Raw genomic sequence first — 52623 nt, 5'->3', positions numbered from 1 at the left:
CAGTGTGGCTGATCATCCTCTCAGACCAGCTAGGGATCGTCGCCTTGGTGAGCCCTTACCTCACCAACTAGCTAATCCCACCTAGGCATATCCTGACGCGAGAGGCCCGAAGGTCCCCCTCTTTGGCCCCCGCTCATTATAAGCAAGGGCATCATGCGGTATTAGCCATCGTTTCCAATGGTTATCCCCCACATCAGGGCAATTTCCCAGGCATTACTCACCCGTCCGCCGCTCGTCAGCAGAGAAGCAAGCTTCTCTCTGTTACCGCTCGACTTGCATGTGTTAGGCCTGCCGCCAGCGTTCAATCTGAGCCATGATCAAACTCTTCAATTAAAGTTTTGTTGGTCTTACGACCGGCTCAATGAATACTGATAAGTTTCTAGGCTCTAGAAGCTAGTTCCTAGAAAACTTGAATTGACTGTGCTCGATACCGTTCTCTAAAAGAGATAAGTATCAAATTGGTCACTCAGTTCATTGATAAATCTTTTTGATTATCATCAACGAGTGCCCACACAGATTGATTGGTTTAAATTGTTAAAGAGCGTTGCTTGGAAGGCTCATTGAGCTTCAAAGCGGAGGTGAATTCTAACGAGTTAATTTGAAGAGTCAAACACTTTTTCAAATTTTCTTTTTTAGAAGCTTTCCCTCAACTAACACTGCCTGAAGCCTTGCGGCGTCTGCCGTGTCAGTGAGGCGGCATTATAGGGGGTTTGGTTAGCTTGGCAAGTGCTTTTTAAATAAAAAATGGAAAAACACCTCAACCAGCCTAAAAAGCAACCAAAACGGCATTTTCTGATTACTTTATGAACTATAATTTAAATAAATGCATAAGCATCCGCAAACATACGCTCGTTAACCGCATGTTTATGCTGAGTAAATTGGTCTCTTGCTGCTCCTGCCATATCAAAACGGCCAGCGATATAGATGTCAAAGTCAGCTAAAGATTCAAAATCCGCCATCACCGCCTGTAATACATTGCCAACTTTGCCAGACCATGCAGATGATGGCGTTTCCACTGTGGGAATAAAATCCATATTGGAATATTGACTAGCTAACGCTTGTAATTCTTCCAGCGCATAAAGCTGGCTTTCATCCTTAGCTCCCCAATAAAGATGAATCGGCGTCGTTTGTTGGGTCGCTAAGCAATGATCCAAGATCGAACGCACGTAACTAAACCCAGTACCGCCTGCGATTAATAGTAGTGGCCGCTGGCTATCTTCTCTTACCCAGGCATCCCCATGAGGCGCATCAATAGTGATATCACTGCCCTCAGCCAATGCGGTTTCCATCTGCTGGACAACTTGCTGCGCATAAAGATTATGCTCAGCAGCACCAATATGCAGCTCGATGTTTCCTTCCAGTTGACAAGGGCTATTAGCAATTGAAAATGCCCGTTTGTCCTTTTCTCCCATTATCACCATAACATATTGTCCCGCTTTAAAATCTAATCGCTGCGCGGGCTGCAGTAAAATGCGATAAGTATGGCTCGCTAGAGGAGAAATAGACTTAACTTTACATTGCATAGTGTTGAGCTTCCTTTTTACTTGTTTTGCTCAGGCTGACGACCACAAAACAAGTTATCTATAGCCTAAAAACTAACCAGTACATAGTGAGCGAATTCATCACTGACTGGTATTCTCTATATTATGTGGCAAATTAAAATAATGACGATATCGGTTACCCAGCCACTGAGCACCCCATCGTTAACTTAAAAGTGATCTAACCCGTCTCTATATACGCGCCTAGGTCAACAACGCATTATTTGATCGCTAATTGTGGCCAAAGTTGATCAATCTTAGCTACTAGCTGAGAATCTTTCTTAATTGGTGTCCCCCATTCACGAACCACTTCTCCTGGATATTTGTTCGTTGCATCTAAAGCAAGAGGCGATATGCCACGACCCTGATTATCCAGTTTGAACGTATCACGAGCTGGATCCATGCGAGTGGTTATCGCCCAAATGACATCATTCCAATCATGCACATTAACGTCTCCATCACAAATCACCAAAAATTTCACAACGGTAAAATATGATAAATATTGCCATACCTGTTCAAGCATTAATTTTGATTGCCCGGCTTGGGTTTTATCCATTGAGAGTAAAACGAACTGATTGTCGGCGCTTGGTGGTAAATAGATCTCGCGCAATTGGCTATGTTGCTGCTTCAATTTCAGCAAATCAGCCTCAGTGATCGGCGTCACCGGTCGAGTATTATTAAGGTTACTCGCCGACTCGACCGGCCATTTCTCAGTCGCGTCTAAGCCCATTTTTGAACCTAGGCCAACCACAGGTGAAGCAAAATCCAATGAATCAATAGGGGTGTTTTCAATCATCAAACTATCTCGTACTGGCTGCATATACTGAGCCATAGCTTGAATAACTGACGACCAATCGCGCGCATCCACGGTGTGATCACAGACAATCACAAATTTGGTGTACATAAACTGACGAAGAAATGACCAGACCCCCATCATCACTCGCTTAGCATGACCTGGATATTGTTTTTTCATCGTCACTACCGCCATGCGATAAGAGCACCCTTCCGGTGGCAAATAGAAGTCAACAATTTCAGGGAACTGTTTTTGCAAAATAGGTACAAAGACTTCATTTAACGCAACACCGAGCACCGCTGGTTCATCCGGTGGCCGTCCGGTATAGGTACTATGATAAATCGCTTGTTGACGCATGGTGACATGAGTCACCGTAAAGACATGATGACGCTCAACTTCATTGTAATAACCAGTATGATCGCCATAGGGGCCTTCATCAGCGAACTCATTCGGGTCAATATAACCTTCGAGAACAATTTCAGCACTCGCGGGAACGTCTAAATCGTTACTGACGGATTTAACCACCTCAGTTTTACTACCACGTAATAAACCAGCAAAGGCATATTCAGACAAGGTGTCTGGCACGGGGGTAACTGCACCAAGAATGGTTGCCGGATCAGCACCAAAAGCCACCGAAATTGGGAACGGTTCACCAGGGTGAGTTTCCATCCAGTCCCGCAGATCAAGTGCACCGCCACGATGAGCTAACCAGCGCATAATAACCTTATTCTTGGCGATCTTCTGTTGTCGATAAATTCCTAAATTTTGCCGTTTCTTGTTCGGGCCACGAGTAATGGTTAACCCCCAGGTTAACAAAGGGGCGACATCATTTGGCCAACAACTCATGACTGGGATTTTATCTAAATCAACCTTATCTCCCTGCCAGATGATTTGTTGGCAAGGCGCTTTACGTAATCGCTTAACAGGCATATTAAGCACTTGCCGAAAAACCGGTAGTTTATCTATCGCATCCTTAAACCCTCGCGGAGGTTCCGGTTCTTTAAGATAAGCGAGCAATTTACCCACTTCACGCAAATCTTGGACGCTTTCTCGCCCCATCCCCATCGCAACGCGTTCAGGTGTGCCAAATAAATTGGTTAAAACGGGCATATCGTAGCCAATAGGATTTTCGAACAGCAGCGCAGGGCCTTTCAAACGTAAGGTTCTATCACTGATCTCGGTCATTTCATAGTGAGGGTCAACCGGATGGGTAATACGTTTTAACTGACCATGCTGTTCCAGATAGTCGATAAAATCACGTAAATCCTTAAAATTCATAAGCTTTCTTGGTCGCTGGTTACCTAGAATTTAGTATAACAAAAAAGCACTTTAGTTCAGCGCTCTTTTCTATCGAATTAGAAGGTAATTTTTATTCAGCCTCCAAACTGACGTGACTGAATAAAAAAACACCACTCATTTAAGTGGTGTTTTTTTTATCTAATAAAGCGTTATTGTCGGCGCATGGCATCAAAAAATTCATCATTGGTTTTGGTCATTGCCAACTTATCGATGAGGAATTCCATTGCATCAGTTTCGCCCATTGGATGCACGATCTTACGTAAAATCCACATTTTTTGTAACTCATCAGGCTTAGTTAATAGCTCTTCACGGCGGGTACCTGAGCGGTTAAAGTCAATTGCAGGGAAAACGCGTTTTTCAGCAATTTTACGATTAAGGTGCAGTTCCATGTTACCTGTCCCTTTAAATTCTTCGTAAATGACTTCATCCATTTTTGAGCCCGTATCAACAAGAGCGGTAGCAATAATGGTTAAGCTGCCTCCCTCTTCAACATTACGCGCGGCCCCAAAGAAACGTTTAGGACGATGCAACGCGTTGGCGTCAACACCACCGGTCAACACTTTACCAGACGAAGGAACCACCGTGTTATAAGCCCGAGCTAAACGAGTAATCGAATCGAGCAAGATGACAACATCTTTTTTGTGTTCAACCAAGCGTTTAGCTTTTTCAATGACCATATCGGCCACTTGAACGTGACGTGAAGCAGGTTCATCAAAGGTGGAAGCAACCACTTCGCCTTTTACTAAACGTTGCATTTCAGTGACTTCTTCTGGGCGTTCATCAATCAGTAATACCATCAAAACACACTCAGGATGATTGCTGGCGATACTTTGTGCGATGTTTTGCAGCAACATGGTTTTACCCGCTTTGGGTGGCGCAACGATCAAACCACGCTGCCCTTTACCAATTGGGGCGGCAAGATCAAGAACACGTGCAGTAATATCTTCCGTTGAACCATTACCACGTTCCATGATCATGCGCTCATTGGCATGCAAAGGTGTTAAGTTTTCAAAAAGAATTTTGTTGCGGGCGTTATCAGGCTTGTCGTCGTTAACCGTGTTCACTTTAAGCAGTGCAAAGTAACGTTCCCCTTCTTTAGGTGGACGAATTTTCCCAGCGATTGAGTCACCCGTTCGCAAGTTGAAACGGCGAATTTGGCTCGGTGATACATAAATATCGTCGGGGCCAGCTAAATATGAGCTGTCTGCACTGCGTAAGAAACCGAAGCCGTCTTGAAGGATTTCCAAAACACCGTCGCCAAAAATATCTTCGCCGCCTTTAGCATGAGCTTTTAAGATAGCGAAGATAATGTCTTGCTTGCGTAGACGCGCGAGGTTTTCAAGGCCTAGGCTCTCACCAAGTTTCACAAGATCAGACACAGGTCTGTTCTTCAGTTCTGTTAGATTCATTGTGGTGGATACTTGTTTAGTCAAAATAGGATCTATTTTCTAGTTAAGATGGATTTGGTCTCAGGATTGACCAAGAAGTGAACACTTGTTTAATTAACGTGCGATAAACTAGCACTAAATAACAGACTAGTCTAGAAAATGTTTTTTGCAAAATAAAACCGCACCTCATGTGCGGTTTTATACATTGCGCTAAACGTTCGCGTCCAAAAACTCTTTTAGCTGAGTTTTTGATAACGCACCGACTTTCGTCGCCGCCACACTGCCATCTTTAAATAGCAGCAGTGTTGGAATTCCACGGATACCAAATTTCGGCGGTGTCCCGGCATTGTGGTCGATATTTAATTTACCGATAGTGAGTTTGCCTTCATATTCGTCTGCGATTTCATCCAGAATTGGGGCGATCATTTTGCAAGGACCACACCATTCTGCCCAAAAATCAACCAGAACAGGGCCTGCAGCTTTGATCACATCGTTCTCAAAACTTTCATCAGAAAGCTGCAAAATTTTATCACTCATCTTCCACTCCAATGTGTTTTTTCTGAACTGGTTGCATACTAACCAGTAATTAGATGCTCTATTGGAATGTATTTACTTCCGTATTGCAAGTGTAAGCTGATATTCTATAGCAATGAAAAAGACACACATCACAGAGCAAAAGTTCGCCGACTTCGGTTTACACCCGCAAGTCATTGAAGGATTGGATAAAAAAGGGTTTGAATATTGCACCCCGATCCAAGCCTTGGCGTTGCCGGTCCTGCTCACCGGCCAAGACATTGCAGGCCAGGCCCAAACGGGCACTGGTAAAACCCTTGCGTTTCTTACTGCGACCTTTAATCACTTACTAACAACCCCTGAAGCGGAAGGACGAAAACCTAACCAGCCTCGGGCAATCATCATGGCCCCGACGCGTGAATTAGCGATTCAGATTTATCATGATGCAGAATCACTGATTGCCACCACGGGTATAAAAACCGCGCTAGCCTATGGTGGTGAAAGCTACGATAAGCAACTGACTAAAATTCAGCAAGGCGTCGATGTATTAATCGGTACCACCGGACGTATCATCGATTTCTATAAACAAAAAGCGTTCAACCTTAACCATATTCAAGCAGTCGTGTTGGACGAAGCCGATCGTATGTTTGATTTAGGCTTTATTAAAGATATCCGTTTCTTGTTCCGTCGCATGCCTGAACCGAAAGAACGCCTCAATATGCTCTTTTCTGCGACATTATCTTATCGCGTGCAAGAATTGGCCTTTGAACACATGCATAACCCTGAACATGTGGTCGTGGAAGCGACGCAAAAAACCGGTCACCGCATTAAAGAAGAGCTGTTCTACCCTTCAAATGAACATAAAATGGCACTTTTACAAACCATTATTGAAGAAGAATGGCCAGATAAAGCGATTGTTTTTGCTAATACGAAGCATCGCTGTGAACAAGTTTGGGGAAGTTTAGCCGCTGACGGACATCGAGTAGGGCTACTGACTGGTGATGTACCGCAGAAAAAACGTGAACGTATCTTAGAACAATTTACCCAAGGTGCATTGGATATTTTAGTGGCGACCGATGTCGCGGCTCGTGGCTTGCATATTCCCTTAGTCACGCATGTTTTTAACTATGATTTACCTGACGATAGCGAAGATTATGTCCACCGTATTGGCCGGACTGGTCGAGCGGGGGAAAGTGGTTCTTCGATCAGTTTTGCTTGTGAAGAGTACGCCGTCAATTTACCTGCGATTGAAGAGTATATTGAGCATAGCATCCCTGTATCTGAATATGATGCCAGCGCGCTGTTGACAGATTTACCCAAGCCGTTAACACTGCGTTCGTCACAACAGCGTCGTACCAATACTGCGGGTTCACGTTCAGGAAACCGAAAGCCTCAGCGTCGTCCACGAGCACCACGTCCAAAAAAGGATTCGTAACTAACCGATGAGTCAAAGTACTTCTTCACCATTGTATGCAGCTATCGATCTCGGATCAAACAGCTTTCATATGCTGGTTGTACGCCATATTGATGGCAGCGTACAAACGATGGCCAAAATTAAACGTAAAGTACGTTTAGCGGCAGGCTTGGATGAACATAGTGTTCTCAGTCAGGATGCCATGCAGCGTGGCTGGGATTGTCTGAGCTTGTTTGCGGAACGATTACAAGACATTCCGGCGCAGCACATTCGTATCGTCGGTACTGCAACGTTACGTACCGCAACCAATGCAGAACAGTTCTTAGTCAAGGCGAATGCCATTTTAGGTCATCCCATCGAGGTCATTTCCGGTGAAGAAGAGGCGGCAACCATATACAAAGGCGTCGCACACACATCTGGTGGTGTGGGTCGTCGTTTGGTGGTTGATATTGGCGGAGCGAGTACAGAACTGATTATCGGTGAAGGGTTTGAAGCAAAAGCCTTAACCAGCCTGAAAATGGGTTGTGTGACTTGGTTGGAGCGTCATTTTAAAGATCGTCAACTGACGGCGATAAACTTTGACCATGCCATTCAAGCGGCCAAGCAGATGATGACTCCCATCTTAGAGGTCTATCGCCAATTGGGTTGGAATGTCTGCGTTGGGGCAAGTGGTACCGTGCAAGCGCTACAAGAAATCATGTTGGCTCAAGGCATGGATGAGGTCATTACGTTAGCGAAACTTCAACGTTTACAAAAACAGGCCATGTTAGCGGATCATCTTGAAGAGCTTGAAATAGAAGGCTTAACGCTTGAGAGGGCTTTAGTTTTCCCCAGTGGTTTGTCTATTTTAATTGCGATTTTTGAATCCTTAGACATTGAAGCGATGACATTAGCGGGTGGAGCACTACGTGAAGGGCTGGTCTACGAAATGGTGCAAGATCTCCGGCAAGAAGATATTCGCGCACGCACAATTGCCAGTGTACAGAGCCGCTATCAAATCGATCAACATTATGCTGATCAAGTCGCTTCACTGGCTAGTCGGCTTTATCAGCAATGTGGTTCTGAACAATGGATTCCAGAGCCTCAAGCCGAGATGTTGTTACGCTCTGCTGCTCAGTTACATGAAATTGGTCTGGCCATTGATTTCAAAAAAGGCGGCGAACACAGTGCTTATCTACTGAAAAATTTAGACTTGCCAGGCTATACTCGTGCCCAAAAACACTATTTGGCAGAGCTAACCCGTCGTTATCGAGAGACTCTCTCTTCACTTCCCGAACAGCATGCGTTATCTGCTACCAGTGCAAAACGTGTCTTACGTTTGTTGCGCCTTGCGATTTTGCTAAGCCATCGACGCAATCCAGCCTTAGAGCCGAAATTCGCTTTATGTGCCGATGAAGATAAGTTGACGCTAACTCTCGATGGGCAATGGTTACGTGATAATCCGCTCACTCATGCAGAACTGGAGTTGGAAGCTAACCGACAAACGGATATTGGCTGGCCACTCGCCATTGTAACCAAGTAACGCCCATCCAGCCCTTGCTATGCCAAGGGCTTATTCTCCTACTTGATTAAGCAAAGCCCTTAATTTGAGTGGTTTAACTGGTTTGGCCATAAAACTGAATCCGTTAGATTCTATTCCCTCCAGAATATCCGGATTACGATCAGCACTGATAATCACACCGAGAAACCCCTCTCCTAGTCGTAAACGGCATTGCTGTAATACTTCTAATCCTGTTCGACCGTTGTCGAGTCGGTAATCTGATAGAATGACATCCGGAATCCATTGATCATCGAGTGCTTTTAAACTAGATAACAGATCGGTAGACGTTTTTACCTCACAACCCCAGCGCTCAAGCAGATCACGCATCCCAATCAAAATATCGGCCTCATTATCCACACATAAAACCCGTAAATAACTCAGCTCAGAAACTGGGCTGCCCCCCAGCGAAGAAGGGATTATCTGCTCCGCTACACTCGCCCGCGCTAAGGTGATGGAAAAAACACTTCCTTTCTCCGGCCAAGAGCGCATGGAAATTTCATGACCCAATGCTTGGGCGATCCCTTTTGATATCGCCAATCCTAACCCTAACCCTTGATCGGAACGAATTTGTCCGCCTCGATTAAACTCTTCAAAAATCTCTTGCTGTTTATCTTCTTCAATCCCGATGCCGTTATCCCAAACATCAATGCGCACCTTGCCTTGCCTGCGCCTCACACCGAGTACCACTCGTCCTTTGGGATTATACCGAAACGCATTAGTTAAGAAGTTCTGAACCACTCGGCGCAATAACTTGGGATCTGAACGCACATACAGTGATGAGGGAACCATATGAAATTCAATCGCTTGTTGCTTCGCTAACGCACTAAATTCGGCATCTAAATTCGTGAAAACATCCTTAATAGCGAAACTTTGCAGCTGAATATCTAATTTCCCCGATTCCAAACGAGAAATATCCAATAAATCACCAATCAAATCCTCAGCGGCACTTAATGCACTTTCAATATGATGAGCAAGCCGCTTCGACTCTTCTTCCTTCGCCACCTCAGATAAAGACGAGGCAAAGAGACGCGCAGCATTCAAGGGCTGCATGAGATCATGGCTGACTGCGGCTAAAAAACGAGATTTCGATTGAGACTCTCGTTCGGAGCGTTGCGTTGCTAATACCAACTGCTTGTTGAGTTTCTCTAGCTCACGCGTTCGCTCTAGCACTCGTTCTTCCAAATGCTCATTGGCTTCTTGTAAACTGCGTTCCACATTGCGAAAAACCGTAATATCGGTAAAGCTCATGACAAACCCGCCTCCCGGCATTGGGTTGCCTTGTACTTCAATCACCCGACCATCAGGACGCATCCGTGATGAGGTATGTCGTGAACCTTGTTCTAAATAGTAAACTCGCTTACGCACATGTTCTTCAGGATCACCCGGTCCACATAGCCCTTTTTCGGCATTATGGCGAATAATATCGGCAATCGGTCGCCCGACCTGAATCAGTCCTGCCGGAAAATCAAACAGTTCTAGATAACGCTGATTCCATGCCACTAGCCTTAACTGCTTATCAACGACCGCAATCCCTTGGCCGATATGCTCAATCGCACCTTGCAGTAATCCACGGCTAAAGTCATACAGTTCAGAGGCCTCATCGACAATCGTCGCCACTTCTTCAAGCTGCATTTTCCGCCCTTGCAAGGCTGACGTGAGTACTAACTTCGCCGATGAGGCTCCAAAAACACCTGCTAGCACTCGCTCAGTATGACGAATTAATCCAGAAGAGGCTTGCTGATTTGGCAGCAAGGTTTCTTGCTGTTGATGCCAATATTGCCCGAAGGCACTCCGTACCCTTGGTCGCCCGACAAAACGGGACGCTAACATTTCTAATTCAGCCACCGTTACCCGACTTTGATACAAACTCATATTCTCATTTTCAGGTAACGGCGTCCCAATAAAAGAGGCCGATTGCAAACGTTCACTCAAGCTAGAATGGGTAAAAAGCGACACCACCACATAGCACAACGCATTTAAACTGACACTCAATAGCATTCCCCAATCAATAGGACTCATACCAGCCGCCATTAAAGATTGAGGGGGTGTGATCACCCAAAGTAAAATATTACTGTCAGCATCTCCGGCCAGCATCTGAGTCGCGGTCATCAAGGTAATTAACCACAGTATGAATCCAACGGCTAAGCCAACATAAACGCCTTTACGATTGCCTTCCCGCCAATACATCCCTCCCAATAAGGCGGGGGCAAATTGGGTAATTGCAGAAAAAGAGAGAAAGCCAATCGCGGAAAGAGACGGAATACTATCCAGTGCAAGATAAAATCCCCATGCTCCCATCAACAATAACAAAATCAAGGTACGACGAATAATCACCAACAAGCCCGAAAAATGGCGATGGTTGCGATGTGTTAATCGCATACGACGCAGTAACAACGGCATCACCAAATCATTGGATACCATAATGGCAAGAGCAATGGTTGAAACAATCACCATACCAGAGGCAGCAGAGGTTCCCCCTAAAAAGGCCAACAATGCGATCTGCTCTGCGCCAACCTGCATGGGAATGCTCAACACTAAGGTATCTGGAGAGCCATTCGGTAACAAAATTTGTCCTACCCAAGCAATTGGCAGCACAAACACGCCCATTAATAAAAGATAAAGTGGAAACAACCAGCGAGCGGTGTGCAGATCTTGGGCTCGTTCATTTTCGACAATCATGGTATGAAATTGCCGAGGCAAACAAATAATGGCTAGCATCGTCAAAACAGTATGAACCAGGAGTGTCGGCCAATTGGGTGCTTGATAGGTTTGTTGCACATGACTTAGAAAATCAATGTCTTGCTTGCCAAAAATAAGCAAAACAATAAACACGCCTACCACTAAAAATGCGAATAGCTTAACGAGTGACTCAAAGGCGATCGCCATCATCATGCCACGGTGATGCTCCGTGTTATCGATATGTCGCGTGCCAAATAGCATGGTAAACAGCGCCAAAGCCAAGACCACAAACCAAGAGACATGATTGTCTTGATAGCCCAGTTCTGCATATAAATCAGGGGCAACCACATTAAGCCCCATGGTGATCCCACGCAGTTGCAACGCGATATAAGGTAAAATTCCTGCTACCGCAATCAAGGTAATGGCTACTGCTAATCCTTGCGATTTGCCATACCGCGCGCCAATAAAATCGGCGATAGAGGTAATGTGTTCTCGCTTAGCGATTAAGATCAACCGAGCTAACATTCGCCAACCGAATAAGAAAACCAATATTGGCGCGAGATAAATGGGGAGAAAAGACCAAGGATTCTCACTGGCTTGGCCGACTGTTCCATAGAATGTCCAAGAGGTGCAATAAACAGCAATCGATAAACTATAAATCCAAGGCCGCCACTGAGCTAACCACTTAGCTTGCCTATCGCCATACCACGCGATTAAAAACAGTACGCCTAAATAAACCAGCGAAACTGAAATAACTAACCATCCTTGCATTATTTATCCTTGGGTAGTCGCCCCGATTGATAAGGAGGCCATTTTCTCAACTAGGAGGATTTAAGCGTCGACCACCATCACTTTAGAAAGTATGAGAAATGTCGTTTCTTTAGTTTAAGTTATAACCGAAAAAATGAATCCTCCGCAATACTTCGAACCAAGCATCACGGAGGATTGCGCTCTAAATCCAATAACATGAATATAAACGAGCGATTATGTCGATTAAAATTAACGTTTACGGTAGCGAACTAAACCAGCCAGGAACATGCCTCCTAAATAGAACAGTCCCATACTTCCACCTGAACTGGATGACAACTCCGGTTCGATTGGGGTCTTGCTCTTCACTTTCTGAGCAAATACATCAAACTCAGCGGCTGAGACAAAATCACCTACGCCCGATAACGCCTCAAATTTCAGATATTTCGCTTGATGTGGCGAAAATTGTAATTTTTGCACGCCATCACGCTGCTCAAAAGTACCTACCGACACTTCGGTGAAGTTCTGACCATCTTCAGATAAAGAGAGACGATAATCACCAATCGCGCCGTTTCCCGCACCAGGCCGTGCAACATAGCTAAAGCCACTGACCATAAAATCAGCGTTCAGATCGATGACAAAATGTTGCGGCGCTTTTTCTGAATCGTGTTCAGGAAACCATGGTGAATGATAAATACTATTCAAATCACCATCGAAAGCTTTTTCGATTTCAGAACCAGATTGCGCTTTAGGTTTTTCAATAAAGCGAATCGCCGTCCGATCAAACTCATTAAAGGTTGCTGTTTCTGGGCCGGTTAATTTTAAATTAGCCCAGTTGACACAATCTCCCGTCACGTCGTGATCGATATCATCAGCACGTAAAATAACCTGTTTGATGTTATACAAATCCAAATCCGGTTTCACTACCGCTGGGCCTTCTAGATCATATTCCCATACTTTAACACCGTCGGCGTAAACGCTCGCTTTAACTTTGTTGCCTTCAATTTTACAGCTGTCATCAATGCCGACATCCGCGGTTAAGCGCGTCCAAGTTCCATCCAGGCTAAAACTGACGTTTGCTGGTGCTTGCATACCAATACCGGACTGAAAATTCAATCCATTCATCTGCATTTCACTGCCCGTGACCGATGAGCCCACTTTGACCTCTCCTTCGATCGAGAGTTGCTCTTCGGTGAGTTCAATCGTTTGGGTTGGTGTGCGCTTTTTCGTTGCAATAATGTCAAACTCTCTTGCACTAACAAAGCCACCTGACGCTGCAACCACTTCAAATCGTAAATAACTCGCTTCAGTTTCTGAAAAATCCGCTATTTTTAACGCCTTTGTTTGTGGCCAAGTTCCTTCAGCAACAGGCTCTCCCCAGTTGCCATTCGTCGTCGATAGATAAAGACGGTATTGAGTAATGGTGCCATTACCTGCCAATTCGTCGGGTAAATAGGTAAAACCGGAAACGTTAAACGTGCCACCTAATTGAACAATAAAATCCATCGGAGCTTGTTCGGATGGTTCTGTCGGCTCCCATGGTGAGTGGTATAAGCTCGCCACATCACCATCTAATGCATTCACAAAAGGTGTTCCCGGTTCAGCTGGCATTGGTTTAACAATCTTGAGCAAACTTTTATCAAATTCCGTATGGTAGTTAGGCTGTGGATACGGTAGCGTTTCTGGCCATATTGCCGCTTCATCAATATCAAGCGTGACTTGCTGTTGCTCATGTACAGACTGTTTAGCAAGTTTAATATGCACTACACCATTTTTATCCGATGGGTCAAAGAACCACCCTTCAGCCACTTGTGCAAAGTCCTCTTGAGTCTGTTGTTGATTCAACACGAGGTGATTATGTTTAACTAACTGCGGAGCAATCAATGAACTCACTTGAAGGTGATAGCTGCGCTGATTAATTTGCCCATCATAAGGATGATGTATAACAGCCGGATCAATCGTGATCGTAATATCACCCGCAGTACCTATCTGAGGAGCTTGCACGCGAATCTGTGTTTCTGCGTAAGCATTCTGCTCTCGGTAAGCGCGAGTTTCGCCATCATCTTCATACAGAGTAAATTGGCTTTCACCGTGTGGGAAAACCTGCATGATCAAATGTGATTGATCTTGTAGTGCATCAGAACGCGCGCCTTGATACATCGGGATAATCGCACCAGCTCGAACTAACACAGGGATTCGATCAATCGTAACGGGATAGTATTCCAACACTTTTCCCCCATCTGGAACAGAGGTACGAGTCCCATCCCAGAAGTCTATCCATTCGCCTGCGGGTAAATAGAGTTGTTTATACCAACCATTGTTTTTTGCCATTGGCTCGTACACCGGAGCAACCAATAAAGACTCACCGTACATATATTGATATTTAAACGCTTCACTTTTCAAACGTGCATCATCAGGAAACTCCCAAGTCATGGCTCGAACGAGGGGCGCTCCCGATTGATCGGCTTGATAAGCATAATGATACATATAGGGCATAAGGGCAGACTTCAACATCAAATAATCCCGATTGATATCCCGATATGATTTGCCATTAAAATCACCATCATGCCACCAAGCATGCTTACGCTCTCCACGATCCCAACCTGACATAGAAATCAATACCGGAGTGAACGTTTTAAATTGGAGATCACGAGTAAAGGTTTCGGCACCCGAACCAAAAATACCATTAACATCTGAAGAGGCATAAGCTTGTCCCGATAATCCAGAACCGATAAATGTTGGAATATGCCAGCGTATATAATCCCAACTTGCCGCTTGATCGCCTGTCCAAGTGACACCATAGCGCTGTGTTCCTGCCCATCCCATGACCGTCCAAATCATACCGCGCGTTGTTGAGTTTTCCATCAACCCTACATGAGCATCATGATTCGCGGCCAATGAATAAAGCTTTCCAGGGCCTGTCCAAGCAACATCCAATTTATACACTTTTACGCCATCACTCACTTCTTGACGAATTTGATCGAGCGATTTTTGTGTCCACAACCCGGTTTGGATTCCTAGCTGATCTAGCTCATTCACCGTACCCGCTAGATCAGAATATCCACACCCATAACCATCATTCGGTAAAATCCAACCCACAGGCATGTCGTGGTTTTTATAAGGTATTGCGACTTGATCCACCACATCTCTTGTATTTCCTGGCGAATCAGGCCAACCGGAAGGGTAAGCACCATTTTTATTTTGATAACAATCCGCATCGCCCAAATAATAAGCCCAGCGAGCCATCAAATGTGGACGTCCAGTTAATTTTGTATAGTGATCAACCGTAAGCGCCTATTTAAACCCACCTACCAATAACTCACCATTCTAGGCATAGTGATTCCGCAACCAAGGAGTCACTATGAACCAATCGAACAAAACTCAGTTCTGAGCAGAAATCATTGAGCAACAGAGCATGAGTGAATTATCCATTGTCGCGTTTTGCAAGGCAAACCAACTGACGGTAAATACCTTTTACTACTGGCGCAAAAAGCTTTATGGGGGGCGAACAGCAACAAGTGGTGTATCCTATCCTGATAGAAGATAGCCCAAAAAGCATAGGGGGAACGCCAGTCGGTTATGCTTTCACTACCAACAGGAATGACCGTTGAATTTCCCGCTAACATGCCAGCACACCAAATCCAAAACTTGTTACAGGCTCTGACGTGTTAACACCGAACTGGGTATTTACCTGGTCTCGGGCATAACTGATATGCGCAAGTCTATTGATGGCTTGTAATTGATTGTGGCTGATGTGTTGGAAATGGATCCGTTCAGTGAAGCCTGGTTTATCTTCTGTAACCGCGGCCGAGACAAAATTAAGATCTTGTTTTGGGATACTAATGGTTTTTGGCTTTATTATCACCGACTGGAGAAAGGTCGTTTTAAATGGCCTAAACCAAATGCATCTGGTCATGTCGCTATCTCCAGACAGCAACTTCAATGGTTACTCTCTGGGCTTAATCTGGAACACCCGAAAGCTCATCAGCCCTTATATGGCCTTGAAGTGTGAGCCAATACCATGATCGTGATAAAGGACTTGAACGATCCTTTTACCCTGTCAGACTAACGGCATAATCCTGACCAAGAGCAGCCTGACTGATGAATCACCTTCCTGACGATGTAGAACAACTGAAAGCGATGATGTTAGCGCTTCAGGAAAAAAACAAAGCGAAAGACAGGCAACTACAGGCCCAGCAAGAAGAAATGGCTGAGCTTAAAACACGGGTGGAACTCCTGCTTGAGCAACTCAACCTCAGTAAATCCAAACGGTTCTCTTCCCAGAGTGAAAAAGTGGTTAAAGGTAACTTCAATGAAGCCGAGCAGCAAAATGCACTGCACAAACCAGAGCCAGCTCATCATAAAAAAGGACGTAAACCGCTACCTGAAGAGCTGGAGCGAGAAGTTCAGGTTCACACTCTGAATGCCCCACACTGCGAATGTTGTGGGCAGGAATTACATAAATGTGGGGTGTGACTTGCCGTGCTAACGACATCAATCCCTACTTCTACTTCGAGCACCTGTTCAGGGAGTTACCGAAGCGATGATTTAACTGATCTTATGCCATGGAATGTAGAAACCATCGAGGCTTAATAAAGTCTCACTGGTTAACTAGGCGCTTACTTTAAAAAGGCATGGAATACACTAAATCCTAAAAAGAAAAGTTCCGTTGAGTATCGCGCCTTTAGTGCCCACTCAGCCCGTGTCGGTGCTGCTCAAGACTTACTCGAACAAGATTTTAATTCTGCTCAGATTCGCCAAGCTGGGCGTTGAAAAAGTGACACTATGGTAATGCTATATGGCCAGCATATCTCTGTGAAAAAATCTGCAATGGCGTTGAGTCGAAAAGCTAGAAAGTACAACCTGACTAGTTCTTGATTTATTGAAAGTGCGTAATATCAGTCAAAAATTGTCATATCTTTTTCTTAAAGTCACTCTGGTTATGCCAAATATTTTTAGGTTATCTAAGGGGTTTATTAATAATAATAACTAAGAGGTCAATACTTTATATTTTTGCTCACGAAGCAGCCGTATAATTGTAATTACATTCACTGTAATTACGCTTAATTCCAATAATGTGCCGCCAATAGAGCCGATCAAGACGTTGTTGATAAGCCAACAGCAAGCTCCTGCCAAAAAGGCGAGTCGCATTTTGATACCTTGCAACATGAACACGGCAAAAGATCCAATCGCTGTACCGAATATAGGCCAAAGCTCCCAAATGGAATCGGCGATGGCAATGCCAAAGCCAGAGCTTGCTAATATAAATCCACCGGCAGCCCATGTTCGTGACACTTTATTGGGAGTAAGGTAAAGAGCCGTCCCCGTTCTGAGGACAGAAAGTAGTGAACTTAATGCGGAAATAACTGAGCCCATTAACAAATAATGGGTTAAATGATTGAGGTTTAAAATGAACATCACGATCTTTAAACGACGATCGTCTTTTTGATAAAAGGTAGACAAGCCTAAAGCAAAACTTACTAAGCCAAAGGTTTGAGCGATAGAAAGCGGCTCGGAAAAAATACCCACCTGACAATTCCTTAAAGATATAACACTAAGACCAATCGAAGTGATTGGTCTTTGATTACTACCCCAAGTGTTTTGATGTTACTTAGGTATATACAGATTACTCTGATGTATTAGTTTAGTATTGAACGAACAAAATCTGAAATTATATCAACTTGACTGTTTTCAAACAGGCATTTCTGGAAACGTTCACCACGACATGCTGTACGAATAAGTTCAATATCGATTGCTTTCAAACCTTCTAGGTAATCTTTCGCAACAGCTTGTTTTACATCATTTAGGATTGCGGCGTTTTGTTGCTGAGGAATCACACGCTCTATAGGGTAACCTTGACCACGCTCACAACCAGACTTCATCACTTTCTCGAAAATACCACGAACGTTAAGCTCAGCAGCCCAACCAAAATTTTTTGCAAACGCTAGTGATAAGGCATTACCGTTGTTGATTTGAGTAAATAGGAATGCATCTGAAGGTTCTAAAGCGTAACCACACACAACGTTGGAGTGCGCGTTGCAAGCCATTAGAGCACCTTGCCCTGTACCACATCCTGTAAATACAAAATCTACGGCTTTTGCCGCTAGAAGGATAGAGGCTTGAATACCTAAATGAATATAAGTTAGGTGGTTGTCTTCGGGGTCACACATACCCACGTTAAATACTTCATCACCACTTTGTGTTGCTACGTATTTAAGTTCTGTTAAAATAATTCCATTTTTAGCCGCTTGGCTATTTTCCATGGTTAAAGCAATTTTCATTTTTAATCTCAACTCATTGATTAGTAATTAAGTAACCTTTGGTATTAAAGCTGATGGGTTGTTGTCGTATCTATTTTAAACCCAAATCATTCGCCCATATCCAACAACCTATACCTCTTTATCTACCTTGAACCGTGAAAGTTCACGATAACTCATTTTCTTTCGATACTTTTCTATCTTCTACTTAGGCTAAAAGTCGCACGAAAATGACAAACTACTACTTTATAAAGCCTAAAAGAGCTTCTTCTCATAAAGAGGAGCCTTCAATTGGTTGTTAAATCAATTGACTACCTTTTGCTAGATAGTGCTATATGCTCTTATTTGAATTGGCCCACAGTCTCTGCGTTGAAGTTTAAAAACACTACCAAGCACTCTTTTAAAGAGTGCAATGAGCAGTTGAATCTACGCCGAAGATATTAAATTATTTTTAATAAGTTGAATATCTGCGATTGCTTGAAAAAATATTTTAAATATTTCAAGCAAATCACTTTTTCCAGTATTCGAAATAAATATGGTTTGCTTGGTGGTCTACTTTCTCCACACTATCTGGTAGCAATTTTTCAGCAACCGTGAACGAGAACTCAAACGCAACACCAAGACCTTTACCAGTAATGAACTTATCGTCCACAACGATTTTTTGATCCACGTATTTACCGTCTGGGAATGCGCTGATCAGGTTGTCACCGGTCGAGTACTCGCGGCCTTGTAACAGACCATTCTTCGACAGTACTTTTGCAGGGGCTGAACACAGTGCACAAATCCATTTATCGAGTTCAATATGACGTTTGATGAACGCAAGTGCCATTTCATTTACGGTCATATTGTCCGTATTTTTTGGTCCGCCAACCATTGCGATTGCATCGTAGTTATTATCGAAGCAGTTTGCGAGTGTGTCATCAGCCGTGATGTGAGTATGGAAGTATGTCGCTAGCTCAGTGGTTTCCATACAAGATAAAACGTCAACGTGAATGTCTAAACGTCTTAGGATATCAATAACAATTACCGCTTCTGCATCTTCAAAGCCATCCGCAAGCAATAAAGCGACGCGTGGCACTATAGTTTGAGAATCTGCCATGTTGGTTAAGCTCCTATTTTCTTAATGGTTTCGATCGTGTTTTGCACATTTTCGGCAATCGCGTCCCAATCATTTGCTGTGATGCGATCAGCTGGGGCAATCCAAGTGCCACCACAGCATACTACTTCTGGGATACTCAGATAATTGCTTAAGTTGATGATGTTCACACCACCGGTTGGCATTAGCTCGAGACCTTTGTATGGGCCTGTTAGTGAGCGAAGCATTGCAACACCGCCAGACGCTTCTGCTGGGAAGAATTTTAGAGTTTTCAACCCCATTTCTAGCGCTTGCTCAACTTGAGATGGTGAGTTAACGCCAGCGATAATATGGATATTATTTTCTAAGCAGTAACGAACCGTGTTTGGGTTAAAGCCTGGAGAAACCACAAATTCCGCACCAGAATCCATCGCAAGTTTCGCTTGCTCTGCATTAAGAACCGTACCTGCACAGATGATCATCTCTGGGTATGCTTCACGCATTAGACGAATAGATTCTGCTGCAGCATCACTACGGAATGTAATTTCTGCTGCGGGTAGTCCATTTTCTACAAGAATTTTAGCCAGTGCTGGTGCGTCTTTGGCGTCTTCAATTTGGATAACAGGCATCACGCGAAGTTGACGCAGTTTCGTGTTCATTTCGTTAGTATTCATAATTATAAATTCATCATTGAGGTGATATAACGAGTATTTTCCGCTGGAATAATAGCGCCTTTATGCTGAATCACTTCTGCAGCAAGCTTATTACCCCAATGGCAGCATTCTTTTAATGTGCAACCTGTCGCCCATGCCGCAAGGAATCCAGCGTTGAATGAGTCCCCTGCCGCTGTCGTGTCAACGACATTAGTCACCACGTTGCCTGTTGCCACAGCTACATTGTGTTCAGAGTCGCTAAACATCGCTCCGTCTTTACCCAGCTTCACAATCACTTCGCTCACGCCAAAATTACGTAAACGGGTGATGAGTGCTTCAGGGCTGATGTTTTCACCAAGTAACAACGCTTCGTCGTCACAGGTGACCAATGCGATGTCCGCCAAACGATAGAGTTTTTCTAGCCATTGGATGGCATGTTCCTTCCCTGCCCATAAGCGAGGACGGTAGTTGGAATCCACCGCAATTTTCACCCCTTGCGCTTTAAGTACGTGCAGAGAATCGAGCAGTGTTTGTTTGTCTTCTTCCGGCAAAATCGCCAGTGAGATACCCGACAGGTAAACCAAGTCAAAAGAGGCAAGTGAGTTCATAACGCAAGAGTAGCGTTCGTTCTGGCATAAGTAGCGTGCTGCCGAATCATTACGCCAATATTGGAAAGAGCGTTCACCGTCAGCTGCAAGTTCAATCGCATACAGTGCAGGAAGCTTATCTTGGTTGGTCATGACTAATGAGCAGTCAATCCCCTCGTCTTCCCATGCTGTTTTCATATGCTTGCTGTAATTATCAACGCCAAGCACCGTGATGTAGGCCGGATGAACCTCCGGTGCCAGACGTGATAGATACAAAGCGGTATTGAGTGTGTCTCCGCCGAAACGTTGCTCTTGGGTAGAGAACGGTTGGCCAGACAGCTCAATCATACATTCACCAAGAATGGCAATTTTCTTATCTGAAAATGTCGTCATTTAGGTTGTGTCCCAAAATTGAAAAAACCGATTGTGACCCCCTTTTGCTAGTAATAGTCACAATCGGTAAAGCACAAAATACTCTGAGGGCGAGGGGTCGTGCTAAAACGGGTAGTTATAGTTTATCTGCGCTGCGGCAAACGTTGATCTTCGAGATGATGACGTCACGCATGGCGGCTTTAGAAGCGATGTTGTAATGGCGAGGGTCATTCGCGTCCGGGTTGTCAAGGAAGTACTGTTTTAGCGCGTTGGCGTACGCGATTTTTAGCTCTGTCGCAACGTTAACTTTACAGATACCCAGTTCGATACTGCGGGTGACGTCTTCATCCGACACGCCTGATGCACCATGCAATACCAGTGGTATGTCAGTTTTTGCTCGGATTTTTCCTAAACGATCAAAATCCAGACGTGGCTCTTCTTTGTACATCCCATGAGCAGTACCAATGGCCACCGCCAGAGAATCAATACCAGTGCGCTGAATGAATTCTGCAGCTGCATCAGGGTCTGTATACATTGCATCTTTGGCATCAACAACAAGATCGTCTTCGATACCACCAAGACGACCGAGCTCTGCTTCAACGGTACAATCCCATACGTGACAGAATTGAACGACTTTTTTAACCAACTCAATGTTTTCTTCAAACGGGAAGTGCGAGCCATCAATCATTGCAGATTTGATGCCGGCTTCAACTTTATTGCGGATATCTTTCATTGACTCGTGATGGTCAAGATGAAGCGCAATCGGCATGTGATAGCGACGTGCTGCTGCTTTACAAATATTCACCAGGTAATCGGTACCGGCGTAAGCGTAAGTACCAGGTGTACCCGCTAAAATAACAGGTGAACGCATTTCAGCTGCGGTCTCAAGTACGACTTGTACGGTTTCGAGATTGTGAATGTTGAAAGCAGGAACGGCGTAACCGCCTTCTTGCGCTTTACGTAGCATATCCTGAGTTGAAACTAAAAACATGATAAGACCCTCTAAATCTTTCGACAACTTTCGTTATACTAACCGAAAGTTGTCGAAAGATAGCTGATCAAGATCACAGTTTAGGGGGACTAGAAAAAATTTGACATTTTCGAGCTGTAGCACGTAATGCCTTTTCTCAAAAGGTTATTTTTGGGTCTGAATGCCCTTCCCAGCAGAATTTCTTTGCCTTTATCGAGGGCGCTTTGGGTCTCTAGGCGTCGGCTCATCGGTGTTTGATCTTGCGTGTATTCCTGCTCAAAAATCACCACGACCTCTTTCGTTTCTTGATGACCAGTGACAAAAGCATCAATAGAAGGAATACGAAAGGAAAAATCTTCTTTTTCTACTGCGAGTGGCGCACTCTCTGCCTGCCATAATCCACATCGATCGCCACAATACAGCGCGATATTGAGAGCGCGCAACGACCACAAACTGCTCGCTGGCCCGCTGTAGTTATCCGTGAGCCGTGCATCGCTAGCAAACAGCCCTTGTGTGGGCACACCATGCTTAAGCGCCCCGTTGGCAATAAAGTATTCAAAGTTGGTTTGCAACGCGCGTTTCACCTCGCCGGGATGAAGTGGCGTATCCGCCGCGCCCTGTACGTCAAGGGTTGCAATAAGAGGCGCAGTGGCGGCCAGGCGATAACACGCACTTCGCCCAAAAAACGGTAAGCCTTGCGGTGTGAATAAGTAACGGAACTTGCTGGAGAACTCACACAGATTGCGTCGAATGTACTCTCGGTCGAACTCAGGATTAATCTGATCGATCCAATACAGCGAGTAATGAAACCCCCACGCGTTATAAAAATCGTAGTTGCCTTTGGCACCGTCTCGGAACCATCCTTCACCGACGTTGAACTCTTTCACCCGTTCATAACGCCACATATCAACGCACTCTCTACCGGTAAGCGATTGAATGACCAACTGAACGGTAACAGGGAATAAATGCCAGTTATTATCGACAACTTGAACATGATTGACTTGTTCAAACCAGGCGATGATTTGATCTTTTTCGCCCTGAGTAAGCGTATTCCATACGCTCTCTTTGCTTGCCCATAACGCGAGTGCCAGATCGGCACTTTCGCACGTACGTTGGTCATAATCCTGGAGTGCGCCCCAGTAACCTTTATGCGTTGGATCGGTACCGGCAATAAAGGCGTGTTTTAACCAATTAATCGCATCAAGCTTGCGCGCATAAAACGGATCGCTGCTTTCAAACGGATGCTGCGCTGCCCAGAAGGCAAGCGTTGGCAAGACGCGACTGCATCCTTCCATGGCATCCATACGCGCGCCCTGCTGGCTCGGCATGCCAGGGTAATAAGCGTGAGTAAAATTATCGACACTGTAGTAAGCAAAAGCCTCAGCAATATAGTCAGCAAAATGCTCACACTGAGATTTGAGGCTCAACGAGGAATCACTGAATATCTGTTGGATTACGGCATCATTTTTACTCAGTGCTTTTTTTCCGCGCAGCAGTTTGCTGATGTGTTGGCGAAACGTGCGCCAATAAAGTGCCAAATCTGGGTGCTCATAAGGTATGGTCGGTCTTTCTGTGGCTTTAATGACTTTTTTCATCGGATACCTACATAAAAAAGGCTCCTTCAGGAGCCTTTATTTACCTGTTACTGTTTGAATCAAAGGCTTCATTAATGAATGAAGACTTGACCACTACTTCGCTGACTCAGTCAGAATCTGGTAGCGGTCCTGGCCCCAGCCCATAGGTGCTGGTTTGGTTTTGATCCACTCATAAAACGCGGCTTTCATCTCAGTGACTTTTTCAGGGTACTGTTTTGCTAAGTTTTTCGACTCTGAAATATCTTTTGAGTAGTTATACAGCTCATACTCATGATTACCATCGTCGTAAAAATGCAAAGACCACTCTTGATCTTTAATTGCCCACTCACCGCGAGATTTACGTTCAACGTAAGGGCTTGGCTCTACGTTTGGTTGTTTATAAGTGATCCAGTCCCAGTACTGTGACCAGAACGCGTCGTTTTTCTCTGCATCATAGTGGAATGCACGCGGACCCGCCCAGTACAGATATTGGTGTGGCTTATTGCGCGCCCCTTTCATGGTTGGAAGAATATCAACACCATCGACTTTCAACTCACTCGGAATATCAATGCCAGCAGCACTCAATGCCGTTGGTAGAATATCCATGGCAGATACTAAGGTATCGTTAGTGCTGCGCTCAGGTAACACACCTTTCCAGTGCACAATGAATGGTACGTTAACACCACCACGATAGCGCTGGCCTTTGTATGCCTTGTTCATGCCGTTACGTGGCATCGGAGAATCACCTACGGCTCCATTATCCGACAAGAAGAAAATAAGTGTATTTTCGTACTCACCTGTTTCTTTTAGCTTATCGATAATTTGGCCAATGCCTTCATCAGACGCATTGATGTGCGCATAGTACTTATCGACTTCCACGTTACCAGTATCGAACTTACTCATGTATTTATTCGGAGCAGGCTGTTCCAATGGAATGTGCGGTACAGAGTAAGCCAGATTGATAAAGAAAGGTTTATCTTGTTTCTCAGCTTGGTCAATGAAGTTCAGCGCTTCATTGGTCAGATTATGCGTGAGGAAACCCCAAGCGGTGATGTTCTCATAGTTACGGAAAACGGCTGGGGAATTGTAAACGGCAGCACCAGAGGCAAAGTATGAGTATGAGTAACCAAAGCCGCGATCATTCGGGAAAAACCCTTTGTCAGGTTTTGAGATTTCATTATCGTGGTAGTCACGCGTTCTTTGGTTCTCAGGCACCTTGGTTTTGATAATCTTGGCGTTGTGATATTTACCAATATTTGCGGTCGCATAACCATTTTCCTGGAACAGCTCAGGAAGCATCTTGATATCAAGTGGCACACCATGATGTGCATCATCATTACTGTAGATACCGAAGCTGTGAGGGAAGCGTCCAGTTAAAATCCCTGCGCGTGATGGGCCGCATACTGGTGTCGCAACGTAAGCATTGGTCATGCTCACCCCTTCTTTTGCTAGCTGAGTTACGTTAGGCATGGCGCGTTTTGCCGCATCATAAGCTTTATCAAAATCGACCTTATAACGGTCAGAGACAAAACGCTTCTTCAGCACCTCTTTTTCGATTTCGCCCATCGCAAAATCCAGTTGCTGTTTCCCCAAATCGTCCATGACAATGACGAGTACGTTAGGTTGCTTGTCTGCGGCAAGGGAGTGCATTGGCGCTGCGATACACGCGGCCCCAACCATCCCTGCAAGCACGCTCTTTTTAAATGACATGATTAACCTCTTAACGGTTGTAAAATTGCGCCATCATCGGCATAACATCAGCGGCTAAGCCACCACGACGGATAGCTTCAGACATGTGATGCATTGCAGGCGCTGTATGTGTGAAAATCGCTTTGTAAGATGGGCATAAATAGTTCTGACGATGATGCTCACCTTCAATGACATTGATGCGATGTTTTGGGCAACCGCCGTAGCACAACTCTTGAACGTTACAGTTAAGGCATTGACTCGTTAGTGTTCTGGATTTATCAAGACCAAAGTTACGTTGTTGCTTACTTAAAGCCAGTTGCTTGATGTTCGTCTGCATCATGTTTCCGAGCCGATTATCGTCGTAAACATAGTGGTCACAGGAGTACATATCGCCATTGGCTTCGATGATCATCGCTTGACCACAGTTTTTTGCTTGGACACAGACCGAAGCAGAATGCCCCATCCAGCAGGCTAAAATGCTGTCGAACATACGTACATACACCTTACCCACATCATTGAGTACCCACTCGTTAAAGACGTCGATCATGAACTTGCCGTAGCCTTCGGCAGGCACTGAGAAAGGCGCCAATTCAGCATTTTCAACTGGTGAGTAGGATTGCACGCCTTTATTGCATTCTGGGCGAATTTCGACGATAGGAATAAACTGCAGGAACTGTGAGCCGAGGTCTTTCAGTGCATGGTACACCTCTTTCCCTTTGTCCCAGTTTTCATCGTTGATGACGGTTAAGGTGTTAAATTCGACGTTGTACTCTTTAAGCAAATCGATCGCTTGCTTAACACGTTGGAAAGTCGGTTTACCATTAACCGATACACGGTATTTATCGTGAATATCGGCTGTGCCATCGACCGAAACGCCAATCAAAAAACGGTTTTCAGCAAAGAATTCTGCCCACTGGCGATTAATCGCAATCGCGTTGGTTTGAAAGCTATTATGAATGGTTTTGCCGTTGGCAAACTGCTTTTGAAACTGAACCACTTTTTTAAAAAAGTCCAATCCCGCCAAGGTCGGTTCTCCGCCTTGCCAAGCAAAATCAATCACATCTGCATCCTGAGATTCAATGTAATCGCGCACGTAACGTTTGAGGACACTGCCACTCATCAGATCTTGATTACCTGAGTTAGGAGTGTGGATGGTGTCTTCTTTTTCTAAGTAAAAACAATAGTCACATTTAAGGTTACAACGGTAACTAACGGGCTTAGCCATCATGTGAAAGTGTGTGGGTTTGCCTTTAGACATTGTGGCCTCCACGGAAGCGGTTCTTTAACAGGGGAATATACGTGAAACAGAAGCAACGACCAATGTTCTAGATCACAAAGCGAAACAAAACAAAAGTTTTTTGTTTTTATACGAAAGTATTTATAGCAATATAAAAAGAAAATGTAAGTAAAGTTGGTTTTTAATTCATGTCAGGCTCCTTGCTAAAGTCAGCACTTATTATTGCTAGTGTAACATCCGCTTCTTTCGCATACGCGAGTACTTCACCACTGCAATCCACCATTATCAGCTTTGAAGAACAAACGCGGCCAACGTTTGTTAGTCATGGTGAAATAAGTAAAAAACGTGCGATTTTAGGCGAGCAATCTTTACTTTGGAAATGGCGAGCTGGTGATATCCTTACGATAAAAAAACGCATCCAGCGCTACGATAACAAGCAAGCGAAAAAAGCGTTTGGTAAGAAAGCAACTCAAGTCATTTCGTTTTGGGTTTACAACGAAGTACCGTTAGATCAGTCGATGACCTTGTTACTTTCAAAGCAAGGCAATAATCCAAGTGAAAAAGCGATTAACCTCAATTTTAAAGGATGGCGTGCCTTTGGGTTATCTTTGGACAGTGACTTTGAGCATCCCGTCACTAAAGAGCTCGATACCGTTCAGTTTGTGGCACCAACTCATGAATCTGGTGAGCTATTTATCGATCGAGTGATGTTTTCTATTGATGATGGGCGTTATCAGTGGTCGGATTATCATGTCAAAAACAGAATGGCAGGCCATTTCCCAGAAATCGACTTTGGATTACCCACTTCTTTACCTGAAGCGACTGAGCAACAAAAGCAAGCGCTGAATGTTGTCAAACAAAAAACCATCACATTACTGGCAGACAGCAACATCAGACTTCCTGCTCTACGAGCTAAATTTGATGACTTTCAAATACGAGAAGTGGAAGGAGTAATTCGTGGTCGGCACATTCTCACCGATAAGCAGCAAGTCATTTATAACTCACGCTATCTGTTGCCTGGAGATTTAGAAGACTTTAAAGAATACGCCATTTTAGGAAAGAAAGACCAATTTGGAATCATCAAGCACCTCGGTTACTCCGATCTCATGCTCGATATTGCCAGTCGTTATGTGAAAACCAAAGATGCCGCAGAACGCGCCGCCTTGTCTGAAATGTATCTACTCATGACCAAGCATTTGCTCGATCAAGGCTTTGCTAAAGGCAGCAGCCTCGTCAGCACCCATCACTGGGGCTACTCATCACGAGGTTGGTATTCTTCCGCGTTGCTGATGCAAGATGTACTTGAACAGAACGATTTGCTGCCAGAAGTGTATGACGCTTTGCTTTGGCATGCGCGTGAGTTTAAAGCCAGCTTCGATATGGAGATAAAACCACAGAGCTCCAATTTAGACTACTTCAATACGCTATCTCGTCAGCATTTGGCGCTCATTTTGCTCAATCCTGATGAAAAAGAGCGCGTTGCTTTGGTAAGTAAGTTTGGCCGTTTTATCACCCACGCGCTAGCTCAAACGCCACCATCGTCTTTTGATGGACTTCGTGATGATGGCACTGCCTATCGCCATATGGGGCATTACCCGAATTACGCGTTTCACGGGTTTGATCATATCGCACAGGTGATTTATGCCCTTCATGGTACCGAGTTTGCTGTTCAAAAACCGGGATTGGATAAGCTTAAAAAAGCCATGATCGCTGGCTGGATTTATTCTAACCCTGTTGTGCCCATGGGCATTTCCGGGCGGCATCCTTTCGATGATTTAAGCGTTAAACGTTACACGCAAGGCATGAAGTTATTAGCCAAAAGCTACCCACAACTTGATGAAGAGTTGGCTTCGATTTATCTGCAAATCAGGGGATTATCTTCAAAAGACAGTGCCAAACATTTTGGAAAAACCATCCTTCCAGCCACCCTGCCGGAAGGAAGCTGGTCATTTAATGGCGGTGCGTTTGCCGTACATCGACACGGCACGCAAATGGCCTTTATGAAAGGATATAACGATGTGGTGTGGAGCTCTGAAATTTATACCCGCGATAATCGTTACGGCCGCTATCAAAGCAATGGCAGCGTGCATGTGATGCCGTATGGCGAGCTGAAGCAACACGGCTATCAAGAAAATGGATGGGATTGGGCGCGCAACCCTGGCGCAACCGGAATTAAAGTCGATTTAGATAAACTCGAAAGTTTTACCCGTGATTCCCTGATGATGTATTCGAAAGAAGGAAAAAGCGCCGCTACCTCTTTAGACCAGAAGCATACCCTCTTTAGTCACAAACACGTTGAGCGCAAATACCCGAATTTTGACCCAACATTCCGCGCAAATAAGCATGTATTAGCAACAGAAAACATGCTTTACATGACGGGCAATCACATTAGTAATTCTCTTAGTGAAAGTGACGAAGCTACGGAAACCACCTTATTCCAACTCGCCACAAACGGCAGCGCGACAAGCATCAACATTAATGGCTCTCTTCATTCTGATGCGAACTTAAACATCACATTGAACAATCACGATTGGTTAATTGATAGCAATAACGTGGGTTATTTGCTGATTGATGTGGACCCAGTTCGGGTTACCCGAAGCGTACAACACTCACGGCATAACAAAACGAAAAAAGCGACCCAAGGCGAGTTCGTGACCGCTTGGATCGATCACGGGGTAAACCCAACGAACGCCCATTATGAATATTTGGTGGTGATGAATGCCACAGCCAAAGAAATGCAGCAGCTCGCGCAGCGTTATCAAAACGCCGCTCATGATGCATCCGAAAAACCAGGCGAAATTCTAGAGACCAGTGATAACCACCACCTTGTCAGAGTAAATGACTTATATGGATACAGTGCCTTTAGTGCTGCTCACTTTACTCACGGTGTGTTGAAAGACGTCAGTCAAGCCGCTCAAGTGTTGGCACAGACGTTAGCAAGTGGAAACGTCAAACTCAGTGTCTCCGCGATGGATCTCAACCTCGTCAAAGAGTGGGCGTATGGACCCACCGAGGCACCAAACAAGCCGGTCATCATTGAGCTGACTTTGCGGGGTAAGTGGCAAATAGATCAGGCCATTCGCCATCAATACCGCGATAACACAACCATAGTGACCATTTCGAGTCTATTTGGCGCCGCCACTGAATTTGAAATAAAACCCTAACAAATGATTTGAATAACTTGAGACATGATTCTCACTTGGATACTTCAATGAAAAAAAACGCTCTCCTTCCTATAAATAAAGTCGCACTGTTAATTGGCAGTGCTTTAATGGCGCAAAGCGCTTTCGCTTCCCTTACGCCAACGATCCTCAGTTTTGAGGAAAGCAGCATCCCGACGTGGATTAACAGCGATGTAACGGCGGTAAGCCTAAGCACTAAGCGCGCGATATTGGGTGATCAATCGCTCTTGTGGCAGTGGAACGCCGGTGAAAAATTAGTGATAAATAAAACATTCACCCGCTATACCGATACCGAAGCTCGTGCACTCTACGGCAGTTCAGCCACACAAATCATTTCCTTTTGGCTGTATAACGAAATGCCAAGCGCATCCCCCGCCACGCTGACGTTAGCCAATCCTGATGGCGCTTACCCACGTACCACCACCATTAATTTAAACTTCACCGGGTGGCGAAACGTGACATTATCACTTAATAATGACTTTACGTCATCAGTCCCAAATAAGTTTGGCCAAATCATACTCAGCGCACCAAACACTAGTTCTGGTTATTTATATATTGACCGCATTATGGTGTCCATTGATGATAGCCGTTACCAATGGAGTGATGATCAGGTCACCACACGCTATCCAGTCGAAGAGATTAATTTCGACTTGCCAGTGAACTTACCCGCACCGACGAGTGCAGAGCTCGCGGCCATCGAACAAATCAAAACCAGATTGATGCAAAAGCTCGGTACGGGCAGTTCTAACCTTTCTAGTTTAGAAAGCAAATTCAATAGCTTTAATATTATCAAACGAGCTGATGGCACCATAACTGGCCGCCACCTTATTACTGATCCGCAGCAAACGCCGTACCAGCCGAACCACCTCTCTGCGCAAGATAAAGCGGACTACAATGAGTACGCTCTTCTGGGTGAAGGCGATAAATACAACTCAAAAATCACGGGATATGCTCAGTTGATGCTTAACCTGGGCAAGGCGTATCACAATCCTCTTGCGAACAAAGATCGCATTGCTGAAATGTATACCCTCATGACAGAACACATGTTCGACCAAGGCTTTGTCAATGGCAGTGCGCTAGGAACAACCCACCACTGGGGTTACAGCGGCCGTTGGTGGTACCTTTCGGCACTATTGATGGAAGAGCCACTTCGTGAAGCGGGTCTGCTCGATGAAACCTATAAAGCGTTACTGTGGTTTTCTCGTGAATTCCGTGACCGTGGCTTTGAAATGAACGTTACCCCAAGCAGCACGGATATGGACTTTTTCAATACCCTGTCGCAGCAAAATCTGGCAATGATATTACTCAATCCAGATGAGAGAGAAAAAGTCGCATTGCTGCATAAGTACGCCGATTTCCTCTCTGCAACCATTGATCGTAACCCTCCGGGCTACAACGATGGTTTTCGACCGGACGGCACAGCATGGCGACATAAAGGTCACTATCCAGGCTATGCATTCCCTGCCTTAACCAGCATCGGTGATCTTGCTTATCTGATGAAAGGTGATGAGTTTGGCTTCAAAACTGGCGCTCTGGACATGTTAAAAAAGGCCATGATATCAGCATGGATCTACACCAACCCAGCGGTTCCTTTGGGTATAGCAGGTCGTCACCCTTTTACTGATTTATCAGTCAACAGCAGTTTTGCTGAAAGCATGAAAAATATAGCCCTTAGCTACCCTACGGTAGACAAAGAGCTAGCGAGTATTTATCTCACGATAACTAAGCAAAGTGCAGCTCAAAGTGTGGCTATTTTTGGAGAATCCATTACCCCATCGACCTTGCCTGAGGGTAGTTGGAGCTTTAACGGTGGTGCCTTTGCTGTTCACCGGGTAGGCGATCGTATGGCGATTTTCAAAGGGTATAACCAAGACGTTTGGTCTTCAGAAATCTATACCAACGACAACCGTTATGGTCGTTACCAATCGCACGGCTCGGTGCATGTACTCCCGCACGGAGACCCTGTCAATCATGGCTATAAGCAAGAGGGATGGGACTGGAACCGTAATCCGGGCACTACCACTATCCACTTACCCATCGACGAGCTTGAAAGCCCTCGCTCTTCTACGCTGATGGTACGCTCTGATGTAGGCTTAGCGGGGGCGACTTCGTTAGAAAACCAATACACACTATTTAGTTTTAAACATAAAGCGCCCCAAAATTTAGACCGTTTCGAGCCAAGCTTTGAGATGAACAAACATGCGCTAGGCTCAGAAAAGTTTATCTATTTAACGGGTAATAACATCCGTAATCTGGATGGCAGCCATCGCACTGAGACGACCCTCTTTCAGTTGGCAATACGTTCAGGAAAAGGGGTGAATATTAATGGCATTTCCTATACTGGCGGCACACTAAACACAACCTTGCAGTCAGGTGATTGGATCATTGACGACAACAATGTCGGTTATTACCTCGTTAACACCGACCCGGTAAAGGTATACCGTGGCGCGCAAACGTCAAAGCATAACAAAACTAAAGCCGTTACCTCTGGCAACTTCTCTAGTGCTTGGATTGACCATGGCGTTGCTCCGAATAATAAGCAATACGAATACATCATGGTGATGGAAACTACACCACAAGAGATGGCACAACTGGCGAGCGCATTTAAAGCGCAACCACGTTTTGTGACCTTGCAAAGTGATGAACTGCGTCAAGTGGTGAAGGATACGTCATCCAATCTCTTCGGTTACACCAATTTTGCTGAGTCTACCTTTACTCAAGGCTACGTCACTCATGTAGACAAGCCGTCTCAAACTCTGCTTCGTGTTGATGCCCTACAACAAAAAATGGTGTTATCAGGATCGTCTCTGGAGCTTAACTATCAAAAAGACTTGGAGAATCAAGTGCTTTCTGACTTAACCACCGGTCCTGAACCAGTCAGTATTACTTATACCATCAAAGGGAAATGGCAGCTCTCGGCTGGTGAAGCGCAAGTCGTGGCATCAGACAATGAAACCATGGTGACATTAACCAGCGGCTTTGCCATGCCACAAGAAGTGACGCTCACAACAACGAGCTTGCCACTGCTCCCTCTGGAACCATCGATTCCAGCGCAACCGGTAGAGCCAGAAGTACCCGAAGAACCAACATCTCCATCATCTTCAGGTGGCAGTGGTGGCTCGACATCGCCATTACTGATGTTTGGACTGGGTCTATTAGGGCTATTGCGTTATCGTCTTCAGTAAAAAAAGCGCCAATCAATGGCGCTTTTTTATTGTATAGAGAAAACCCCCAGCTAGGCTGGGGGTTCTGTAAAGCTTACAGCTATAAGTCAGTTATATAACCCATTTCAATTTGATAAAAACGTCTTGTGGTCTGGCAACTGCAAGAGTTAATTAAGAATTGAAAGGGGGTCCCAATGGGGGACGAAAAGAGCTTAGCGCATACGCGATGGAACTGTAAATATCATGTGGTTTTTACACCTAAGTATCGAAGGCAGGTGTTCTATGGTGAGAAACGAAGGGCAGTAGGCGAGATACTTAGAAAGCTATGTGAATGGAAAAACGTGAATATTATTGAAGCGGAATGCTGCGCAGATTATATCCATATGCTTTTAGAGATACCACCTAAGATGAGTGTTTCATCCTTTATGGGGTATTTGAAGGGAAAAAGTAGCCTGATGCTCTATAAGCGATTTGATGATTTGAAGTTTAAGTACAGGAATCGGGAATTTTGGTGTCGAGGGTATTATGTCGATACGGTAGGAAAAAATACCGGCAAAATACAAAGTTACATAAAGCACCAACTAGAGCAGGATAAAATGGGAGAGCAATTGTCGATCCCGTATTCAGGTAGCCCGTTTACGGGCCGCAGGAAATAGTCATATGCAAATGTCAGATCACTATGCGCCTGCTAGGGCGCAGCCAGTAGGAGAGCCTTATAGGCGCATATGAAAAACCACCGGCTATGCCGGTGGATACTTTTTTTATTTAACAAGTTTGCATGTACCAAATGGCTTTGGATTATGGAATGCAGGTTTTGGAAGCTTAGGATCATTCCATGCAATCCAACCCATATCGATACCGCTTTCTGTTTTAGTAAACTCCGCACGCATTAAAGCACAAATAAGCTCTGTTTTGTCTTTATTCTGCCACAGTTGCATATTTGTTAATGTGTCCATAGGAATAGAACCTTCAACCAAATAACCATATTCTGTTATTTTTGAGCGAGTTTTAAGACCTTCCCATTTATATTCCAGCAAAGAGGTTCTTTTATTAATCTTGGTGTCGAAAGTGCCCACAGCACTATATATTTGATCTTCAGCGTCTATTTCCATTGTGTAATATTTTTCTAGATCATGATTTTTCGCTAAAAATATTTCAACACGGTCAGAATCCAAGGCACCACGTTCACCCTCGCCAATGGTGACATGCTTATCATCCACGCGGAAACGGAAATAAACCGCTTCATCATCCCACACAGCCTTGAACTCAGTTGCCGGTGCCAGTTTAGTATCCCAAGGGAATGTAAACTGAGTCAGTGTATCGGCTTCACCCCACGCGATGTCGCTGTCATTTGCATCAATAACAGGCGCTTTCTCAACATGTTTAATTAAGTAAGTATCACCCGCAAACACAACAGATGAAGCAAGTAAAGACGCAATGGTAACCGTAAGTAATTTTTTCATAAACATCCCCAAAATAATAAACACAGTAAATAAATATATATTTCACACGATAATAAAAAATTATCAACCAAATATTATTAAAAATTTGAATCAGTTTAAAAATACATTTAAATATTTATTGATAAATAAATTAATAAAGGTAGAGAAAATGTGATTTAATTATTCAATTCAACTTACCCATAAAAAACGGCGCATTAGCGCCGCTCTCTCTTTCCCCATTTGTGCTGCACGCTACGCCAGCTTCGATACTTCAATCGCCGCCAGAATAAACGCCCCTGCCCCATAATCAATGTTGTGCTCAAACTGCACATCACGCGGGTTGAACGCCGGCAACTGTACCCAGCCAATCATGCCGTTGTCGTGAATGGCCGTTTCTAACGCCGCCCACGCTTTATGCACGACAGGCAGGTAGGTCGCTTCGTCGAGCAAGCCCTGGTTGAGGCCCCACGCCAGACCGAAGGTGAACAGCGCGGTAGCGCTTGATTCCGGTGCCGGGAACGAGTCCGGATTCAGCAGGCTCGCCCGCCAGAAACCGTCGTCGTGCTGGTACTTCACCACTTCTTTGGCCAGGTTAACGAACAAGGTACGGTAGCATTCGCGCTCGTCAAAGTGCTCTGGCAAACGCTCGAGAATGCGTGGCACGGCGGCCAGCATCCATCCCAGTCCGCGCGACCAAAACACTTTTTCACCGTTGGCTTCACGAAACTCGCTGCCACCATCCCCAAATTCGTTGCGGTACTTCTGGCCCACTTCGGTTGGCATGTAGCGATAATCACGGTAGTACAGACCCGTGTCAGGATCGTACAGGTGATTCACCGAGTCCCAGAACGCGGTGTGCATGTAGTTAACGTACTTGTCGTCACCGGTTTCGCGTGACAGCGCCGCAAACGCCGGAGGGGCCATAAACAGCGAATCCACCCACCACCAATCACGGTGACCCGGTTTTGGATCGTTGACCATGAGGTCAAACGCTTTGATGGTCGGCTCCAGTGCTTCTGGCACGTTGACCGTTGGGTACACGTCTAGGTACGCCTGTGCGCACACGTGGTCGTCGGCAAAGCGCGGGAAGGCGCCAGTACGAAAACCGGTGTGTAAGGTGTAGTTCATCACCCCGTCGAGGTACTCTTGATCGTCGGTCGCTTTCCACGCCGCGGCCACGGTAGACCAGAACACGCCCCGCTCCCAATCGGTGTCTTTGATGAAGCGCGTAGCGCCGCTGCGGCGGATCACGCTGCGCGTTTGGTTTGCCGCTTGGTAGCGGTAAACGCGTTTCATCTGATCCAATACGTGCGCTTTATTCAGTGTCATGTCGGCTCCTTATTAGCGAGCTAACCAGCCGCCATCCACCGCTAGGGTGTAGCCGGTAACGTAGTTTGAGGCTTCTGAGGCAAGGAAGGTGACCGGACCTTGCATGTCCGTTGGCAGACCCCAACGACCCGCTGGAATGCGCTCAAGGATCGCTTGGTTACGCTCAGCGTCAGCACGCAGGGCTTGAGTGTTGTTGGTCGCCATGTAACCTGGGGCAATCGCGTTCACTTGAATGTTGTGACCCGACAGTTCGGTCGCGAGTGCGCGGGTGATGCCCATCACTGCTGATTTAGACGCGGTGTAAGAGATCACGCGAATGCCGCCTTGGAACGACAACATGGAGGCGATGTTGATGATTTTGCCACCTGACTGTTGCGCGATGAAGTGTTTTGCCACGGCTTGAGAAAGGAATACCACGGCTTTTTGGTTGATGGCGATCACGTCGTCCCAGTTCTCTTCTGAGAAGTCGAGCAGATCTTCACGACGGATGATGCCGGCGTTGTTAACGAGGATGTCCACACGACCCATGATTTCTACCGCCTGGTCGACAAGCTCTGTCAGTGCCGCCTTGCTTGAGTTGGCAATCAGGTTCGCGTTGATGTATTCGAAACGACGGCCTTCGGCTTCGATCATGGCTTTGGTTTCTGGTGCTTCTACGTAGCCAATGCCCAGTACGTCCGCGCCGGCTTTAGCCAGACCCACGGCCATGCCTTGGCCCAGACCAGTATCACAACCGGTGACAATCGCGACTTTACCTGTTAAATCGAACATGTTCATGATGCATTTCCTTTATAAAGCTGCCCTCACGCCCGGTAGTCTTTGAGGGTGAGCGTGAGAGCGTGTATTACTATCAAATATGAAAATCAGTCGCCTGATTTAGCGTAGGTCGGACATGGCCACGTGGTCCATGTCGTCAAAGGTCTGGTTTTCCCCACACATGGACCAGATGAATGAGTATGCAGCGGTGCCCACACCGGAGTGGATAGACCAACTTGGTGAGATCACGGCTTGTTTTTCGCGCATCACGATGTGACGCGTTTCGGTCGGCTCGCCCATGTAATGGAACACGACGTTGTCATCCGTCATATCAAAGTAGAGGTACACTTCCATGCGGCGCTCGTGCGTGTGGCATGGCATGGTGTTCCAAAGTGAGCCCGGGTGCAACTGGGTTAAGCCCATGGTCAACTGACACGTTGGCAGCACCGATGGCACAATGTATTTATTGATGGTGCGCACGTTGCAGTTTTCGGCTTTGCCTAGCGTGACTTTTTCTGCGTCATCAAGGGTGATTTTGCGCGTTGGGTAAGCGTGGTGTGCCGGGGTGGAGTTCATGTAGAACTGCGCCGGAGCACTGGCGTCGACGCTTTCAAAGGTAACCTCTTTGGCACCCATGCCGATGTACAGGGCTTCGCGCGCGGCAATCTCGTAAACCTCGCCATCAACGGTGACTTTACCCGCTTCTCCTAGGTTGATCAGACCCAATTCGCGGCGCTGCAGGAAGTACTCCACGCCAAGCGCTTTACCCGCGGCTAACGCTAGTGGCTTTTGCGTTGGGACGATGCCTCCAAAGAGGATGCGATCGATGTGCGAATAAGTCAGTGTGATCTCGCCGTCGACAAACACGGTGTCGACGAGAAATTGTTCACGCAGCCCGTCCGTGTCGAGCGTTTTCGCGTGTGCACTGTGAATGGGTTGACGAATATCCATTAGGACCCCTCGTTATTCTTGAGAATGAAATGCCCACTGCCCCTTGATAAGGGTGCGGTGAACGTGCAGTTGATTGTCCATCACGACCAAGCTAGCATCAAAACCGGCGGCAATTGAGCCTAAACGCCGCTCGAGTCCAAGGTAGCGCGCAGGCACAGCGGTGCTCATCTGCACGGCTTCCCACACGGGGATCTTGGCGTCGAACACCATGGTGCGCAGCGCTTTGTCCAGGCTGCAAGTACTGCCTGCTAAAGAACCGTCGGCGGTCATGGCGTTGCCATCGGTGACGGTGACGGTTTGCGCGCCGAGGACGTAATCGCCATCGGGCATGCCTCCGGCACGCATACAATCGGTAATAAGGGCCATCTTCTCATGCCCTTTCATGCGGTACGCCAGATTCATCATCACCGGATTGACGTGCACGCCATCGGGGATGATTTCGGCCAACATGTCGTGGTACAGCACCGCGCCAACACAGCCCGGCTCACGGTGGTGCAGCCCCAACATGCCATTAAACAGGTGCACGCCACAGTCGGCACCATGCTGATGCGCTTCGGTCACCTGCTCGAAGGTGGCGCTGGTGTGCGCGACGCTGACTTTGATCCCGCGCGCGACCAGCCAGTCAATCACCGCCATTGAGCCGTCGTATTCCGGCGCGAGGGCCACACGCAGTAAGGTGTCCCCGGCGCAGGCGCTGAGCTGCTCGAGTTCATCCAGTGTCGCGGCTTTTAAAAAGCGCGTCGGGTGCGAGCCACGAAACGGTTCGGTAAAGTAAGGCCCTTCTAAGAACGAGCCCACCAGTTCGGCACCCGAGCTCTGACCCTGCTCAATAAAGCGTTTCACGCCACTGAGCGCGGCGTGGATTTCGTCCATCGGCGCGGTGACGGTAGTGCCACACCAGGCAACGACGCCCGTTTCTGGCAGCGCGTCACTGATGGTTTGCAGCGCCTCAGGGGTGGCGTCCATAACGTCACGCCCACCGCGACCGTGAATGTGAATATCAACAAAGCCAGCCATCAGAGACTGGCCTTCAAGACGAATGCACTCACAATCACTTGGGATCTGCTGGGTTACCGCTTCGATGGTATCGCCATTGACGATCACGGCGGTGTCGTGCTCCACCCCATTTGGGGTGAAGACCTTATCCGCTAATAGGGCAAAACGCATGCTTATAAACCGTCGTCGTCATCTGCCGCGGCCGCGCTGATTTTCGCGAGTGCCTGACGCATGGATTGCATGGTCGAGCCACCAATTTCCAGCAGCGTTTCCACCAAGTCGTGGAGGTTGCTGCCATCGCGCTCAAACGCTGAGTTGGCGATCATCGCCAGGTTCACGCCGGCGACAATTTCGACATTCGGGGTATCCATCATGATGTTCATCGCGCGGTTGCACGGCGAGCCCCCCACCATGTCACACAAAAACAGCACGCCGTCACCGGTGTTGACCGCTTGCACCGCTTTGCGTAGCTCAGCTTCTAAATCGTCGGTCGACATGGACTCTAAAAAATCCACAAATTGAAACTGATCTTGTTCGCCAGCGATGGCTTGAAAGGCCGACTGCATGCCGGTCGCAAAGTTGATGTGGCCTGAAACAACAATACCAATCATGAGAAAATTCCTTAAAAATAAGGAGAAGCGCTTGCCTTCCCCTTTGGTCAAACTTAGAGAATACCGAGATAGTGGCCCACGACGCCAAACGCGAGAGTACCAAAAATCAGTACTGGTGGTTTGGCAAAGAAGCCTTTGCCGCGCACCATTTTGAACATGAAGAACACCAGTGCCAGTGGCAGCAGGTTCGGCATGATCTTGTCAAACAGGTCGTGTTGCAGCGACACCGCTTTGCCGCCCATCTCGAGCTCAAGCGTGGTGTTGACTTTGATGAAGGTGGCGGTCAACGCCCCAATCACGAACAGACCCATGATGTTGGCCGCGCGCGCTAACTTCTCGGTCACGCCACTCATGGCGCTCATCGCTTTCGCACCCGCGTTGTAGCCAAGGAACATCAGACCAAAGTACGCTAAGAAGTGCGGAATTTGGTACAGTACGAAGAACACGAACGGACCGGCAATCGAGCCATCCGCGGCAATCGCCGCGCCCAGTGCCAGAGTCAATGGCATCAGCGTCATGTGGTCAAGCGCATCACCAATGCCACCCAGTGGACCAAGACCCGCCACTTTCACGGCGTTGATGGTGCTTGGTTTTTCTTTGTTCTCTTCCATCGCTACCGACAGGCCAAGCAGGAAGGTGAACAGTTTTGGTGAGCTGTTGAAGAACTGCAGGTGGTTTTTCAACGAGGTCGCAAAGTCACGCTTGTTGTTGCCGTGAATTTTTTTCAGCGCTGGGATCATCGAGTACGCGTAACCACCGGCCTGCATACGTTCGAAGTTGAAGTTGCCTTCCATGAACAGGCCACGCAGGGCACACATCACAAGCTCACGCTTGGTGATCACTTTACGCACTTCAGTGTCCTGGTACGCATCAATCTCATCAGTGAAACGTTCTGCTTGTTCAACTTCTTTTGGAAGTGTGTCTGTATTAGATACCGTCGTCATCGTAATTCTCACTTTGCACAGAGTTATTGCTTGCGACTGCCTGGGCTTGGTTGCCAGTCATGAAGTAGTAAAGGACCGCGGCTGAGCCACCGAGTACCGCCACCGCCATGATTGGCAGTTTCAGGTACGTGGTCATCACGAAACCAATGAAGAAGATCCCCGCCATCTCTTTGTTCCACATCACTTTTAATAGCATGGCGAAACCGATAGCTGGCACCATTTTCGCGCCGATACCCAGACCTTCAAGCAGCATGGTTGGCGCGTTTTCGTCAATCCATTGTGCCGCGTGCTCACCAAAATACACGGTGATAAACGCGACCACGGAGTACATGGTGGCACGAGCGGTCAGAATGCTGATCAATAAGAAGTCGATACCGCGAGAATCACCGCGCTCGGCGCAGTCGTCCGCTTTACCCATCGCAAACGAGGACATGGCGAAGAAGCCGATGATCAACATCTGCATCAGTACCGCAATCGGCATACCGACGCCCATTGCGATTTCTGGGGTTTGGTTGGTCATGATGGCAAACGCCACCGCGGCAATCGTACCCATGGTTACATCTGGTGGCTGAGCGCCAGCGTTTGGCACCAGGCCAAGCCACGCCAACTCCAGAACCGCACCGGTCATCAGACCCAATTCCAGATCACCCATGATCAGACCAATAATCGGACCGGTGATCAGAGGACGGTGAATGTTCAGTGCAACATCGTATTTATCGATACCACACAGGAACGCCCACGCCGCAACAAGCATTGCTTCAAATAGCATTGTCTCTTCCTTTATCAGAGCCGGAGGAGGACGACCTACCCCAGCGGTTGAAAATTACGCGCTCGCTGTCGCCAGAGCTAACACCTCAACCGGTTCTTGGTCTGGGGTGTTTTGGATAGTGGAAACCACATTGCACGCCGCAATGCGCTCAAAGGCCGCGATGTCTTTGTCATCGACTGACACGGTTTTTGAGATTTGTTGTTTACCTCCGTGGAAGTGCATGTTGCCCACGTTCACCGCCTTGATAGGCACGCCGCCTTCAATCAGACGCGCCACGTCGGTTGGGTTCGAGCACACGATGAATATTTTTTGCTCCGGCTTGGCTTTACCAATGATAGTGCACAGCTTGTCGACCGAGTAGAACGAGGTTTTGAACTCGCCACCGGCAGAAGCACGCATCGCCGCCTGAGAGAACTCGGCGGTTGGGCCTTCGGCCACATCGTCGTTACACACGATGCAGGTGTTGGCACCAGAGGCTGGCATCCAGGTAATTTTTACCTGGCCGTGTAATAGACGCTCGTCAATTCGACACCATACGATATTCGCTGACATAATATTAAAACCCTCAGTTATGATCCAAATGGGTGGATAATCACGCCTTGCACGACACGGTTGACTTCGCCCGTCGGGCATGGATTATCCGGTGTAATGTCTAGTGCTAACGAATGGAAGAATGAGTACTCCTGCGCCACAACCAGGTATGGAAAAATCAACTCAACATCAGAAGCCGCTTCCAGACCTTCAATATGCAGGTAGTGACCATCAGTGACGACATCATCGAGTTGCGCGGCCACTGCCACAACTTGTAGTGCCTGATTATCACGACGTAATTCTGTTAGCAGGTCTAAGTCGTATTGACGTGTGTATGGGTCATTCGAGATGTAGACCATGATCAGGGTTTCATCATCAATAATCGACTTAGGACCGTGACGGAAACCAAGTGGCGAATCGTACATCGCAATCACTTTACCTGCAGTTAACTCTAGCAGTTTTAGCGCCGACTCCTGAGCCAGACCTTGGAAACCACCCGAACCGAGGTAAATCACACGTTTTGCATCTTTCACTACAATGTCACGAATTGGTGCACATACGTCTTGGATGAGTTTTTTAGATTGCTCACATACTTTCTCTAAATCTTTCGCATCCGCTTTATTGAACGTTAAGAATGAGAATGCCGCCATCATCATTGAAGAGAACGAAGAGGTCATTGCGAATGACTTATCGTTGGTTTCCGCTGGCATTAATACTGCGAACGAACGCGCATCGCTTTGACAACGACTGTACAGCTGACCTTCCGCATTACAGGTAACAACCAGATGGAAGGAGTCAGACAGTACTTGAGAGGCCAAATCCACCGCATGCACAGATTCTGGTGAGTTACCTGAACGAGCGAATGACACCAATAACGTTGGGATATCTTCCGCGAAGTACTGAGATGGGTTTGATACGATGTCTGTGGTCGCGATCGCTTCTACACGACAGTTCAGCTCTTTCGCTAGGATTGGCGCTAACGCTTTACCAGCAAAGGCAGAAGTACCTGCGCCAGTCATTACGATGCGTAGGTTATCTTTGGCAAACAACGGCGCAAGGAACGCCTCTGCTTGTGCGCGACACTCATTTACAATTGAAAGCGTTTTTAGCCAACAGTCCGGCTGCTGCTCAATTTCTTTTGCTGTCCAGAAACCTTTATTTTCTTCTAGTTCAGCAACCTCAATGCCTAGGTGTTTCATAATTTGTTCACTCGTATAATTAGAACTTACAAGCACGTGCGTAGATTTCTAGCACGGTCTTTTGAATCTTGTTGATAACAAACGCTTTAGGGTTGTTTTCGATATCGCCGCTACGCAGTGCTGCATAACCTTCTGGTAGGTATTGGCTCGCCAATGCGAGAGGCAGACCATCCTTTAGATTAGCGAACAGTTTATCCACGGCTGCTTGAATAGTTTCATCAGCCCAGTAGTAGCGGATACGGTCAGACAGAGAGTAAGAACGTGCGAATTTTTGCTCGGCTTCGTTACCGTGGTAGTACTTCGCCCAGTTATCTGGTTTCGCGAGCATTACCGATTCGATCACGTCACGTAGGTTAGAACGCAGCTCCGTTGGTAGCATTTCATCTTCAATAGCACATAGACCGTATAAGGCTTCACGCATTGCAAAAGTCAGTTGTGGCCCCACTTTCAGAATGGCAAAGTGATCGCGAACTAATAGGCCGTAGTTCTCTGGAGATTGATAATCAGTGGAGTGCGCTTCAAAAAGCATGTGTTCAAACTCGTTGACCACTTTTGATAGTTCAGCGGCTGGCTCAGGTTTGTAATCAATGACGCTAGAGTGATCGAACTCAACGGCTGGTTGCACAACCAAGCCGACTACGCGATCCCAACAATCAAGACCAGCGCTAGCAAACGCGTCCTGATGCGCTTTAATGGTTTGACGAGCAGCTTCTGGTGACGTTGGTTGTACTTCATGCAGTTCTTCAGCTTCACCACCTGGTACAGGTACTTCTGTACCAACCACATAAGTAAGTGCATTAGCAGAACCAAAATGCTTCACTGCCGTTGCTTCTGCAATTTTCGCTAGGCGCGCTGCACGCTCAGCCACGATCTCATCCGTTAATGGCACGGGATCACCGGCGCATGACATCGAACAGTCTAAATGGATTTTCGTAAAGCCCGCAGCAACGTAAGTTTCTATAAGTACGTCTGCTTTTGCCATTGCTTCAGCTGCTGGCTCACCTTGCCAACGGTTAGGACCCAAATGGTCACCACCAAGAATTAAATTTTCAGCGTTAAAGCCATGTTCTTCTGCCAAGTTAAGAACGAAATCACGGAAGTCAGCAGGTAACATACCGGTGTAGCCGCCGAATTGATCAACTTGGTTTGACGTTGCTTCAATCAAAAGTGAAGATTGGTCTTTTTTCGCTTGCAGAATAGCCGCTTCAAGAACAAGAGGGTGAGCAGAACATACGGAATAAATTCCGTTTTCGTTACCAGCTTTATGCTGCTTTACGATGTTCAGAAGAGTTGTCATGTAATCACTCCAGAGTGGATCAATTTGGTATAAGTTTCACCCGATGTCTCTATGGAGTTCGAACACAAAAGAGGCGCACGTTAGAAGGTTTTAAATGATGACGTTTCAAGTACATCACCCCCATCCAGACGTCACACTTGCACCAGCTTTAGATGAAAGGCCATAGCAACATCGAGTCCATTCGTTATGACTACAACGCAGAAAACATTATTCAAATAAAGAATATGTCCGACGCTGTAGTACCAGAATTACTGCGTCATCACCACTTAATAGAGCAACGCCCTGGTAAAAGTAAGATGGTGGACAGATACTTCAGAGGTGAAATCGAAAGGAGTAATTAATCCAGTGCGACGATCCTCATTGGTTATTCTGTAACAACAATAAAGAAACTTTCGTTGTGCTTCGTTATTTATAGTAAATAAAAAAACGAAAGTCATGCAACCGGAAAACACTTTTTTTTTGATGGCTTTCACAAATTCTTTCATTAGTTTTCGTTTTAAAAGCTAAAATCAATACAAAAACAATAAGAAAAGCTATATAGAAGCTAGCAAAACAAAAAATTACGAAAGTAGATCTTCGTAACATTTTTTTCATTTTCTATAGTCTAATTTTAGACTTTTGTGATCTATCAATTCGACATTTAGCTTTCGAATATTTACGATATCGAGCAATAAGCGTTTAGAAAGCAAGTCGCTTGCAATTTAAAATGTTGACAAGAGGAAACCACCATGTCTTTTTCACGTCGTGACCTGTTGAAAGGGATTGCCGCTACAAGCGTTGTTGCCACAACGGCTGCTTGTTCTTCAATCACCTCCAAAGGTACCGCTCCTGCAATAAGTCAGGATAAAAATCAAAAAAATACGAAGAAGCCAAACCTACTGGTTATCTTCCCTGATGAATGCCGTACCCAGTCATTGGGCTACATGGGCATGGACAAACATACGAAAACACCAAACATTGACCGTATGGCTCGTGAAGGTGTCGTGCTTGATCAAACCATTTCAAACTTTCCGCTATGTACACCCGCTCGCGGCATGTTCATGACTGGTCAGTACCCTTACCGCAATGGCATTCACGGCAACTGCCATACGCCAGAAGAAGGTAACTTTGCAGGTTCTGATTTTGGCGTAGAGCTGAAAAAGAATGCAATTTGTTGGTCAGATGTACTGAAAAAGCAAGGCTACTCACTGGGTTATCTCGGTAAATGGCACTTAGATTGTCCAAAAGCGCCATTTGTGCCGTCTTATAATAACCCGCTTGATGGTCGTTACTGGAACGACTGGACACCGCCATCGCACCGTCATAATTTTGATTGGTGGTACTCGTACGGTACTTACGACCTGCACATGAATCCAATCTACTGGACCAATGACACACCACGTGAAGCACCGTTAAAGATCAACCAATGGTCGCCAGAACATGAAGCAGACATGGCGATCAAGTACCTACGTAACGAGGGTGGTCAATACCGTAATGAGGAAGACCCATTCGCACTAGTTGTATCTATGAACCCACCACATTCACCGTATGATCAAGTGCCAGAGAAATACCTAGAGCGTTTTAATGGTAAAACCTCACGCGAGATGAACGATCGTCCAAACGTAAACTGGGATAAAGAGTATCTAGAAGGTTATGGTCCAGACTTCTATAAAGAATACCTGGCAATGATTAATGGGGTTGACGAGCAGGTTGGTCGTATTGTTGATGAGCTTGATCGTCTTAACTTAGCCGAAGATACTTTGGTCGTATTCTTCTCAGATCACGGCTGTTGTCTTGGTGCGCACGGTCAACCAACGAAAAATGTAATTTACGAAGAGGCCGTTCGCATTCCGATGATTTTCCGTTGGAAAGGCAAACTGATGCCAATGCAGGATGACCTACTCTTCTCTGTTCCGGATCTATTCCCGACCATGTTAGGTCTGATGGGCTTAGACACCGAGATCCCAGATACGGTTGAAGGCACCAACTACGCAAAGACGATTCAGGGCGATAAAGGCGATGAACGCGCAACATCCCAGTTCTATGTGAAATCACCTTATGGTGCACCATCCTACGGAAATCGTGGTGTGCGCACTGATCGTTACACGCTGCAGGCCACGCGTAAGATTGGAAAACCGATTGAATACATGCTGTTCGATAATGTTGCCGATCCATACCAAACCACAAACATCGCAAAAGAGCGTCCAGAAATAGTTGAACAGCTGGTACAAACCGAACTTATGCACTGGCTTGAGCACACGGGTGACTCTTGGCGCCCAACAGAAGTCCCGGCTTCTGTATTAAACGCTTATACCTAATAAGTATTGCTATACCCAAGCCCCTTAAAGTGACTTGGTTTATAAAAAAAGCCAGCGCCGTGCTGGCTTTTCCTTCTACCCACCTCAGCAGTTAACGATTTTTACTTATTCTGATAACTCCATTTAAGGCCGTATGATGAAACAGAAACTCACTTTACTCGTTGCAGCCCTAAGTTTTTCACTACCTTCGTTTTCTTTTGATTTCGAGACCCCAGAACAGCTAATAAAAGCGCATGGTACACTGGTCCACAGTGATACTTTTGACAACAAGCTAGATAACTGGGTCGTAGAAATGAGCGAGGTATCACGCACTGAAATTAAAAACGGTGCCCTTGATATTGATGATGGCAACGGCACTACCGTGTGGTTCAAACACGATATTGACACCCCTTCAGTGATTGAATTTGACGGCATGGTCGTCGTGAATGGTGGTCCTAACGACCGAGGTACGGACCTGAACTGGTTCTGGATGGCACAAGATCCGCACTCAAACAGTTTTTTTGAAAAATCAGAGTGGCGCGCAGGCAACATGCGCAAATACGATCCAATGCGCCTCTACTACATCGGCTACGGTGCGAACGATAACTCAACCACTCGCTTTCGCCGTTATGCAGGCGACGGAAAACGTCCTCTTCTTCCTGAATACGATGTCTCAGCGAAAGAATTCATGAACGTGCCTAACGTGTATACCAATATCAAAATCATCAACTTAGATGACCGCATCTACGTATATGCTAATGATAAGCAACTGTATGAAATTACCGATGAAACACAATTTAAATCCGGTAAATTTGGTTTCCGTACCTGGAAAAGCCACCTGAAAATTGACAATTTCAAAGTGTACACATTGAACTAAATACTCTCTCCATAAAGCACTAGCGCATAGTCCACCCATGGAATATGCGCTGTTACAATACCTTTGCTAACACACCTATTTCTTTAACAACACCCTCCACAGCACGGCATAAATCAGGATTAACACCTAATTTTCGATTAATTATTTTATATTTGCTTTTGTTTTCGTGCAACCAGTCACGAAAGACCACGAAAGAAAATAGTAAGATTAATCCATGACTTTTTCCTTATTCTTCGACCCCACACGATAAAGTGGACATTGGAGCTGGACTTTTATGGCACGTAAACATCAACCGACCATTTGCACACAAGCGGTAAAACTGACCTTAGGTGGCGCACTCTTATCTGGTGTATTGGCAGTCCCTGCTATTGCTAATGCCTCAATTTTAAGCCATGCCTATAAAGAGGCGACCACAAACGATAAAGTCACCGTATCGATGGTGAACTACTATAAATCGGCACACCGTTGGGATAGCGACGTCAAATACTTTGATGAAAATGGTAAATTCCAACAAGACAAATTTGGTCACCATACACAATCAGAGTGGACCCAATCTATCGGTATATTCTACAATTCAGGCAAAATAAAACTTGGTGACAGTCCAGTAAAAATGAACCTCAACCTAGGCTACTCGCATTTATTTGAACTTGATAGCCAATACCCAGGAGGGATGAGTAACTGGAACGGTGGACAAAAACTGCTTGCAAATAAAGATTGTGTTTGGACCGGTGGTGAGAAATTTAAGGGTCAGTACAAATGCTACGGCGTGGAAGGTTTCGGTAAAGTGCCAATGGCCAATGCCAAGTTTTACTGGAAAGACGGTAACCTTACTGTCGGTGACGGTTTCTTCAATACTGGCATGATCACTACCGCTAGCGTTGATGACGCAGTGCTTTCAAGCTACCGCGGGTTTATGGTTCGTCATAAATGGAATAATTTTCGTTTTGATGGTGCATTTGTAACTGGCTTTATGGATGGTCTTGGTGACAAAATGGGCAATCTTACCACCAATAGTAATTATTATGACCCTTATCCGAATTCTTACGATTATCTATATACAGGGCGTATCGATTATCGTGCAGGTCGTGACTGGGGTTATGTGTTCTCTTATGGTGAAGCACAAGATTACTTACGTCGCTTCCACACTAACGTCTGGATGAATCATATGATCACGCCAGAAACGAAATTACATTTAAAAGCACAATATTACTACAACAAAGCGGCTGGTGATCTTTGGCACGAAGATGTCGAAAGAGGCGTTGCTGCCTTTGATGACCATGCCTACCTGATTGCTTATCACGGAGAATTAGAAAGAAATGCCTGGAAGTTATGGTACGGCTATCATACTGTCGATGCGCCAAAATCTAACGGAAAAGGCGGATTTTCTTACGGTTTTGGAGGAGCAAAGGGATATTTAAACCTTGTAACCTCACCAGGTTACTCCTCTTTCCGAAGTGATGGAGGTCAAGCTCACGTTGTTGGTGTTTCATATGACTTTCGTCATATAGGTTTACCTAGTCTTAAACTGGCTTATCGTTATCATTGGGAAAGAAAACCAGTACAACATCATACAACCTATGAAATAGAGATGGGGCGAGGTGAAGAGCACGTTATTGATGTATTTTATCGCCCTCGTTCTGGCAGTATGAAAAACTTAAACTTTCTTCTACGCAGTAGTTTCTTCCGCCCAGATCGCCTCTATGCAGGCTTAGGGGCAGACCGGTCATCAGACCGTGGCGATATCAATGCGATCAAAGCCATTGTCAGTTACTCATTCCAACTCTAAAACCACTCCTTAATTAAAATCCAAAGCCAATCTTGCGATTGGCTTTTTTTGTCTTCAAAAACCTGACATTTGTCATCATTTTCTTTCAAAGCGAAATAAAACACTTCGAAAATTGGCACAAATCACATTAATGAAAGATTTAGAAAGTTAATATCCCTCCTGATAACACATTACGTAAATGAACAAAGCAACCAGCACGCCATCCGCTGACTCGCAGTAGAACGGCATTGTTGTTCCACCGTAGGAAAAAACGCGATATGACATTCAAACAAAAGACCCTAGCTGTTGTCATTACAGCAACCTTGATCGGCTGTAATGCCGAAGACAACAAAGAACTTCCAATCAGTAACGACAATGTATACCCGCCTATTGCGACTGAAGTGGTCGCCCCTGCGCTTTATGTAGGCGAAACGGTAAAGGGTACATACAAATTTGTTGACCCGAACGCAACCCCACGTGCAGAAGAAGGCAGTGCCTACTCATGGCGTAATGCTGCAGATGAGACTGAAATCGTTGCTACACAAGTACTTCCTGTATACGCGTATCTTGAAGGACTCAACCTCAAATTCTGTGTGACACCAAAAGCACAAGGCGATATTAATACAGTGGGCACAGAAAACTGTAGCCTACCCAAAACTGTTAACGGTCCGCTGGGTGAAAAACCGGTTGCAACTAACGTGGCGATCACGCCAGCTTCTACGCCAACGGTTGGTGATACACTGACTGGCTCTTATGATTATACAGGAGAGACAGAAGGTACTTCTGCGTTTGCCTGGAAAACCAGCACTGACACTGTGGGCACTGAACAAACTATCACTCTTGGCAACACGCTAGAAGGTAAACAAGTTCAATTCTGTGTCACTCCTAAAACCGATAGCACGCCAGCCGTAGCCGGTGATGAAGTCTGTTCAGCGTTAACTGACGCGATTACAGCCAAAGCGGGTTCAGCACCAGTTGCATCTAATATCACGTTCTCTGCGGACGCCTTTGTTGGTGTAGAACTGACCGCCGACTACGCCTTTACTGATGCCGATGGTGACCTTGAAGGCTCCAGTACCTACAGCTGGAAATCAGGTGTAAACGAAGTCTCAACCACAAAAACCTATACCCCAGTAGAAGGTGACAAAGGCACTGCTCTCGAGTTTTGTGTTACTCCGGTCGCTAAAACAGGTACACCAACAAGTGGTACTGAAGTTTGTGCCACAACGACACCAGTAGCTGTTGTTTCAGAAGCGAAACCAACCGCAAGTAACGTAATTGCAGAAGTTGAGGCTCCTGCCACTGATACTGAAGTTGGTGCCACACTACGTGGTAACTACGACTATGCTCAAGCAGACGGTAGCCTCGAAGGTGCGTCTACCGCGGTCTGGAAAGTAGACAATATTGCCGGTGAAGTTTGTACGGATGCGCGCACCTGTGATTACACCATCACCCAAGCAGACTTAGGTAAAGCACTGGATTTCTGTGTCACACCACAAACTGCATTAAATACCGCAGGTGACGAAGTTTGTCTGACGTCTAAAGTGACGCCAAAAGGCATCAAAATCGAAGGTAAACTTGAGTACGACCAAGAGCTAATCGCAACCGTGTATGGCTATGCAGCTGACGCGACTCTTGGCGAGTGGAAGGTTGATACAAGTAACAAAAATGGCCCAGCCGGTGACCTAGCGCCAACCGTACAAAAGACGAGTAACACATACAAAATCGGTGCGCGTAACGGTCTTCTTACTGACTACGCTTGGTTTGCTGCACCAGAAGTCCTAGAAGCGCGTGATTTCATTGGTAAAACAGTGGAATACTGTGTAGATGTTAACGGCACAGAAAAATGTGTGAATGCTGCCAACAGTGCAAGCGTGACCGGCGGTCTTTACTACGATGCCACAGACGCAAGCAAACGTGGTATTGAGCCGATACGTGAGATTGTCAATGGTGCTCTTATTTACCACCGTCCACTCACTGTGGCCGAAACGCAACTGAAAGACAAAGTGGGCTTTGGCGCGAACCTATTAACGGCAGCAGCACCACAACCATTCAATGGCATTGAGTGGGCGATGTACAACCATAATCAAGTCAATGTCTATGAGGCATGTACTAACCTATACGCAGATAACACTTGGGCACTGCCAATTGGTAATACGGGCGGCTATTATGATGGAAACCATTACCCAGCAAACAATGCCCCAGACCCTTCTGGCGATTCAAGCATGTCAGATCTCAACGCGAATCAAATAACATCTAATGAGGAAGATGATCGCTTTATATCTCCAGTATTTGGTTGGCCTACAGGAGCAAAAACACCTGTAGATATCAAAACACACTATATGAGTGCATCAATGAGAACCACTGCAGACAAATGGAACGGTACTTACTGGTCACTACGTATGTATGCCTCTGTAAATAGTAGTTCCGCAAACCTTACACCAGATACGAATATGTTTGTGTCTTGTGTTACTGCTCCTGTTATTCCTTAGTCAAATAAGGTCCTCTCATACACAAAAACTCCACCTTGTAGGTGGAGTTTTTTATTGCACGATTTTATCTTTTTTAACTCCATTAGCATGTAAATCAAAGAAACATTGATTCAATGCTATTACCTGATATTCAGTGCAATTATCACACTTTTTATATGGGAAAAATTCATTCCCTTGAAGGACTCACCTTATCGGTAGGAAAATTGTCTCATCAGATCTAATGAGTGGGAAAACATGACCAAGCAAGACTTTATCGATAGTGTAAATGAGATTGGCGCACTGACGCCAAGCGAAAAACTCATCGTCAATTACTGCCTCAAAAACTTCCCAATGCTCCCGTTCGCCAAGATGGATGAACTGTGTAAAAACATCGGCGTAGGTAAAGCCACATTAGGACGCTTTCTTAATCGCCTTGGTTTTACTGGCTTTATCCAGTTTAAAAAAATTGTCTCACAAGATTTGGTGCAGGAGCTGACGACACCGATTGAACGCTGCTACAGCGCCGATTCCACACACCCAAAGCAAGGTTTAGTCAATCAACACTTTGAAGAAGTGATGACCAATATGGAGGAAACGTATAACACCCTCTATCTGCCCGATGTTGAGCGCGCCGTCGAATACCTGCTCACCCCAAAAGGCAAGCTTTACATTATGGGCAGCGCCTCGGCTGAAGCCTTGTCTAACTATTTTTATCTGCTTGCTCGGTATCTGCGCAAAGATGTGGTGTTACTCAAAGCCGATGCTTCCACCCTGCCTCACCAATTGGTCGATGTGGATAAAAACGACACCTTACTTGCGATCTCTTATCACCGTTTTTCCAGTATTACCGTGCGCTGTGTACGTTGGTTTCATCAACATGGCGGCAAAATTATTGTTCTCACTGACCAACAAGTGAACCCTTTCTTTTCCTATTCAGATGTTCAATTCTGCGTCGCGAGCCATAGCGATGGTATTTTTAACAATCGCACAGCTGGCTTTTCTTTAATTGAACTTCTGATCAAAGGCATGTCTGTCAATACAGATAAAGATCAACGCTTTAGCAGAATAGAGAACACGTTCAACGAATTCGAAATATTCAATAACAAGTAAATTTTATTCCGAAATAAACTCAAGCACAGGATTCAGAGTGTTGCCCCTTTGTCGGATAAGGCACCCACACTGAAGCAAGCGCCTTGAGGCGACTTCGGTATACATCGACCGTTTATTACTTAAGAGGTGTAATACGATGACCTACCTAGCCTTACCGATTATATTTTTTGTCGGATACTTTATCGTTAAGAAATATAACACCCAAGCTGTGCTCTTACTGGCTGGCTTGTTAATGATTGCTTTAGGTGTTCTTAGTGGACACGAAGACTTTATGCCCAAAGGAGGCAAGCCGACGGGCGCGGTGATTGTCGATTTTTTTGAAGTGATTAAAGTTATTGCCTCCTCTACTTTGGCAAAACTGGGCTTAATCATCATGGCGGTCGGTGGTTTCTCTAAATACATGAGTCACATCGGCGCGGCCAATGCGATGGTTCAGATTGCGACCAAACCGCTTTCGCACATCAAAAACCCATACCTTGTCTTGGCAATGGCATACATTATTGGTCAGCTGATCAATATCTTTATCCCAAGCGCGACTGGTTTGGCATTGCTCCTTTTGGTAGCGATGTACCCGGTGCTTGTTGGTGTGGGCTGTAACCCAGCAGCGGCCGCAGCAGTGGTTGCCACA

The 52623-nt window shown here is 45.9% G+C and carries 40 protein-coding genes, 1 rRNA gene and 1 pseudogene (1 of these 42 cut by a window edge); 15 read left to right on the top strand and 27 right to left on the bottom strand.

Features of this window, described 5'->3' with window-relative positions; translation table 11 throughout:
- The 5 genes from FKN05_RS12745 to trxA form a co-directional block, all read right to left on the bottom strand.
- A 16S ribosomal RNA gene (locus FKN05_RS12745) occupies positions 1 to 333 on the bottom strand; the annotation flags it as partial.
- 482 nt (positions 334 to 815) lie between these two features.
- A complete protein-coding gene (gene fre, locus FKN05_RS12740; RefSeq protein WP_099610691.1) occupies positions 816 to 1523 on the bottom strand; it encodes an NAD(P)H-flavin reductase in 708 nt (235 codons plus the stop codon).
- Positions 1524 to 1758: 235 nt separating this feature from the next.
- Complete coding sequence (ubiD, locus tag FKN05_RS12735; RefSeq protein ID WP_170887697.1) at positions 1759 to 3609, bottom strand: 4-hydroxy-3-polyprenylbenzoate decarboxylase; 1851 nt, start codon at positions 3607 to 3609, stop codon at positions 1759 to 1761.
- A gap of 170 nt (positions 3610 to 3779) precedes the next feature.
- The gene (rho, locus tag FKN05_RS12730) at positions 3780 to 5039 is read right to left on the bottom strand and encodes a transcription termination factor Rho (protein WP_099610693.1); all 1260 of its coding nucleotides are present in this window, start codon (positions 5037 to 5039) and stop codon (positions 3780 to 3782) included.
- Positions 5040 to 5228: 189 nt separating this feature from the next.
- Entirely contained in the window at positions 5229 to 5555 is a 327-nt protein-coding gene (trxA, locus tag FKN05_RS12725) for a thioredoxin TrxA (protein WP_099610694.1), read from the bottom strand.
- 112 nt (positions 5556 to 5667) lie between these two features.
- On the opposite strand from trxA, the gene rhlB reads away from it, so the two are divergent.
- Positions 5668 to 6966 (top strand): ATP-dependent RNA helicase RhlB, encoded by a 1299-nt coding sequence (gene rhlB / locus FKN05_RS12720; protein WP_170887696.1) that lies wholly within the window; start codon positions 5668 to 5670, stop codon positions 6964 to 6966.
- Between the two features lie 7 nt (positions 6967 to 6973).
- Complete coding sequence (gppA, locus tag FKN05_RS12715) at positions 6974 to 8467, top strand: guanosine-5'-triphosphate,3'-diphosphate diphosphatase (protein WP_170887695.1); 1494 nt, start codon at positions 6974 to 6976, stop codon at positions 8465 to 8467.
- 30 nt (positions 8468 to 8497) lie between these two features.
- Here gppA and FKN05_RS12710 read toward each other — a convergent pair whose 3' ends face one another.
- Positions 8498 to 11935 carry a hybrid sensor histidine kinase/response regulator gene (locus FKN05_RS12710; RefSeq protein ID WP_170887694.1) on the bottom strand — a complete coding sequence of 1146 codons (3438 nt, stop codon included), beginning with the start codon at positions 11933 to 11935 and terminating at the stop codon, positions 8498 to 8500.
- A 228-nt stretch (positions 11936 to 12163) separates the two neighbouring features.
- Entirely contained in the window at positions 12164 to 15157 is a 2994-nt protein-coding gene (locus tag FKN05_RS12705) for a discoidin domain-containing protein (RefSeq protein ID WP_524540899.1), read from the bottom strand.
- A gap of 151 nt (positions 15158 to 15308) precedes the next feature.
- Here FKN05_RS12705 and tnpA (FKN05_RS16925) point away from each other — a divergent pair, with 151 nt between their 5' ends.
- The 4 genes and pseudogenes from tnpA (FKN05_RS16925) to FKN05_RS16920 all read left to right on the top strand — a co-directional run bounded on the left by tnpA (FKN05_RS16925) (position 15309) and on the right by FKN05_RS16920 (position 16458).
- Positions 15309 to 15458, top strand: coding sequence for an IS66 family insertion sequence element accessory protein TnpA (tnpA, locus tag FKN05_RS16925; RefSeq protein WP_524540900.1), 150 nt, complete (start codon positions 15309 to 15311; stop codon positions 15456 to 15458).
- 198 nt (positions 15459 to 15656) lie between these two features.
- Positions 15657 to 15923 (top strand): IS66 family insertion sequence element accessory protein TnpB, encoded by a 267-nt coding sequence (tnpB, locus tag FKN05_RS12700; RefSeq protein ID WP_346657206.1) that lies wholly within the window; start codon positions 15657 to 15659, stop codon positions 15921 to 15923.
- Positions 15924 to 16012: 89 nt separating this feature from the next.
- Positions 16013 to 16384: pseudogene (locus tag FKN05_RS12695) on the top strand (IS66 family transposase); the annotation flags it as partial.
- Positions 16375 to 16458 carry a transposase domain-containing protein gene (locus FKN05_RS16920; protein ID WP_157928684.1) on the top strand — a complete coding sequence of 28 codons (84 nt, stop codon included), beginning with the start codon at positions 16375 to 16377 and terminating at the stop codon, positions 16456 to 16458. The pseudogene FKN05_RS12695 and the gene FKN05_RS16920, both read left to right, overlap by 10 nt.
- A 442-nt stretch (positions 16459 to 16900) precedes the next feature.
- Here the strand turns inward: FKN05_RS16920 and FKN05_RS12685 are convergent, their stop codons facing one another.
- From FKN05_RS12685 to FKN05_RS12645, 9 genes are all read right to left on the bottom strand, one after another.
- Entirely contained in the window at positions 16901 to 17440 is a 540-nt protein-coding gene (locus tag FKN05_RS12685) for a YgjV family protein (RefSeq protein ID WP_170887692.1), read from the bottom strand.
- Positions 17441 to 17550: 110 nt separating this feature from the next.
- The gene (locus tag FKN05_RS12680; protein ID WP_099610700.1) at positions 17551 to 18192 is read right to left on the bottom strand and encodes an RpiB/LacA/LacB family sugar-phosphate isomerase; all 642 of its coding nucleotides are present in this window, start codon (positions 18190 to 18192) and stop codon (positions 17551 to 17553) included.
- Between the two features lie 484 nt (positions 18193 to 18676).
- Positions 18677 to 19267, bottom strand: a complete 591-nt coding sequence (locus tag FKN05_RS12675) for a DJ-1/PfpI family protein (RefSeq protein ID WP_099610701.1) — start codon at positions 19265 to 19267, stop codon at positions 18677 to 18679.
- A 5-nt stretch (positions 19268 to 19272) separates the two neighbouring features.
- Positions 19273 to 19917, bottom strand: a complete 645-nt coding sequence (locus FKN05_RS12670; RefSeq protein ID WP_099610702.1) for a bifunctional 4-hydroxy-2-oxoglutarate aldolase/2-dehydro-3-deoxy-phosphogluconate aldolase — start codon at positions 19915 to 19917, stop codon at positions 19273 to 19275.
- A gap of 2 nt (positions 19918 to 19919) precedes the next feature.
- Positions 19920 to 20876, bottom strand: a complete 957-nt coding sequence (locus FKN05_RS12665) for a sugar kinase (RefSeq protein WP_170887691.1) — start codon at positions 20874 to 20876, stop codon at positions 19920 to 19922.
- A 115-nt stretch (positions 20877 to 20991) separates the two neighbouring features.
- The gene (locus tag FKN05_RS12660) at positions 20992 to 21846 is read right to left on the bottom strand and encodes a tagatose bisphosphate family class II aldolase (RefSeq protein WP_099610704.1); all 855 of its coding nucleotides are present in this window, start codon (positions 21844 to 21846) and stop codon (positions 20992 to 20994) included.
- 89 nt (positions 21847 to 21935) lie between these two features.
- A complete protein-coding gene (locus tag FKN05_RS12655; protein ID WP_170887690.1) occupies positions 21936 to 23420 on the bottom strand; it encodes a DUF2264 domain-containing protein in 1485 nt (494 codons plus the stop codon).
- Between the two features lie 93 nt (positions 23421 to 23513).
- Positions 23514 to 25109, bottom strand: a complete 1596-nt coding sequence (locus FKN05_RS12650) for a sulfatase family protein (protein ID WP_099610706.1) — start codon at positions 25107 to 25109, stop codon at positions 23514 to 23516.
- Between the two features lie 10 nt (positions 25110 to 25119).
- A complete protein-coding gene (locus FKN05_RS12645; RefSeq protein WP_170887689.1) occupies positions 25120 to 26346 on the bottom strand; it encodes an anaerobic sulfatase maturase in 1227 nt (408 codons plus the stop codon).
- Positions 26347 to 26513: 167 nt separating this feature from the next.
- On the opposite strand from FKN05_RS12645, the gene FKN05_RS12640 reads away from it, so the two are divergent.
- From FKN05_RS12640 to tnpA (FKN05_RS12630), 3 genes are all read left to right on the top strand, one after another.
- Positions 26514 to 29489 carry a chondroitinase family polysaccharide lyase gene (locus tag FKN05_RS12640; protein ID WP_170887688.1) on the top strand — a complete coding sequence of 992 codons (2976 nt, stop codon included), beginning with the start codon at positions 26514 to 26516 and terminating at the stop codon, positions 29487 to 29489.
- A gap of 47 nt (positions 29490 to 29536) precedes the next feature.
- Positions 29537 to 32692, top strand: a complete 3156-nt coding sequence (locus tag FKN05_RS12635) for a chondroitinase family polysaccharide lyase (protein WP_170887687.1) — start codon at positions 29537 to 29539, stop codon at positions 32690 to 32692.
- Positions 32693 to 32865: 173 nt separating this feature from the next.
- Entirely contained in the window at positions 32866 to 33327 is a 462-nt protein-coding gene (gene tnpA / locus FKN05_RS12630; protein WP_170887686.1) for an IS200/IS605 family transposase, read from the top strand.
- Positions 33328 to 33432: 105 nt separating this feature from the next.
- Here tnpA (FKN05_RS12630) and FKN05_RS12625 read toward each other — a convergent pair whose 3' ends face one another.
- From FKN05_RS12625 to FKN05_RS12575, 11 genes are all read right to left on the bottom strand, one after another.
- The gene (locus FKN05_RS12625) at positions 33433 to 34134 is read right to left on the bottom strand and encodes a carbohydrate-binding family 9-like protein (RefSeq protein ID WP_099610711.1); all 702 of its coding nucleotides are present in this window, start codon (positions 34132 to 34134) and stop codon (positions 33433 to 33435) included.
- Between the two features lie 231 nt (positions 34135 to 34365).
- Complete coding sequence (locus FKN05_RS12620; protein WP_099610712.1) at positions 34366 to 35442, bottom strand: glycoside hydrolase family 88/105 protein; 1077 nt, start codon at positions 35440 to 35442, stop codon at positions 34366 to 34368.
- Between the two features lie 12 nt (positions 35443 to 35454).
- Complete coding sequence (gene kduD, locus FKN05_RS12615) at positions 35455 to 36219, bottom strand: 2-dehydro-3-deoxy-D-gluconate 5-dehydrogenase KduD (protein WP_099610713.1); 765 nt, start codon at positions 36217 to 36219, stop codon at positions 35455 to 35457.
- 99 nt (positions 36220 to 36318) lie between these two features.
- Positions 36319 to 37149: a 5-dehydro-4-deoxy-D-glucuronate isomerase gene (gene kduI, locus FKN05_RS12610; protein ID WP_099610714.1), complete on the bottom strand. Its 831-nt coding sequence runs from the start codon at positions 37147 to 37149 to the stop codon at positions 36319 to 36321.
- Between the two features lie 12 nt (positions 37150 to 37161).
- On the bottom strand, positions 37162 to 38316 hold the full coding sequence (gene nagA / locus FKN05_RS12605) for an N-acetylglucosamine-6-phosphate deacetylase (RefSeq protein ID WP_170887685.1): 1155 nt from the start codon (positions 38314 to 38316) through the stop codon (positions 37162 to 37164).
- A 2-nt stretch (positions 38317 to 38318) separates the two neighbouring features.
- A complete protein-coding gene (gene agaF / locus FKN05_RS12600) occupies positions 38319 to 38756 on the bottom strand; it encodes a PTS galactosamine/N-acetylgalactosamine transporter subunit IIA (RefSeq protein WP_170887684.1) in 438 nt (145 codons plus the stop codon).
- 53 nt (positions 38757 to 38809) lie between these two features.
- Complete coding sequence (locus FKN05_RS12595; protein WP_170887683.1) at positions 38810 to 39700, bottom strand: PTS system mannose/fructose/sorbose family transporter subunit IID; 891 nt, start codon at positions 39698 to 39700, stop codon at positions 38810 to 38812.
- The gene (gene agaW, locus FKN05_RS12590) at positions 39684 to 40469 is read right to left on the bottom strand and encodes a PTS N-acetylgalactosamine transporter subunit IIC (protein ID WP_099610716.1); all 786 of its coding nucleotides are present in this window, start codon (positions 40467 to 40469) and stop codon (positions 39684 to 39686) included. The genes FKN05_RS12595 and agaW overlap by 17 nt, the downstream gene beginning before the upstream one ends.
- 54 nt (positions 40470 to 40523) lie before the next feature.
- The gene (locus tag FKN05_RS12585; protein WP_212752287.1) at positions 40524 to 41021 is read right to left on the bottom strand and encodes a PTS sugar transporter subunit IIB; all 498 of its coding nucleotides are present in this window, start codon (positions 41019 to 41021) and stop codon (positions 40524 to 40526) included.
- A 17-nt stretch (positions 41022 to 41038) separates the two neighbouring features.
- Positions 41039 to 42199, bottom strand: a complete 1161-nt coding sequence (locus FKN05_RS12580) for an SIS domain-containing protein (protein ID WP_099610717.1) — start codon at positions 42197 to 42199, stop codon at positions 41039 to 41041.
- A 19-nt stretch (positions 42200 to 42218) separates the two neighbouring features.
- On the bottom strand, positions 42219 to 43496 hold the full coding sequence (locus FKN05_RS12575) for a D-tagatose-bisphosphate aldolase, class II, non-catalytic subunit (RefSeq protein WP_170887682.1): 1278 nt from the start codon (positions 43494 to 43496) through the stop codon (positions 42219 to 42221).
- Positions 43497 to 44224: 728 nt separating this feature from the next.
- Here FKN05_RS12575 and FKN05_RS12570 point away from each other — a divergent pair.
- From FKN05_RS12570 to dcuC, 6 genes are all read left to right on the top strand, one after another.
- Positions 44225 to 45793, top strand: coding sequence for a sulfatase-like hydrolase/transferase (locus FKN05_RS12570; RefSeq protein ID WP_099610719.1), 1569 nt, complete (start codon positions 44225 to 44227; stop codon positions 45791 to 45793).
- Positions 45794 to 45929: 136 nt separating this feature from the next.
- Complete coding sequence (locus tag FKN05_RS12565; RefSeq protein WP_170887681.1) at positions 45930 to 46649, top strand: DUF6250 domain-containing protein; 720 nt, start codon at positions 45930 to 45932, stop codon at positions 46647 to 46649.
- A 274-nt stretch (positions 46650 to 46923) separates the two neighbouring features.
- A complete protein-coding gene (locus FKN05_RS12560; RefSeq protein WP_170887680.1) occupies positions 46924 to 48435 on the top strand; it encodes an OprD family outer membrane porin in 1512 nt (503 codons plus the stop codon).
- A gap of 257 nt (positions 48436 to 48692) precedes the next feature.
- On the top strand, positions 48693 to 50906 hold the full coding sequence (locus tag FKN05_RS12555) for a hypothetical protein (protein ID WP_170887679.1): 2214 nt from the start codon (positions 48693 to 48695) through the stop codon (positions 50904 to 50906).
- A 234-nt stretch (positions 50907 to 51140) separates the two neighbouring features.
- Positions 51141 to 51995 carry a MurR/RpiR family transcriptional regulator gene (locus tag FKN05_RS12550; protein WP_099610723.1) on the top strand — a complete coding sequence of 285 codons (855 nt, stop codon included), beginning with the start codon at positions 51141 to 51143 and terminating at the stop codon, positions 51993 to 51995.
- 136 nt (positions 51996 to 52131) lie between these two features.
- Positions 52132 to 52623, top strand: the beginning of a protein-coding gene (gene dcuC, locus FKN05_RS12545) for a C4-dicarboxylate transporter DcuC (protein WP_170887678.1). 867 nt of this gene lie beyond the right edge of the window; only the first 492 of its 1359 coding nucleotides appear in the window; it begins with the start codon at positions 52132 to 52134; the stop codon falls past the right edge of the window.

The organism is Vibrio sp. 1-1(7) (assembly GCF_013048485.1).
In the GTDB taxonomy this organism is placed as follows: Bacteria; Pseudomonadota; Gammaproteobacteria; order Enterobacterales; family Vibrionaceae; genus Vibrio; species Vibrio fujianensis.
This window is presented reverse-complemented; position numbering and strand designations above follow the sequence as displayed.

Excerpts from the sequence above, each read along its gene's own strand:
- agaW (WP_099610716.1), bottom strand. The coding sequence starts at position 40,469 with ATGCTATTTGAAGCAATGCTTGTTGCGGCGTGGGCGTTCCTGTGTGGT.
- FKN05_RS12680 (WP_099610700.1), bottom strand. The coding sequence starts at position 18,192 with ATGAAAATTGCTTTAACCATGGAAAATAGCCAAGCGGCTAAAAATGGA.
- FKN05_RS12650 (WP_099610706.1), bottom strand. The coding sequence starts at position 25,109 with ATGTCATTTAAAAAGAGCGTGCTTGCAGGGATGGTTGGGGCCGCGTGT.
- FKN05_RS12655 (WP_170887690.1), bottom strand. The coding sequence starts at position 23,420 with ATGAAAAAAGTCATTAAAGCCACAGAAAGACCGACCATACCTTATGAG.
- FKN05_RS12665 (WP_170887691.1), bottom strand. The coding sequence starts at position 20,876 with ATGACGACATTTTCAGATAAGAAAATTGCCATTCTTGGTGAATGTATG.
- FKN05_RS12705 (WP_524540899.1), bottom strand. The coding sequence starts at position 15,157 with ATGGCTCGCTGGGCTTATTATTTGGGCGATGCGGATTGTTATCAAAAT.
- FKN05_RS12640 (WP_170887688.1), top strand. The coding sequence starts at position 26,514 with ATGTCAGGCTCCTTGCTAAAGTCAGCACTTATTATTGCTAGTGTAACA.
- FKN05_RS12710 (WP_170887694.1), bottom strand. The coding sequence starts at position 11,935 with ATGCAAGGATGGTTAGTTATTTCAGTTTCGCTGGTTTATTTAGGCGTA.
- rho (WP_099610693.1), bottom strand. The coding sequence starts at position 5,039 with ATGAATCTAACAGAACTGAAGAACAGACCTGTGTCTGATCTTGTGAAA.
- kduD (WP_099610713.1), bottom strand. The coding sequence starts at position 36,219 with ATGAACATGTTCGATTTAACAGGTAAAGTCGCGATTGTCACCGGTTGT.
- tnpA (WP_170887686.1), top strand. The coding sequence starts at position 32,866 with ATGGGGGACGAAAAGAGCTTAGCGCATACGCGATGGAACTGTAAATAT.
- FKN05_RS12555 (WP_170887679.1), top strand. The coding sequence starts at position 48,693 with ATGACATTCAAACAAAAGACCCTAGCTGTTGTCATTACAGCAACCTTG.
- FKN05_RS12620 (WP_099610712.1), bottom strand. The coding sequence starts at position 35,442 with ATGACACTGAATAAAGCGCACGTATTGGATCAGATGAAACGCGTTTAC.
- ubiD (WP_170887697.1), bottom strand. The coding sequence starts at position 3,609 with ATGAATTTTAAGGATTTACGTGATTTTATCGACTATCTGGAACAGCAT.
- FKN05_RS12550 (WP_099610723.1), top strand. The coding sequence starts at position 51,141 with ATGACCAAGCAAGACTTTATCGATAGTGTAAATGAGATTGGCGCACTG.
- FKN05_RS12670 (WP_099610702.1), bottom strand. The coding sequence starts at position 19,917 with ATGAATACTAACGAAATGAACACGAAACTGCGTCAACTTCGCGTGATG.
- FKN05_RS12635 (WP_170887687.1), top strand. The coding sequence starts at position 29,537 with ATGAAAAAAAACGCTCTCCTTCCTATAAATAAAGTCGCACTGTTAATT.
- FKN05_RS12575 (WP_170887682.1), bottom strand. The coding sequence starts at position 43,496 with ATGACAACTCTTCTGAACATCGTAAAGCAGCATAAAGCTGGTAACGAA.
- FKN05_RS12660 (WP_099610704.1), bottom strand. The coding sequence starts at position 21,846 with ATGTTTTTAGTTTCAACTCAGGATATGCTACGTAAAGCGCAAGAAGGC.
- FKN05_RS12570 (WP_099610719.1), top strand. The coding sequence starts at position 44,225 with ATGTCTTTTTCACGTCGTGACCTGTTGAAAGGGATTGCCGCTACAAGC.
- FKN05_RS12675 (WP_099610701.1), bottom strand. The coding sequence starts at position 19,267 with ATGGCAGATTCTCAAACTATAGTGCCACGCGTCGCTTTATTGCTTGCG.
- nagA (WP_170887685.1), bottom strand. The coding sequence starts at position 38,316 with ATGCGTTTTGCCCTATTAGCGGATAAGGTCTTCACCCCAAATGGGGTG.
- FKN05_RS12645 (WP_170887689.1), bottom strand. The coding sequence starts at position 26,346 with ATGTCTAAAGGCAAACCCACACACTTTCACATGATGGCTAAGCCCGTT.
- FKN05_RS12560 (WP_170887680.1), top strand. The coding sequence starts at position 46,924 with ATGGCACGTAAACATCAACCGACCATTTGCACACAAGCGGTAAAACTG.
- fre (WP_099610691.1), bottom strand. The coding sequence starts at position 1,523 with ATGCAATGTAAAGTTAAGTCTATTTCTCCTCTAGCGAGCCATACTTAT.
- FKN05_RS16920 (WP_157928684.1), top strand. The coding sequence starts at position 16,375 with ATGTGGGGTGTGACTTGCCGTGCTAACGACATCAATCCCTACTTCTAC.
- FKN05_RS12580 (WP_099610717.1), bottom strand. The coding sequence starts at position 42,199 with ATGAAACACCTAGGCATTGAGGTTGCTGAACTAGAAGAAAATAAAGGT.
- FKN05_RS12585 (WP_212752287.1), bottom strand. The coding sequence starts at position 41,021 with ATGTCAGCGAATATCGTATGGTGTCGAATTGACGAGCGTCTATTACAC.
- FKN05_RS12565 (WP_170887681.1), top strand. The coding sequence starts at position 45,930 with ATGAAACAGAAACTCACTTTACTCGTTGCAGCCCTAAGTTTTTCACTA.
- rhlB (WP_170887696.1), top strand. The coding sequence starts at position 5,668 with ATGAAAAAGACACACATCACAGAGCAAAAGTTCGCCGACTTCGGTTTA.
- kduI (WP_099610714.1), bottom strand. The coding sequence starts at position 37,149 with ATGGATATTCGTCAACCCATTCACAGTGCACACGCGAAAACGCTCGAC.
- trxA (WP_099610694.1), bottom strand. The coding sequence starts at position 5,555 with ATGAGTGATAAAATTTTGCAGCTTTCTGATGAAAGTTTTGAGAACGAT.
- FKN05_RS12625 (WP_099610711.1), bottom strand. The coding sequence starts at position 34,134 with ATGAAAAAATTACTTACGGTTACCATTGCGTCTTTACTTGCTTCATCT.
- gppA (WP_170887695.1), top strand. The coding sequence starts at position 6,974 with ATGAGTCAAAGTACTTCTTCACCATTGTATGCAGCTATCGATCTCGGA.
- FKN05_RS12595 (WP_170887683.1), bottom strand. The coding sequence starts at position 39,700 with ATGACGACGGTATCTAATACAGACACACTTCCAAAAGAAGTTGAACAA.
- agaF (WP_170887684.1), bottom strand. The coding sequence starts at position 38,756 with ATGATTGGTATTGTTGTTTCAGGCCACATCAACTTTGCGACCGGCATG.